The organism is Pseudomonas sp. GM50 (assembly GCF_000282375.1).
Classification (GTDB): Bacteria; Pseudomonadota; Gammaproteobacteria; order Pseudomonadales; family Pseudomonadaceae; genus Aquipseudomonas.
In genome coordinates, this window is sequence record NZ_AKJK01000003.1 from 1 (window position 1) to 44,241 (window position 44,241).

Annotated in this window: 40 protein-coding genes and 1 other RNA gene; 29 read left to right on the forward strand and 12 right to left on the reverse strand. The window is 59.7% G+C overall.

Going from position 1 to position 44,241, the window contains the following annotated elements; translation table 11 throughout:
* Positions 1-102: 102 nt before the first annotated feature.
* The gene (locus tag PMI30_RS28970; protein WP_007905278.1) at positions 103-537 is read right to left on the reverse strand and encodes a YhcB family protein; all 435 of its coding nucleotides are present in this window, start codon (positions 535-537) and stop codon (positions 103-105) included.
* Positions 538-682: 145 nt separating this feature from the next.
* Between PMI30_RS28970 and PMI30_RS28965 the strand changes: the two genes are divergently transcribed.
* The 3 genes from PMI30_RS28965 to zapE all read left to right on the forward strand — a co-directional run bounded on the left by PMI30_RS28965 (position 683) and on the right by zapE (position 3,892).
* Positions 683-1,327 carry an alpha/beta hydrolase gene (locus tag PMI30_RS28965; RefSeq protein ID WP_032834655.1) on the forward strand — a complete coding sequence of 215 codons (645 nt, stop codon included), beginning with the start codon at positions 683-685 and terminating at the stop codon, positions 1,325-1,327.
* Between the two features lie 24 nt (positions 1,328-1,351).
* Positions 1,352-2,707 (forward strand): tryptophan--tRNA ligase, encoded by a 1,356-nt coding sequence (locus PMI30_RS28960; RefSeq protein ID WP_008004985.1) that lies wholly within the window; start codon positions 1,352-1,354, stop codon positions 2,705-2,707.
* Positions 2,708-2,797: 90 nt separating this feature from the next.
* A complete protein-coding gene (gene zapE / locus PMI30_RS28955; RefSeq protein ID WP_008004987.1) occupies positions 2,798-3,892 on the forward strand; it encodes a cell division protein ZapE in 1,095 nt (364 codons plus the stop codon).
* 195 nt (positions 3,893-4,087) lie between these two features.
* Here zapE and PMI30_RS28950 read toward each other — a convergent pair whose 3' ends face one another.
* Positions 4,088-4,984 carry a GlxA family transcriptional regulator gene (locus tag PMI30_RS28950; protein ID WP_173667540.1) on the reverse strand — a complete coding sequence of 299 codons (897 nt, stop codon included), beginning with the start codon at positions 4,982-4,984 and terminating at the stop codon, positions 4,088-4,090.
* Between the two features lie 244 nt (positions 4,985-5,228).
* Here PMI30_RS28950 and PMI30_RS28945 point away from each other — a divergent pair, with 244 nt between their 5' ends.
* Positions 5,229-6,365 (forward strand): acyl-CoA dehydrogenase family protein, encoded by a 1,137-nt coding sequence (locus tag PMI30_RS28945; RefSeq protein WP_008004989.1) that lies wholly within the window; start codon positions 5,229-5,231, stop codon positions 6,363-6,365.
* Positions 6,366-6,499: 134 nt separating this feature from the next.
* On the opposite strand, the gene PMI30_RS28940 is transcribed toward PMI30_RS28945, so the two are convergent.
* Positions 6,500-7,540 (reverse strand): NADP(H)-dependent aldo-keto reductase, encoded by a 1,041-nt coding sequence (locus tag PMI30_RS28940; RefSeq protein ID WP_008004991.1) that lies wholly within the window; start codon positions 7,538-7,540, stop codon positions 6,500-6,502.
* A gap of 245 nt (positions 7,541-7,785) precedes the next feature.
* Between PMI30_RS28940 and rplM the strand changes: the two genes are divergently transcribed.
* The 7 genes from rplM (at position 7,786) to PMI30_RS28905 (ending at position 12,673) form a co-directional block, all read left to right on the forward strand.
* The gene (gene rplM / locus PMI30_RS28935) at positions 7,786-8,214 is read left to right on the forward strand and encodes a 50S ribosomal protein L13 (protein ID WP_007905295.1); all 429 of its coding nucleotides are present in this window, start codon (positions 7,786-7,788) and stop codon (positions 8,212-8,214) included.
* A 14-nt stretch (positions 8,215-8,228) separates the two neighbouring features.
* Entirely contained in the window at positions 8,229-8,621 is a 393-nt protein-coding gene (gene rpsI / locus PMI30_RS28930; protein ID WP_002555064.1) for a 30S ribosomal protein S9, read from the forward strand.
* Positions 8,622-8,888: 267 nt separating this feature from the next.
* Entirely contained in the window at positions 8,889-9,482 is a 594-nt protein-coding gene (gene petA, locus PMI30_RS28925) for a ubiquinol-cytochrome c reductase iron-sulfur subunit (protein ID WP_007905300.1), read from the forward strand.
* A complete protein-coding gene (locus tag PMI30_RS28920; RefSeq protein WP_008004994.1) occupies positions 9,482-10,693 on the forward strand; it encodes a cytochrome b in 1,212 nt (403 codons plus the stop codon). Before petA ends, PMI30_RS28920 begins: the two co-directional genes overlap by 1 nt.
* On the forward strand, positions 10,693-11,475 hold the full coding sequence (locus PMI30_RS28915) for a cytochrome c1 (RefSeq protein ID WP_008004996.1): 783 nt from the start codon (positions 10,693-10,695) through the stop codon (positions 11,473-11,475). Before PMI30_RS28920 ends, PMI30_RS28915 begins: the two co-directional genes overlap by 1 nt.
* A 150-nt stretch (positions 11,476-11,625) precedes the next feature.
* Complete coding sequence (locus PMI30_RS28910; protein WP_007905304.1) at positions 11,626-12,243, forward strand: glutathione S-transferase N-terminal domain-containing protein; 618 nt, start codon at positions 11,626-11,628, stop codon at positions 12,241-12,243.
* A 16-nt stretch (positions 12,244-12,259) separates the two neighbouring features.
* Complete coding sequence (locus PMI30_RS28905; protein ID WP_008004998.1) at positions 12,260-12,673, forward strand: ClpXP protease specificity-enhancing factor; 414 nt, start codon at positions 12,260-12,262, stop codon at positions 12,671-12,673.
* 52 nt (positions 12,674-12,725) lie between these two features.
* On the opposite strand, the gene PMI30_RS28900 is transcribed toward PMI30_RS28905, so the two are convergent.
* The 4 genes from PMI30_RS28900 to PMI30_RS28890 all read right to left on the reverse strand — a co-directional run bounded on the left by PMI30_RS28900 (position 12,726) and on the right by PMI30_RS28890 (position 16,172).
* On the reverse strand, positions 12,726-13,304 hold the full coding sequence (locus tag PMI30_RS28900; protein WP_007904376.1) for a BON domain-containing protein: 579 nt from the start codon (positions 13,302-13,304) through the stop codon (positions 12,726-12,728).
* Positions 13,301-13,894 (reverse strand): phosphoheptose isomerase, encoded by a 594-nt coding sequence (locus PMI30_RS28895; RefSeq protein ID WP_007904374.1) that lies wholly within the window; start codon positions 13,892-13,894, stop codon positions 13,301-13,303. Before PMI30_RS28895 ends, PMI30_RS28900 begins: the two co-directional genes overlap by 4 nt.
* 104 nt (positions 13,895-13,998) lie before the next feature.
* On the reverse strand, positions 13,999-14,361 hold the full coding sequence (locus tag PMI30_RS30170; RefSeq protein WP_007904371.1) for a YraN family protein: 363 nt from the start codon (positions 14,359-14,361) through the stop codon (positions 13,999-14,001).
* On the reverse strand, positions 14,361-16,172 hold the full coding sequence (locus tag PMI30_RS28890; RefSeq protein WP_008005001.1) for a penicillin-binding protein activator: 1,812 nt from the start codon (positions 16,170-16,172) through the stop codon (positions 14,361-14,363). The genes PMI30_RS30170 and PMI30_RS28890 overlap by 1 nt, the downstream gene beginning before the upstream one ends.
* A gap of 177 nt (positions 16,173-16,349) precedes the next feature.
* Here PMI30_RS28890 and rsmI point away from each other — a divergent pair, with 177 nt between their 5' ends.
* The 18 genes from rsmI to lpxC all read left to right on the forward strand — a co-directional run bounded on the left by rsmI (position 16,350) and on the right by lpxC (position 35,860).
* Positions 16,350-17,255 carry a 16S rRNA (cytidine(1402)-2'-O)-methyltransferase gene (gene rsmI / locus PMI30_RS28885; protein WP_162130595.1) on the forward strand — a complete coding sequence of 302 codons (906 nt, stop codon included), beginning with the start codon at positions 16,350-16,352 and terminating at the stop codon, positions 17,253-17,255.
* A 73-nt stretch (positions 17,256-17,328) separates the two neighbouring features.
* Positions 17,329-17,682, forward strand: an RNA gene (gene rnpB, locus PMI30_RS30070) — RNase P RNA component class A.
* 354 nt (positions 17,683-18,036) lie between these two features.
* Complete coding sequence (gene mraZ / locus PMI30_RS28880) at positions 18,037-18,492, forward strand: division/cell wall cluster transcriptional repressor MraZ (protein WP_003205355.1); 456 nt, start codon at positions 18,037-18,039, stop codon at positions 18,490-18,492.
* Complete coding sequence (gene rsmH, locus PMI30_RS28875; protein WP_008005004.1) at positions 18,489-19,436, forward strand: 16S rRNA (cytosine(1402)-N(4))-methyltransferase RsmH; 948 nt, start codon at positions 18,489-18,491, stop codon at positions 19,434-19,436. The genes mraZ and rsmH overlap by 4 nt, the downstream gene beginning before the upstream one ends.
* Positions 19,433-19,726 (forward strand): cell division protein FtsL, encoded by a 294-nt coding sequence (gene ftsL / locus PMI30_RS28870; protein ID WP_032834661.1) that lies wholly within the window; start codon positions 19,433-19,435, stop codon positions 19,724-19,726. Before rsmH ends, ftsL begins: the two co-directional genes overlap by 4 nt.
* Positions 19,726-21,465, forward strand: coding sequence for a peptidoglycan D,D-transpeptidase FtsI family protein (locus PMI30_RS28865; protein ID WP_177318823.1), 1,740 nt, complete (start codon positions 19,726-19,728; stop codon positions 21,463-21,465). Before ftsL ends, PMI30_RS28865 begins: the two co-directional genes overlap by 1 nt.
* Complete coding sequence (locus PMI30_RS28860; protein WP_008005007.1) at positions 21,465-22,928, forward strand: UDP-N-acetylmuramoyl-L-alanyl-D-glutamate--2,6-diaminopimelate ligase; 1,464 nt, start codon at positions 21,465-21,467, stop codon at positions 22,926-22,928. The genes PMI30_RS28865 and PMI30_RS28860 overlap by 1 nt, the downstream gene beginning before the upstream one ends.
* Positions 22,921-24,288, forward strand: a complete 1,368-nt coding sequence (locus tag PMI30_RS28855) for a UDP-N-acetylmuramoyl-tripeptide--D-alanyl-D-alanine ligase (protein ID WP_008005010.1) — start codon at positions 22,921-22,923, stop codon at positions 24,286-24,288. The genes PMI30_RS28860 and PMI30_RS28855 overlap by 8 nt, the downstream gene beginning before the upstream one ends.
* Positions 24,288-25,370, forward strand: coding sequence for a phospho-N-acetylmuramoyl-pentapeptide-transferase (gene mraY / locus PMI30_RS28850; protein ID WP_008005012.1), 1,083 nt, complete (start codon positions 24,288-24,290; stop codon positions 25,368-25,370). The genes PMI30_RS28855 and mraY overlap by 1 nt, the downstream gene beginning before the upstream one ends.
* 5 nt (positions 25,371-25,375) lie before the next feature.
* Complete coding sequence (gene murD / locus PMI30_RS28845) at positions 25,376-26,722, forward strand: UDP-N-acetylmuramoyl-L-alanine--D-glutamate ligase (protein WP_008005014.1); 1,347 nt, start codon at positions 25,376-25,378, stop codon at positions 26,720-26,722.
* Positions 26,719-27,936 carry a putative lipid II flippase FtsW gene (gene ftsW, locus PMI30_RS28840; RefSeq protein WP_008005016.1) on the forward strand — a complete coding sequence of 406 codons (1,218 nt, stop codon included), beginning with the start codon at positions 26,719-26,721 and terminating at the stop codon, positions 27,934-27,936. The genes murD and ftsW overlap by 4 nt, the downstream gene beginning before the upstream one ends.
* Positions 27,926-28,996: an undecaprenyldiphospho-muramoylpentapeptide beta-N-acetylglucosaminyltransferase gene (murG, locus tag PMI30_RS28835; RefSeq protein WP_007904335.1), complete on the forward strand. Its 1,071-nt coding sequence runs from the start codon at positions 27,926-27,928 to the stop codon at positions 28,994-28,996. The genes ftsW and murG overlap by 11 nt, the downstream gene beginning before the upstream one ends.
* The gene (gene murC / locus PMI30_RS28830; protein WP_008005018.1) at positions 28,989-30,449 is read left to right on the forward strand and encodes a UDP-N-acetylmuramate--L-alanine ligase; all 1,461 of its coding nucleotides are present in this window, start codon (positions 28,989-28,991) and stop codon (positions 30,447-30,449) included. The genes murG and murC overlap by 8 nt, the downstream gene beginning before the upstream one ends.
* Positions 30,446-31,429, forward strand: coding sequence for a D-alanine--D-alanine ligase (locus PMI30_RS28825; RefSeq protein ID WP_008005020.1), 984 nt, complete (start codon positions 30,446-30,448; stop codon positions 31,427-31,429). The genes murC and PMI30_RS28825 overlap by 4 nt, the downstream gene beginning before the upstream one ends.
* 4 nt (positions 31,430-31,433) lie before the next feature.
* A complete protein-coding gene (locus PMI30_RS28820; protein WP_008005022.1) occupies positions 31,434-32,300 on the forward strand; it encodes a cell division protein FtsQ/DivIB in 867 nt (288 codons plus the stop codon).
* Between the two features lie 15 nt (positions 32,301-32,315).
* Positions 32,316-33,575 (forward strand): cell division protein FtsA, encoded by a 1,260-nt coding sequence (ftsA, locus tag PMI30_RS28815; protein WP_007904319.1) that lies wholly within the window; start codon positions 32,316-32,318, stop codon positions 33,573-33,575.
* 67 nt (positions 33,576-33,642) lie between these two features.
* A complete protein-coding gene (ftsZ, locus tag PMI30_RS28810; protein ID WP_007904318.1) occupies positions 33,643-34,836 on the forward strand; it encodes a cell division protein FtsZ in 1,194 nt (397 codons plus the stop codon).
* Between the two features lie 112 nt (positions 34,837-34,948).
* Positions 34,949-35,860 (forward strand): UDP-3-O-acyl-N-acetylglucosamine deacetylase, encoded by a 912-nt coding sequence (gene lpxC, locus PMI30_RS28805; protein ID WP_007939852.1) that lies wholly within the window; start codon positions 34,949-34,951, stop codon positions 35,858-35,860.
* 198 nt (positions 35,861-36,058) lie between these two features.
* On the opposite strand, the gene PMI30_RS28800 is transcribed toward lpxC, so the two are convergent.
* The 5 genes from PMI30_RS28800 to PMI30_RS28780 all read right to left on the reverse strand — a co-directional run bounded on the left by PMI30_RS28800 (position 36,059) and on the right by PMI30_RS28780 (position 44,073).
* Entirely contained in the window at positions 36,059-37,555 is a 1,497-nt protein-coding gene (locus PMI30_RS28800) for a sensor domain-containing diguanylate cyclase (RefSeq protein WP_008005024.1), read from the reverse strand.
* 221 nt (positions 37,556-37,776) lie between these two features.
* Entirely contained in the window at positions 37,777-39,141 is a 1,365-nt protein-coding gene (locus tag PMI30_RS28795) for a heavy metal sensor histidine kinase (RefSeq protein WP_008005026.1), read from the reverse strand.
* Positions 39,131-39,808, reverse strand: a complete 678-nt coding sequence (locus PMI30_RS28790; RefSeq protein ID WP_008005029.1) for a heavy metal response regulator transcription factor — start codon at positions 39,806-39,808, stop codon at positions 39,131-39,133. The genes PMI30_RS28795 and PMI30_RS28790 overlap by 11 nt, the downstream gene beginning before the upstream one ends.
* A 9-nt stretch (positions 39,809-39,817) precedes the next feature.
* On the reverse strand, positions 39,818-42,916 hold the full coding sequence (locus tag PMI30_RS28785; protein ID WP_008005031.1) for a multidrug efflux RND transporter permease subunit: 3,099 nt from the start codon (positions 42,914-42,916) through the stop codon (positions 39,818-39,820).
* On the reverse strand, positions 42,913-44,073 hold the full coding sequence (locus tag PMI30_RS28780) for an efflux RND transporter periplasmic adaptor subunit (protein WP_008005033.1): 1,161 nt from the start codon (positions 44,071-44,073) through the stop codon (positions 42,913-42,915). Before PMI30_RS28780 ends, PMI30_RS28785 begins: the two co-directional genes overlap by 4 nt.
* Positions 44,074-44,241 lie beyond the last annotated feature (168 nt).

A 44,241-nucleotide genomic window follows, 5' to 3' on the forward strand; every position in this document is an offset into this window, starting at 1 on the left:
GCCTGCTCGCGATGGGGCCAGTACAGGCCATCAAATCAGAAACAAAAAAAGCCCTCGAACAATCGCTTGTCCGAGGGCTTTTTTGTGTCGCGCGAAACCTGATTACTTCTTCAGGCCGTAATGCTCATCAAGCATGCCCGGCGCATTCGGGGCTTTGGGGGCGTAGTCGCGAGGCGGTTCCTGATCGCGCGGTGGCGTCAGGCGTTCCCGTGGAGCCTGCGCCGCGTCGGCGTGCAAGGCAGCCAGCAAGCGTTGGCGAGTCTGCTCGTCCAGGGCCAGACGGTTGGCGCCCTCGGCGAGATGATCCTGCACTTCCTGATAGCTCGCAGTCAGTTTCTTGACCAGGTTTGCAGTGCTGTTGAAGTGGGTGACCACTTCGTTCTGATAACTGTCAAAACGTTCCTGAATGTCATCCAGCTGACGTTGCGTGCTGCTAGGCGCGGCATTCGGCACCAGGCGAGCGATCAGGAATCCAATGGCGACACCCACAACCAGGGCAAGAGTCGGCAACAACCAAACTAAGAGCGAGTGTTCCACGAGTCCTTCCTCTATAAACGGCTTTGCTTTACGTTAACGGCTCGAACCTGCGCTGTATACCGCGATTCACTCGCAATAGAATTGGCACAGACAATTGGCTAGACGAGTTGACCCGATTCGAGGTCACGGAGTTCCTTCCTTGCTTATGCGCGAAACCCCTGTAGTGATTGATGGCCCGGTCGGCCAACTGGAAGCCCTGTACTTAAATAGCGAGGGGCCGGATAACGAGCAACCCCGCGGCCTGGCGCTGATCTGCCACCCGAATCCGGTGCAGGGCGGCACCATGCTCAACAAAGTCGTCTCGACCTTGCAGCGCACCGCGCGCGACGCCGGTTTTATTACCTTGCGGTTCAACTACCGTGGCGTCGGCACCAGTGAAGGTTCGCACGACATGGGCACTGGCGAAGTCGACGATGCCCAGGCGGCGGCTGAGTGGCTGCGGGCCAAACATCCTGACTTGCCCCTGACCCTGTTCGGTTTCTCCTTCGGCGGATTTGTTGCCGCAAGTCTCGGCGGACGCCTGGAAGCCAAGGGTGAGCAACTCAAGCATTTGTTCATGGTCGCGCCCGCTGTCATGCGCTTGGGCGATCAGGATCAACTGCCGCAACAAGGCACATTGACCCTGATCCAGCCGGAAACCGACGAAGTCATCGATCCGCAGCTCGTTTACGACTGGTCCGACGCACTCGATCGCCCCCATGAGCTGCTGAAAGTGGCAGAATGCGGACACTTTTTTCATGGCAAGCTGACCGATCTCAAGGATCTGATCCTGCCGCGTCTTTCGAATTGATTGCAGTCTGACAAGCGATTACCCATGACGACTCGTACCCGTATCCTCACCGGCATTACCACCACCGGCACGCCGCACCTGGGCAACTACGCCGGCGCCATCCGTCCGGCGATCGTCGCCAGCCGTGACAGCAATGCCGATTCGTTCTACTTCCTGGCTGACTACCACGCCCTGATCAAATGCGATGACCCGCTGCGCATCCAGCGCTCGCGTCTGGAAATCGCCGCGACCTGGCTGGCCGGTGGCCTGGATGTGGACCGCGTGACGTTCTATCGCCAGTCCGACATCCCGGAAATCCCCGAGCTGACCTGGCTGCTGACCTGCGTGGCCGCCAAGGGCCTGCTCAACCGCGCCCATGCCTACAAGGCCTCGGTGGACAAGAACGTCGAGACCGGCGAAGACCCGGACGCGGGCATCACCATGGGCTTGTACAGCTACCCGGTGTTGATGGCGGCGGACATTCTGATGTTCAACGCCCACAAGGTGCCGGTCGGCCGTGACCAGATCCAGCACGTGGAAATGGCCCGGGACATCGGCCAGCGCTTCAATCACTTGTTCGGCCAAGGCAAAGAGTTCTTCACCATGCCTGAAGCGCTGATCGAGGAAAGTGTCGCCACCTTGCCGGGCCTCGACGGTCGCAAGATGTCGAAGAGCTACGACAACACCATTCCGTTGTTCAGCAGCGCCAAAGAGATGAAAGACGCGATTTCGCGGATCGTCACCGACTCCCGTGCCCCGGGTGAAGCCAAGGATCCGGACAACTCGCACCTGTTCACCTTGTTCCAGGCTTTCGCTACGCCGGCACAATCCGACGAATTCCGCAGCGAATTGCTCCAGGGCCTGGGTTGGGGCGAGGCGAAGAATCGTCTGTTCCAACTGCTTGACAGCGAATTGGGCGAGTCCCGCGAGCGTTATCACCAGTTGATCGAACGCCCGGCGGATCTGGAAGACATGCTGCAGATCGGCGCCAAAAAGGCCCGCTCGGTGGCGACGCCGTTCCTCCACGAACTGCGTGAAGCGGTCGGCCTGCGTTCTTTCGTCGCTCAGCCCCAAGTCGCAGCAACCACCAAGAAGAAAGCCGCGAAAGCCGCGCGCTTCGTCAGCTTCCGTGAAGACGACGGCAGTTTCCGCTTCCGTCTGCTGGCGGCCGATGGTGAGCAACTGTTGCTGTCGCGCAACTTCGCTGACGGTAAAACCGCAGGGCAAGTGACCAAGCAACTGCAATCCGGTCAAGCCTTGGACGTGCGCAGTGAAGAACTGAGCTTCAGCGTCTGGCTGGAAGGCGAGTGCGTTGGCGACAGCCCGGCCTTCGCCGACAGCGCTGCTCGCGATGCGGCCATCGGCGCGTTGCGCATTGCGCTGACACCGGTTCAGGAATAATCAACGGCTCGGTCCGACCAAGGGCCGATTGCCATTCCCACGGGCCGTCGCTACAGTGACGGCCCGTTTTTGTTGCCTTGCTAACGAATTATGACGCCCCTAGAACGATATCAAGCTGATCTGAAACGCCCGGAATTCTTCCATGACGCCGCGCAGGAAACTGCCGTGCGCCATTTGCAGCGCCTGTACGACGATCTGGTCGCGGCCTCGCAAAACAAACCGGGCCTGCTCGGCAAACTGTTTGGCAAGAAGGATCAGGTGCCGGTCAAGGGCCTGTACTTCTGGGGCGGCGTGGGTCGCGGCAAGACCTACCTGGTCGACACCTTCTTCGAAGCGCTGCCGTTCAAGGAAAAGACTCGCACTCACTTCCACCGCTTCATGAAGCGCGTGCATGAAGAGATGAAGACCCTGGGTGGCGAGAAAAACCCGCTGACCATCATCGCCAAGCGTTTCTCTGACGAGTCGCGAGTGATTTGTTTCGATGAGTTCTTCGTTTCCGACATCACCGACGCGATGATTCTTGGCACGTTGATGGAAGAGTTGTTCAAGAACGGCGTGACCCTGGTCGCGACGTCGAACATCGTGCCCGACGGCCTGTACAAGGACGGCCTGCAGCGTGCGCGCTTCCTGCCGGCCATTGCGCTGATCAAGCAGAACACCGAGATCGTCAACGTCGACAGCGGCGTCGACTACCGTCTGCGTCACCTCGAGCAAGCGGAACTGTTCCACTTTCCGCTGGATGATGCTGCCCAGGAAAGCCTGCGCAAGAGCTTCCGGGCCTTGACGCCGGAATGCACAGCCGCCATCGAGAACGACGTGCTGGTGATCGAGAACCGTGAAATCCGTGCCGTGCGCACTTGCGATGACGTGGCCTGGTTCGACTTCCGCGAACTCTGCGACGGCCCACGCAGCCAGAACGATTACATCGAACTGGGTAAAATCTTCCACGCCGTGTTGCTCAGCAATGTCGAGCAGATGAGCGTCACCACCGACGACATCGCCCGACGCTTTATCAACATGGTCGACGAGTTCTACGACCGCAACGTGAAGCTGATCATTTCCGCCGAAGTCGAGCTCAAAGACCTCTACACCGGCGGTCGCCTGAACTTCGAGTTCCAGCGCACGCTTAGCCGCCTGCTGGAAATGCAGTCACACGAGTTCCTGTCCCGGGCGCATAAGCCGTAGGATATTTCGGAAAATAAAAAGGGCCTGCATTTGCAGGCCCTTTTTCGTGCGCTGTAGAAACTCTCTGGCACACCAAGATCCCTGTGGGAGCGAGCCTGCTCGCGATTGCGGTGTGTCAGTCACATCAATGTTTAATGTGATACCGCTATCGCGAGCAGGCTCGCTCCCACATGGGATGTGTGTTGTATTTGAGTATTACGCCGCTTGCTGAAACTGCTGCCGATACTGGTTCGGCGACAATTCGGTGTGCTGGCGGAACAGTCGCGCAAAGAAACTCGCATCGTCGTAACCGACTTCATAGCTGATGGTCTTGATGCTTTTGCGACTGCCGGACAACAAGCCCTTGGCCGTTTCAATGCGCAGCCGTTGCAGGTAATGCAGCGGTTTGTCGCCGGTGGCGGTCTGGAAGCGGCGCATGAAGTTGCGGATGCTCATGCCGTGTTCGCGGGCCACGTCTTCGAAGCGGAACTTGTCGGCGAAGTGTTCTTCGAGCCAATGCTGGATCTGCAGGATGATCACGTCCTGATGCAGTTTCTGCCCGCCGAAACCGATCCGCCCCGGCGCATAGCTGCGCTGTACTTCGTAAAGAATGTCGCGGGCCACGGCTTGGGCCACGTTTGCGCCGCAAAAACGCTCGATCAAGTAAATGTAGAGATCGCAGGCCGAGGTGGTGCCGCCGGCGCAATACAGGTTGTCGGCGTCGGTCAGGTGTTTGTCCTGATTGAGCTGGACCTGCGGGAAGCGCTCGGCAAACGCATTAAAGAAACGCCAGTAGGTCGTCGCTTCCTTGCCATCGAGCAACCCGGCCTCGGCCAGCCAGAACACGCCGGTGGCCTCGCCACACAACACGGCGCCGCGTGCATGCTGCTGACGCAGCCACGGCAGGACCTGTGGATAACGTTTGCAGAGGGTGTCGAAATCGTCCCAGAAGGCGGGAAGGATGATGACGTCGGCATTTTCCAGGCCGCCGTCCACCGGCATGATCACGTCGCTGAAGCTGTTCACCGGTTTGCCGTCGGGGCTGACCAGGCGGGTTTCAAACGCCGGTGTCAGGCCGTGGCCCAGTTGTTTGCCATAGCGCAGGCTGGCCAGATGGAAGAAATCCTTGGCTTGCATGAGGGTGGAAGCGAAAACCCGGTCGATAGCCAGGATGCTGACGCGCCGCAAGGGCGTGGAGACTTGGTTAGACATAATTCAACTTTATTCTTATAGGGGAAAGTGGTCACCAGACGGCTGGATCGTCTTATTTTTTGTCGGATGTGTCCAGTGTCCTGTATCGGAAGCGAGGCTTAGTCTCTAAAGGTCAATTCCGCTTAACAATAACGACAGGTGCCGCATGATCCCCAGAACCTTGTTCAGCTCCGAGCACGAACTTTTTCGCGACAGCGTGCGAACGTTCCTCGAAAAAGAGGCCGTGCCGTTTCATGGGCAATGGGAAAAACAAGGCTATATCGACCGCCAACTCTGGAACAAGGCAGGGGAGGCGGGGATGCTCTGTTCGCATCTGCCGGAAGAATACGGCGGGCTGGGGGCAGACTTTCTCTACAGCGCGGTGGTGATCGAGGAGGTCGGCCGCCTGGGGCTGACCGGCATCGGCTTTTCTCTTCATTCGGATATTGTTGCGCCTTACATCCTGCATTACGGCAGTGAAGCGCTGAAACACAAATACCTGCCCAAACTGGTGTCTGGTGAGATGGTCACCGCGATTGCGATGACCGAGCCGGGTGCCGGTTCCGACCTGCAAGGGGTGAAGACCACCGCTGTACTGGATGGCGACGAATACGTGATCAACGGTTCGAAGACCTTCATCACCAATGGTTTTCTGGCTGACCTGGTGATCGTCGTGGCCAAGACCGATCCAAAGGCAGGGGCGAAGGGTACCAGCCTGTTTCTGGTGGAGGCCAATACGCCGGGCTTCGCCAAGGGCAAGCGTCTGGAAAAGGTCGGCATGAAGGCTCAGGACACCTCGGAGCTGTTCTTCCAGGACGTTCGGGTGCCAAAGGAAAACCTGCTGGGCCAGGCCGGGATGGGCTTCGCTTACCTGATGCAGGAATTGCCGCAGGAGCGTCTGACGGTCGCGGTAGGTGGCTTGGCGTCAGCTGAAGCGGCGTTGCAATGGACACTGGATTACACCCGTGAGCGCAAGGCGTTCGGCAAGGCCATCGCCGACTTCCAGAACACCCGCTTCAAACTCGCTGAAATGGCGACCGAAATCCAGATCGGCCGGGTTTTCGTCGATCGCTGCCTGGAACTGCACCTGCAAGGCAAGCTCGACGTGCCGACAGCGGCAATGGCCAAGTACTGGGGCACTGACCTGCAATGCAAGGTGCTCGATGAGTGCGTGCAGTTACATGGCGGTTACGGGTTCATGTGGGAATACCCGATCGCCCGGGCGTGGGCTGATGCGCGGGTGCAGCGGATCTATGCCGGGACCAATGAGATCATGAAGGAGATTATTGCGCGGTCGCTTTAATGGCGTAGTGAGTTCGCGATCGCCTTCGCGAGCAAGCCCGCTCCCACAGTTGATCTGCGTTGATGCACTCATTTGTGATCGACACAGACCCCATGTGGGAGCGGGCTTGCTCGCGAAGGCTTTTCACCTGTCAATCAAGGTGCAGGATTGGGCTGATCCTGGTGAATCGCCTCGATCCCTGCCAACACTTCGTCGGAAAGTTTCAGCTCGAAGCTGGCAATGTTGCTGTCCAGTTGCTCAAGCGTGGTGGCGCCAATGATGTTGCTGGTGACGAACGGTTGCTGTGTGACGAATGCCAGTGCCATCTGTGCCGGGTCCAGGCCGTGTTCACGAGCCAATGCCACATAACGGCTGCACGCCGCTTCCGATTGCGGATTGAAATAGCGGCTGAAGCGGCTGTAGAGGCTCAGGCGACCTTTGGGCGGGCGCGCGCCACCTTCGTACTTGCCCGACAGGAAGCCGAACGCCAGTGGTGAATAGGCGAGCAGACCGCACTGTTCACGGATGGCGATTTCCGCAAGGCCCACTTCGAAACTGCGATTGAGCAGGTTGTAGGGGTTCTGGATCGAAACGACGCGCGGCCAGCCACGGGCTTCGGCGAGGGCGAGGAAACGCATGGTGCCCCACGGGGTTTCGTTGGACAGGCCGATGTGGCGGATCTTGCCGGCCTTGACCTGTTCGTCCAGTGCTTCGAGGGTGTCTTCCAGCGGCGTCAGGTTGGCTTCAATTTTATGTTTGTAGCCCAACTGACCGAAGAAATTGGTGCTGCGTTCCGGCCAGTGCAGTTGATACAGGTCGATGTAGTCGGTTTGCAGGCGCTTGAGGCTGGCATCCACGGCTTCAGTGATGTGCTGGCGGTTGTGTCGCAGGTTTTTGTCGCGGATGTAGTCGATGGTGTTGCCGGGGCCCGCGATCTTGCTCGCCAGGATCCAGTCGGCGCGATCGCCGCGACTTTTGAAGTAATTACCGATGTAGCGCTCGGTGGTGGCGTAGGTTTCGGCCTTGGGCGGCACCGGGTACATTTCGGCGGTATCGATGAAATTGATGCCCGCGCTCTTGGCCCGTTCGATCTGGGCGAAGGCTTCAGCCTCGCTGTTTTGCTCGCCCCAGGTCATGGTGCCGAGGCAGATTGCACTCACGTTCAGGTCGGTACGGCCTAGCTGGCGATAGTCCATCGGGTGCTCCTTGGGCAAAACAATCATAAAAGCAGGTTGAATTATTTTTCGCAATCTGCATAATTGCGCACCTCTTTCTGCAGTGGAAGTGATGCGCCGCCGCCGAAGAATCTTGCCGTTGAACGGACGCGCCGACCCGAGCCCCCGAAAGCGTCTGTATCCGGCTGCCTTTGACTTGTCAAAGTACGCACTATTCAGTAAGATCCGCCGTCTAATTTACAGGGCGGCCCCTGAGGCTATAAAGAATGAAAACTTTTACTGCTAAACCGGAAACAGTACAGCGCGACTGGTTTGTCGTCGACGCTGCAGGTCAGACCCTGGGTCGTCTGGCCACCGAAATCGCGAGCCGTCTGCGTGGCAAGCATAAAGCTGAGTACACTCCTCACGTTGACACCGGCGATTACATCGTCGTTATCAATGCCGAGCAGATTCGTGTAACCGGTGCTAAAACCACCGACAAAATCTACTACTCCCACTCCGGTTTCCCGGGCGGCATCAAGTCGATCAACTTCGAAAAGCTGATCGCTAAAGCCCCTGAGCGCGTGATCGAGACCGCGGTCAAAGGCATGCTGCCTAAGAACCCGCTGGGTCGCGACATGTATCGTAAGCTGAAAGTCTATGCGGGCGCTGTACACCCTCATACTGCTCAGCAGCCCCAAGAACTGAAGTTTTAACGGAATAGTTCATTATGTCGGCGACTCAAAATTACGGCACTGGCCGTCGCAAGACCGCAACCGCACGCGTTTTCCTGCGTCCGGGTACTGGTAACATCTCCATCAACAACCGTTCGCTGGATAATTTCTTCGGCCGCGAAACTGCCCGCATGGTAGTTCGTCAGCCGCTGGAATTGACTGAGACTGTCGAGAAGTTCGACATCTACGTCACCGTGATCGGCGGTGGTGTAAGTGGTCAAGCTGGCGCAATCCGCCACGGTATCACTCGCGCACTGATGCAGTACGACGAAACCCTGCGTGGCGCTCTGCGCAAAGCTGGCTTCGTTACTCGCGATGCTCGTGAAGTTGAACGTAAGAAAGTTGGTCTGCGTAAAGCGCGTAAGCGTCCGCAGTACTCGAAGCGTTAATTCGCTTTCACGTTCAAAAAGAACGCCCAGTTTCCTCGCGAAGCTGGGCGTTTTTTTATGGGCGTGATTTATCAAGGAATTGCGCTGTGACAACTTGCCACATCCGCAGAGGCCCTATACTGCAAGGCTTGGCAGTGGAGCCCCTCGGTAATTACCTTGTCAGAATTGGGGCTTTTCATTACCATTCGGCAAAATTTTTATAAGTTCAGATTTTTACTTAGTAGACGCCTGATTTAACAGGCCACAAAGCTGATGGGAGAGGACTGAATGAGCAATGACGGCGTGAATGCAGGCCGGCGTCGCTTCTTGGTAGCAGCCACATCCGTGGTGGGTGCTGCAGGAGCGGTGGGGGCTGCGGTCCCGTTCGTGGGGTCATGGTTTCCCAGTGCCAAGGCGAAAGCCGCAGGTGCACCGGTGAAAGTGAATGTCAGCAAAATCGAGCCAGGTCAGCAGATGATTGCTGAGTGGCGCGGCCAGCCGGTGTTCATTGTCCGCCGTACCGAGGAAATCCTGGGGAATCTGAAAAAGATCGAGGGCCAGCTGTCTGACCCGACCTCCAAGAACTCGACGCAACCGACCTATGTCGACCCGGAGACGCGTTCGATCAAGCCAGAAGTTCTGCTGCTGATCGGTATCTGCACACACCTGGGTTGCTCACCGACTTTCCGTCCAGAAGTGGCACCTGCAGACCTGGGCAAGGATTGGGTAGGGGGTTATTTCTGCCCTTGCCACGGTTCTCACTACGATTTGGCTGGCCGCGTCTACAAGTCGCAACCTGCGCCTTTGAACCTGCCAGTTCCCCCGCATTCCTATGAGACCGATGACATCATTGTCATTGGCGTCGATACGGAGAAAGCGTGATGAGCAAGTTCATGGATTGGGTTGATGCGCGCTTCCCCGCGACCAAAATGTGGGAAGACCATCTCAGCAAGTACTACGCCCCGAAGAACTTCAACTTCTTCTACTTCTTTGGCTCCCTGGCACTGCTCGTTCTGGTCAACCAGATCGTTACCGGTGTCTGGCTGACGATGAGCTACACCCCATCGGCGGAAGAAGCGTTTGCTTCCGTCGAATACATCATGCGCGACGTCGAGTACGGCTCGATCCTGCGTCTGCTGCACTCCACCGGCGCTTCGGCGTTCTTCATCGTGGTCTATCTGCACATGTTCCGTGGCCTGCTCTACGGTTCGTATCAGAAGCCGCGCGAGCTGGTGTGGGTGTTCGGCATGCTGATCTACCTGGCGCTGATGGCTGAAGCCTTCATGGGCTATCTGCTGCCGTGGGGCCAGATGTCCTACTGGGGTGCCCAGGTGATCATCTCGCTGTTCGGTGCGATCCCGGTCATCGGTAACGACCTGACCCAGTGGATCCGCGGTGACTACCTGATTTCCGGTATTACCCTGAACCGCTTCTTCGCCTTGCATGTGGTTGCCCTGCCGATCGTGATCCTCGGTCTGGTGGTGGTGCACATTCTGGCACTGCACGAAGTCGGTTCGAACAATCCGGATGGCGTCGACATCAAGAAACACAAAGACGAAAACGGTGTACCGCTGGACGGCATTGCCTTCCACCCGTACTACACCGTGAAGGATATCGTCGGCGTGGTGGTGTTCCTGTTCATCTTCTGCTCGATCGTATTCTTCTTCCCGGAAATGGGCGGCTACTTCCTCGAGAAGCCGAACTTTGAAGTGGCGAACGCCTTCAAGACCCCTGAGCACATCGCTCCGGTCTGGTACTTCACACCGTTCTACGCGATTCTGCGGGCGGTTCCGGACAAGCTCCTGGGCGTTATCGCCATGGGCGCGGCCATCGCTGTGCTGTTTGTCCTGCCTTGGCTGGATCGCAGCCCGGTCAAGTCGATGCGCTACAAAGGCTGGCTGAGCAAGATCTGGCTCTGGGTGTTCTGCATTTCGTTCGTGATTCTGGGCGTGCTGGGCGTGTTGGCCCCAACTCCAGAGCGTACGTTGCTGTCGCAGGTTTGTACGTTCCTGTACTTCGCCTACTTCATTCTGATGCCGTTCTACACCAGGCTCGAGAAGACCAAACCGGTTCCGGAAAGGGTGACTGGCTGATGAAAAAGCTATTTGCTGTACTGATTCTTGCGGCGATGCCTGTGCTGTCCTTTGCGGCCGAACACGGTGGTCCTGAGCTTGAGAAGGTCGACATCGACGTTTCCGACAAGGCTGCCATGCAGGACGGCGCACGTACGTTCGCCAACTATTGCATGGGCTGCCACAGCGCCAAGTTCCAGCGCTACGAGCGTGTTGCCGATGACCTGGGCATTCCTCACGAGCTGATGCTTGAGAAGCTGGTGTTCACCGGCGCCAAGATCGGTGACCACATGAACATCGGCATGCAGCCGGCTGACGCCAAGACCTGGTTCGGTGCGGCGCCGCCCGACCTGACGCTGGTGGCTCGTGTTCGTGGCACAGACTGGCTCTACGGCTATCTGCGTTCATTCTACGAAGACCCGTCGCGTCCTTGGGGCGTGAACAACAAGGTGTTCCCGAACGTCGGCATGCCTAACGTTCTGGTCGGCCTGCAGGGTCGTCAGGTGGTAGGCTGTAAACAAGTTCAAATCGTCGAAGACGGCAAGAAGCAATACGATCCGCTGACCGGCACCGCTTTGACCCATGAAGCCTGCGATCAACTGACGGTATTGCCGAAAACCGGCACGCTGAACGAAGAGCAGTTCGACGAGAAGGTCAAGAACCTGGTGACCTTCCTGGCCTACTCGGCCAACCCGGTGAAGCTGCAGCATCAGCGCATCGGTACCTATGTGTTGCTGTACCTGGCGTTCTTCTTTGTATTCGCTTACTTGCTCAAGCGTGAATACTGGAAAGACGTCCATTGATAGAACTGTAAGCCATTGCTGTTAATCGCGCGCGCCCAGGGGCGTCTCTGAAGGTGTAACGAGTCTGGTGATCCAGGCGTTACGGGAGGCGCCCTCTGGGCGCGCGTGTTTTTCCGTTTCCGATAATTTCAACAAGCGAGGAGGACCGCCATGGGCGTGACCAATCGGTTGGCCTGTTACTCCGACCCCGCCGACCACTATTCCCACCGAGTGCGCATCGTACTTGCAGAGAAGGGTGTCAGCGCCGAGATCATTTACGTGGAAGCTGGTCGCCAGCCGCCTAAACTGATTGAGGTGAACCCTTACGGAAGCCTGCCCACCCTGGTCGATCGTGACCTGGCGTTGTGGGAGTCGACCGTGGTGATGGAATATCTGGATGAGCGTTACCCGCACCCGCCACTACTGCCGGTTTATCCTGTGGCGCGTGCCAACAGCCGTCTGCTGATTCATCGCATTCAGCGTGACTGGTGTGGTCTGGTGGATCTGATTCTGGATTCGCGGACCAAGGAAGCAGCCCGTGTCGTGGCTCGTAAAGAGCTGCGCGAAAGCCTGACAGGCGTGTCGCCGTTGTTCGCCGACAAGCCGTTTTTCCTCAGTGAGGAACAAAGTCTGGTGGATTGCTGCCTATTGCCAATACTCTGGCGATTGCCGATTCTGGGTATTGAACTGCCGCGGCCTGCCAAGCCGCTGCTTGATTATATGGAGCGCTCGTTTGCGCGTGAGGCTTTCCAGGCGAGTCTGTCTGGTGTCGAACGCGATATGCGCTAAGGCTTAAGGAGCCGCTATGAACTCCAGTCGACCTTATCTGGTCCGCGCGCTCTACGAGTGGATTGTGGACAACGATTGCACCCCGCACATGCTGGTTAATTCCGAGTATCCATCGGTGCAGGTGCCTCAGGGTTTTGCCAGTGACGGACAGATTGTCCTGAACGTTTCCCCGGCGGCCGTGCGTCATCTGCACATGGACAACGAGGCAGTCAGTTTCGAGGGGCGCTTCGGTGGCGTGCCGCATACCCTGTACGTGCCTATCGCATCGATCCTGGGCATTTACGCCCGGGAGAACGGTCAGGGCATGGTGTTCGATATGGAATCGCCTCTGGAAGACGAGGAAGAGATCGAGCCGGATGATGATGTTCCGCCACCCGACAGTGAGCCGCCGCGTCCCAGCGGTCGACCAAGTTTGAAGGTGGTGAAGTAATAAAAAAGGCGATCCGAATGGATCGCCTTTTTTATTGCTTCCCGCAAGGGGATCAGTCGATGTACTCAAACAACTTCACGATCTTCTGCACGCCGGAAACGCCTTGTACCAGATTGGTCGCCTGCGCTGCTTCCTGCTTGGTCAGCAGGCCGAGCAAGTAGACGATGCCGTTCTCGGTCACAACCTTGATGCGCGAGCCGGGAATGGAGGCGTCGGTGAGCATCTGGGTCTTGATCTTGGTGGTCAGCCAGGTGTCATTCTGGCGCGCCAGCAGCGAGGAGGGTTGCAGCACTTGCAGTTCGTTGTGCACCTTCTTCACGCGCTGAACGGAGGCGGCAACCTGTTCGGCCTTGGCCTTGAGATCGGCGCGCGGCGTTTGCCCGGCGAGCAGCACGACACCGTTGAAGCTGGTGACGACGATGTGCGAGTCGTTGTCCAGGGCTGGATCAGCCTTGGCGATGTTCACGCCGACCTTGGTGTCGATCAGGGAGTCGTCGATCTTGCTGCCGAAGGTGCGGGTGCCACGGTCATCGTCGATCGGCGCTTCACGGCTGGCGTTAACCACCGAGGTGCAGCCGCTGATGCCAAGGCACAGGGTCAAGGCCAGAAGGCCTAGGCGATTAGGGGTCATTCTTCACTCCCGAACAGTTGGCTGTCGATCAAATCGCAAAGGCAATGGATCGCCAGCAGGTGGACTTCCTGAATACGTGCAGTGACGTTGGCTGGTACGCGAATCTCGACGTCCTCAGGCAATAGCAGTGACGCCATGCCGCCGCCATCACGACCCGTCAATGCTACGACAATCATTTCGCGATCATGTGCGGCCTGGATCGCTTGAATTATGTTTGCCGAGTTGCCGCTGGTGGAAATCGCCAGCAAAACATCACCCGGCTGACCGAGGGCGCGGATCTGTTTGGAGAATATTTCGTTGTAGCTGTAATCGTTGGCGATCGAGGTGATCGTCGAGCTGTCGGTGGTCAGCGCGATGGCGGGCAGGCTCGGGCGCTCGCGTTCGAAGCGGTTGAGCAGCTCGGACGAGAAGTGTTGTGCGTCACCGGCAGAACCGCCGTTGCCGCAGGACAGCATTTTGCCCTCGTTGAGCAGGGCGTTGACCATGACCTGGCTGGCTTGCTCGATGTGCGGTGCAAGTACGTCCATCGCCTGTTGCTTGGTGTCGATACTGGCCTGAAAAAGCTGGCGAATTCGCGATTGCATGTCCATCTGTGTGACCTTAATTAGCGCGGCTACTCGGCACATGAATGTGCAGCCCGCAAAGCAAAGAGCAAAAGTGTTGGGTGAAGGTGTCCGGTTCGGGGCGCAAGCGATCAGCTGTCGAAGGCATTCTGCAACCAGTTCAACTGATCAAGGTTGCTGTCGATGGCAACCACGTCGAAGCGGCAGGGGGAATTGGCCCAACGCGACTCGCGCTGAAGAAAATACTGCGCGGCGAAAATCAGTTTCTGCCGTTTGCGCCCATCGATGCTATCGAGCGCGCCACCCCATTGGGTGTTTTTTCTGTAGCGGACTTCGACGAATACTACTGTATCGCCATCAAGCATGACCAGATCAAGCTCGCCGCGTTTACACAACCAGTTCTGCGCCAGCAGGCGCAGACCTTGTTGCTGAAGATGCTCGAGCGCATGACGCTCGGCATCTTTACCGCTTTGCTGGCGTGACCTGTCAGGCATCAGCGCGAGGTGTCCGGCAGGCGTTGAACCTGACCGTTGGCGAACTCTGCCCATGGCAACTGACGCTCGACCCGTTGATTCTGGGTCATGCCCAGGCTGCCCGATTGGCCTTGGATGCGGCTGTCCGGCAAGGCCTTGAGTTGCCCCAGGCGCGGTGCCAGGCGATAGGCATCAACGCCCATCGCGTACAGGCGGCCCAGGCTGCCGCCGGCTTGTGGCCATTGTGCAGTGACTTGTTTGCGCAGCGGGTCGTTGGCATCCAGCAACCATGGGGTTTCGCAGAAGCGAATACCGTTCATGTCGTTGTACTGGTTCTGGTCGCCGCTGGCGCTGAACACGTGGGAGGTGGCGTAAACCGGCACGTCACCCGCGTACTGGAAGTTCAGGGTCGGTTTGATCTGTTGAGCCTGTTGCGGCGTCGCGGCCAGGAAGATGAACTCGATGTCCTGACGGCGCGAAGGTTGTGCGGCAACCTGCGAGCCAACGGTGCTTTGCAGGCTCTTGGCGCGGCCTTCGCTCTGGCGCAGCTGGAACATGTCGGCAATCTGCTGGGCCAGTTGCACCGGCTGGTCGACGCGCTCGGTCGCGACAATGCTGCCACCGTTGGCTTGCCAATCCTGGCTGAACGCCTTGTAGACGCGGTCGCCCCATTCGCCTTTCGGCACCATGATGGCGGCGCGGTGCAGGCCGTCGGCGCGCGCCCGGCGAGACACTTCGCGGGCTTCGTCTTCGGCGGCAAGGCCGAACTGGAATAGCTGGGCCGGACCTTGTGTGCCTTCGCTGTAGTTCAGGGCCAGGGTGGTGATCGGCAATTGCGGGCGGGCGCTGAGCTGTTTGACCAGCGGTTTTTCCAGCGGGCCGACCACCAGTTGCACGCCATCGGCCTGGGCCTTGCGATAGAACTCGTCGAGGGACGTCAGGCGCGAGCTGTCATAGAACTCGATGGCAGGTGGCTTCTGCCCGGCTTGTTGCGCCTGGTAGTGCGCGGCCATGAAGCCTTCGCGCAGTGCTTTGCCAACCGAAGCCAGCGGGCCGTCTTGCGGCAGCAGCAGGGCGATCTTGCTCAGGGGCTGGCTGGCCAGTTCCTTGAGTTTGGTCAGTGGCAACGGCAGCTGGATGGCAGCCGGGTGCTTTGGATTCTGTTCGCGCCAGTTGTCGATCGCGGCTTGCTGCTGTTCCAGGGTGCCGGCCGTTTTCACCGCCAGCGCCAGACGTATCCAGCCGCCGAGGTCATCGTCGGTGGTCGGCTGCAATTGATCGGTCGGCAGCGAAGCGATCAGGGTCCAGATCGCTTCGTGGTTTTTGCTGGCGGCTTCACCTTCAAGCATCGGCGCAATAAAGATGCGCTCCCGTGCGGCGGGCAGGGTCTGGCCGTCGGCCTCAAGGGCGCGGGCATGAACGGTACCGGTGCGAACCTGTTGTTCTACGGGCAGTTCGCTCAGACGTTGCAGGCTCGGATGGCTCAGGGCAGTCAGCGCCGCTTTGGGCTGATTGCGGGTCATGGCCAGTTCAGCCGCCAGGGTGTTGGCGAAGACTTGTTGGCCAGGCTTGAGTTGTTCCACCGGTACCTGTTGCAGGATTTGCGCGGACTGGCCGGCATTGCCCTGACGATAAGCCAGGTCTGCCGCGCTCAAGCGCAGTAGGGCGGCTTTTTCCGGATCTTTGCTTCGAGTGGCCTGTTCGAGCAGTTGCTCGATACTGGCATCCGGGGTCCGTGGAAGTTCGCCAAGGCTGGAGGAGGGCGAGCTGGCGCAAGCCGCCAGCAAGGCAGCGAGGCAGAGGGCAGTGAACAGCCGCAGGCAAGCGATCATGTAAGTGTTCCTGATACTCGATCAAATTAGCGTGGAATTGTACCCAAGCACTGGCCGGGGCGCGATGTTACTGGCGTGAATCGATCAATTTAGCTCGTGCAAATGTTGCAGCGCTGCACAAAAGGCTGGAAAACCCGGGGAGGGTGAGGCGTATCGCAAGCGCCGCTACGCGCTACAATGTCGCCTTTTACCGATCATGAGGTGTGCGCTTTGACTGCTCCAGGTGCTTTGAATTCCGCTGCTGGCTCGCTTTATGTGGTGGCGACGCCCATCGGCAACCTGGACGACATCAGTGCGCGTGCGCTGAAGATCCTGCGCGAGGTCGCCTTGATCGCGGCCGAAGATACTCGCCATTCCCAGCGATTGATGCAGCATTTCGGCATTCCCACGCCGCTGGCAGCCTGCCATGAACACAACGAGCGGGAGGAGGGTAACCGCTTTATCACGCGCCTGCTGGCGGGTGACGATGTGGCGTTGATTTCCGATGCCGGGACGCCGCTGATTTCCGATCCGGGTTATCACCTGGTGCGTCAGGCCCGTGCCGCGGGAATCAATGTGGTGCCGGTTCCGGGGGCATGTGCCTTGATTGCGGCGTTGTCGGCGGCGGGGCTGCCGTCCGACCGTTTCATCTTCGAAGGTTTTTTGCCGGCCAAGGCTGTCGGCCGACGTGCTCGTCTGGAACTGGTAAAAGAAGAGCCGCGCACGCTGATTTTCTATGAAGCACCGCACCGCATCCTCGAATGCCTGCAAGACATGGAGCTGGTATTCGGTGCCGAGCGTCCGGCGTTGCTGGCGCGAGAACTGACCAAGACCTTCGAAACCCTTAAAGGCTTGCCGTTGGCCGAGTTGCGTGAGTTTGTCGAGTCGGACAGCAATCAGCAACGCGGCGAGTGTGTAGTGCTGGTGGCGGGCTGGACTGCCCCCGAGACCGAAGACGCTGTCAGCAGTGAAGCCATGCGTATTCTCAACCTGCTGCTCGAAGAGATGCCGCTCAAGCGTGCGGCGGCATTGGCGGCGCAAATTACCGGCGAACGCAAGAATGTGCTCTATCAGGTCGCGCTGGATAAACAGAAGGGCGAGTAAACCGACGTGCAGCGCCGGCCAGAGGCTTTTAGCGCTTGTTCTTCGGTCGCTCTGCCGTTAATCTTCGCGGCGGAGAGTCGATCGGACAGTCGCTGCCCTCTATGAAAATTAGGGGGGGGAGGAAAGTCCGGGCTCCATAGGGCGAAGTGCCAGGTAATGCCTGGGAGGCGTGAGCCTACGGAAAGTGCCACAGAAAATAACCGCCTAAGCGCTTCGGCGCCGGTAAGGGTGAAAAGGTGCGGTAAGAGCGCACCGCACGTCTGGCAACAGTTCGTGGCTAGGTAAACCCCACTTGGAGCAAGACCAAATAGGGTCCCAAGGCGTGGCCCGCGCTGGGACCGGGTAGGTTGCTAAAGATGTCCAGTGATGGCCATCGTAGACGAATGACTGTTCAAGACAGAACCCGGCTTACAGATCGACTCTCCACCTTTTTTTCCTCTCTGCCGAGTCATTGGCAGCGATGTGTGTAATGGCAATTTCCCTCCCTGCTGAATCAATAGCAGAAGCGCTTTTGTAATACCGAAAAAATCTTACTCTTAACAAACTACTTTAACTTCTGAACGCAGCCTTCTGTGCTGATTCAAGTTATTGAGCGAATTCATCCGTCAGATTCTCGTTAACCCTCCTTTTACGCTCCTAAATCTCCGTTCTGTAAGGGTTTTCCTTTAATCCGCGCCTTGACGGTGTGGTGGGCGCATTCCTATAGTGTGCGCAAGTGGCGGAAAGTGGCATGAAGTGGGTTTTTTGAGCGTAAAACGCTAATATTTGGAGAAACGCTGACGTGTTTCGCGGAGCTAACGCTATCAGTCTCGATGCAAAGGGCCGTCTCGCTATGCCGAGCCGGTACCGTGACGAGCTGGTTTCGCGTAGTTCCGGTCAATTAATCGTCACCATCGATGCCGTTGATCCGTGTTTGTGTGTTTATCCCCTCGATGAGTGGGAAATTATCGAAACCAAACTGCGCGCACTGCCTTCGCTTCGCGAAGAGAACCGCCGCCTGCAACGTTTGCTGATTGGTAATGCCGTCGACCTCGAGCTCGATGGCAGTGGTCGTTTTCTGGTTCCGCCGCGTCTTCGCGAATATGCCAAGTTGGATAAGCGCGCAATGTTGGTAGGCCAACTGAACAAGTTCCAATTGTGGGACGAGGATGCCTGGAATGCGGTTTCTGCCGCTGACCTGGCTGCTATTCAACAACCGGGCGCCATGCCTGATGAACTGCGTGATTTGATCCTGTGACTATTGATAGCGGCTTTAACCACATCACCGTACTGCTTGACGAAGCCGTCGAGGCTCTCGCCGTACGTCCTGATGGCTGCTATCTGGACGGTACGTTCGGACGTGGCGGACACAGTCGGTTGATCCTCAGCCAGCTCGGGCCGGATGGTCGGTTGCTCGGATTCGACAAAGATCCTCAAGCGATTGCCACCGGGCAAACGCTAGCGGCCGAAGACGGCCGCTTTGTCGTTGTGCAGCGCAGCTTTGCCGAACTCGGTTCCGAAGTCGCCGAACGTGGCCTGGCCGGCAAGGTCAGCGGCGTTTTGCTCGACCTCGGCGTGTCTTCGCCGCAGCTCGACGACCCTGAGCGCGGTTTCAGTTTCCTCAACGACGGTCCGCTGGATATGCGCATGGACCCGTCCCGCGGGATCAGCGCCGCCGAGTTCGTCAACACCGCGCCGGTGGAAGAAATTGCCCGGGTGTTCAAGCAATACGGCGAAGAGCGTTTCTCCGGTCGCATGGCGCGTGCCGTGGCCGAGCGTCGCGACATCAAGCCGTTCGAGCGCACTGGCGATCTGGCTGAAGTGCTGAAAGTCGCCAACCCGGCGTGGGAAAAGGGCAAGAACCCGGCCACCCGTGCATTCCAGGGTCTGCGTATTCACGTCAACAACGAACTGGGCGATCTGGAAGCCGGCCTCGAAGCCGCGCTGGAATGCCTGGAAGTGGGCGGCCGTCTGGTCGTCATCAGCTTCCACTCGCTGGAAGACCGCATCGTCAAACTGTTCATGCGCAAACTGGTGAAAGGCGAAGCCGACAACCTGCCGCGCAATCTGCCGGTCCGTCACGTCGCTTTCGAACCGAAAATCAAAATCCATGGCAAAGCGCAGTCCGCCTCCGAGGCCGAACTCAAAGCCAACCCACGTTCCCGTAGCGCCGTCATGCGTGTTGCGGAGAAGTTGCGGTGAGCAAGCTTTTCGCCAAGCCACTTCCCGGCGGAAGCTTTTTCATGCTGCTGTTGTTTGTCGGCGTGCTTGTGTCGGCCATCGGCGTGTCCTATAGCGCGCACTGGAATCGTCAGTTGCTGAATACTCTGTACGGCGAATTGAGCGTGCGCGACAAGGCGCAGGCGGAGTGGGGCCGGTTGATTCTCGAGCAGAGCACCTGGACCGCCCATAGCCGTATCGAAGTCCTGGCCACCGAGCAACTGAAGATGCGCATTCCCGGTGCCGCTGAAGTGCAGATGGTGGCGCCATGATGAAACTCGAAGGCGCGCTCTTTCCATGGCGGTTCCGTCTGGTGGTCGGGTTGCTCGGCATCATGGTGGCGGCGATTGCCTGGCGCATCATCGATTTGCAAGTGGTCGACCGTGCCTTCCTTAAAGGTCAGGGCGATGCGCGCAGCGTTCGTCATATTCCGATTCCGGCTCACCGTGGTCTGATCACCGACCGTAACGGCGAGCCGTTGGCCGTGAGTACCCCGGTCACCACTCTGTGGGCCAACGCCAAGGAAATGCAAACGGCCAAAGAGAAGTGGCCGGCACTGGCGGCTGCCCTGGGGCAGGACCCGAAAGCCCTGGCTGAACGTCTCGAAGCCCAGGCTAATAAAGAATTCATTTATCTGGTGCGCGGGTTGACCCCCGAGCAAGGCCAGGCTGTGCTCGACCTGAAAGTGCCGGGTGTTTATGGCATCGAAGAGTTTCGGCGTTTCTACCCGGCCGGCGAAGTCACCGCCCACATGGTCGGCTTTACCGACATCGATGACCACGGACGCGAAGGCGTCGAGCTTGCCTACGACGAATGGCTGGCCGGCGTGCCCGGCAAGCGACAGGTGATCAAGGACCGGCGCGGCCGGCTGATCAAAGATGTCCAGGTCACCAAAAACGCCAAGGCCGGCAAGCCCTTGGCGTTGTCCATTGACCTGCGTCTGCAATACCTGGCCAACCGCGAGCTGCGCAACGCGATCATCGAGAACGGCGCCAAGGCTGGCAGCCTCGTGATCATGGACGTGAAGACCGGCGAGATCCTGGCCATGGTCAACCAGCCGACCTACAACCCGAACAACCGTCGCAACCTGCAACCGGCGATGATGCGTAACCGCGCGATGATCGACGTGTTCGAGCCGGGTTCGACCATGAAGGCGATCTCCATGAGCGCCGCGATTGAAACCGGGCGCTGGAAGCCGACCGATACCGTCGAGGTGTATCCAGGCTCCTTGCAGATTGGTAAGTACACCATCAAGGACGTATCCAAGACCGAAGGCCCGGTACTCGACCTGACCGGTATTCTGATCAACTCCAGTAACGTCGGCATGAGCAAGGTCGCGTTCGATATCGGCGGCGAAACGATTTTCCGCCTGGCGCAGAAAGTCGGCCTCGGCCAGGACACCGGCCTCGGGTTCCCGGGCGAGCGCGTTGGCAACCTGCCGAACTACCGCGAATGGCGCAAGGCTGAAACCGCCACGCTGTCCTACGGCTACGGTATTTCCGTGACCGCGATCCAGTTGGTCCACGCCTTCTCGGCCCTGGCCAACAATGGTCGCCTCGCGCCGCTGACCCTGATCAAAACCGACAAGGCGCCGCAAACCACACAGGTGTTGCCGGAAGCCGTCGCGAAAACCATGCAAACCATGCTGCAACAAGTGATCGAAGCCCCGCGCGGTGTATTCCGTGCGCAGGTGCCGGCGTATCACGTGGGCGGCAAGTCGGGTACTGCACGTAAGACGTCGGTCGGCACCAAGGGCTACGCCGAGAATTCCTACCGCTCGCTGTTCGCCGGCTTCGGCCCGATGAGCGATCCGCGTTACGCAATCGTGGTGGTGATCGATGAACCGACCAAGGCCGGTTACTTCGGTGGTCTGGTATCGGCGCCGGTGTTCAGCAAAGTGATGTCCGGGACCCTGCGCCTGATGAACATCACCCCGGACAACCTGCCTGCCACTCAACAAGCGAACGCCGCACCGGCCGTTCCGCTGAAAGCTAATGGAGGGCGCGGCTGATGTCGCTGAGCCTGAACAAGATTTTCGCCCACGCCGGCCGCGATCTGTTGATCCGCGAATTGGCGCTGGACAGCCGTAACGTACGAGCAGGCGATCTGTTTCTCGCGGTTCCTGGTGGCAAGTTCGACGGGCGTGCGCACATCGCCGACGCCTTGCAACGCGGCGCTGCTGCCGTGGCTTATGAAGTCGAAGGCGCGACTGTGCTGCCGATTACCGATGTGCCGTTGATTCCGGTCAAAGGCCTGGCGGCGCAGCTGTCGGACATCGCCGGGCGTTTTTATGGCGACCCGAGCCGTCATTTGAACCTGATCGGCGTGACCGGCACCAACGGTAAAACCAGTGTGACCCAATTGGTCGCCCAGGCGCTCGACCTGCTCGGTCAGCACTGCGGCATCGTCGGCACCCTGGGCTCCGGTTTCTACGGCGCTCTGGAAAGCGGCCTGCACACCACACCGAACCCGATCGCGGTGCAAGCGACCCTCGCCGACCTGAAAAAGGCCGGCGCCAAAGCCGTGGCCATGGAAGTCTCTTCCCACGGCCTGGATCAGGGCCGCGTGACTGCGTTGGCATTCGATGTGGCGGTGATGACCAACCTGTCGCGCGATCATCTGGATTACCACGGCACCATGCAGGCCTATGGTGAAGCCAAGGCCAAGCTGTTTGCCTGGAATGATCTGAAGTGCCGGGTGGTCAACCTGGACGACGATTTCGGCCGACGACTTGCTGGCGATGAAGGCGAGTCGCGCCTGATCACTTACAGCCTGGAAGATTCCAGCGCCTACCTGTATTGCCGCCAGGCGCAGTTCGACGACGAAGGCGTGCGCGCCACGCTGGTCACGCCGCAAGGCGAGCACCATTTGCGCAGCACCTTGCTCGGCCGTTTCAACCTGAGCAACGTCTTGGCCGCGATCGGCGCCTTGCTCGGGCTGGACTACGCGCTGGACGAAATCCTCAAAGTACTGCCGAAACTCGAAGGTCCGGCGGGTCGCATGCAGCGCCTGGGCGGCGGTACCCAGCCGTTGGTGGTGGTCGATTATGCCCACACACCGGATGCGCTGGAAAAAGTCTTGATGGCCCTGCGTCCTCACGCCAAAGGCCGGTTGCTGTGCCTGTTTGGTTGCGGTGGTGATCGCGATCGCGGCAAGCGTCCGCTGATGGCGGAAGTGGTCGAGCGTCTGGCTGATGGCGTACTGGTCACCGATGACAATCCGCGCACCGAAGACCCTACGATGATTTTCGATGACATCCGCGCCGGTTTCACCGCTGTGGATAAAGTCACCTTCGTCGCCGGCCGCGGCCAGGCGATTGCCCAATTGATCGCCAGCGCATCGGCCGATGACGTGATTGTCCTGGCCGGTAAAGGTCACGAGGACTATCAGGAAATCAACGGCGAGCGCCACGCTTTCTCCGATCTGGTCGAGGCCGATCACGCCCTGACCGCGTGGGAGGTGGCCCATGCTTAAAGCCTTGAAACTGAGCGAACTGACCAGCGCATTGAATGGCCGCCTGATTGCCAGCGACGCCAGCTTCGACGGCGTCAGCATCGACAGCCGCGCAATCAAGCCCGGCCAGTTGTTTATTGCTCTGGCCGGCCCGCGTTTCGATGGCCATGACTACCTCAATGACGTCGCCGCCAAAGGCGCCGTGGGTGCCCTGGTCGAGCGCGAAGTCGCCGACAGCGCGCTGCCGCAGCTGCTGGTCAAGGACACCCGCCAGGCGCTCGGCCAACTGGGGGCGATGAACCGCGCTGCGTTCACTCATCCTGTCGCGGCCATCACCGGTTCCAGCGGCAAGACCACGGTCAAGGAAATGCTCGCGAGCATCCTGCGCACGCGCGGTCCGGTGCTGGCGACCCGTGGCAACCTGAATAACGACCTCGGTGTTCCGCTGACCCTGCTCGAACTGGCGCCGGAACATACGGCGGCGGTCATCGAGCTGGGGGCTTCGCGTCTCGGCGAGATTGCCTACACCGTTGCCATGACCAAGCCGCATGTCGCCGTGCTGAACAATGCCGGCACTGCCCACGTCGGTGAGTTCGGCGGCCCGGAAAAAATCGTCGAGGCCAAGGGCGAGATCATTGAAGGGCTGGATGCCTCGGGCATCGCCGTTCTGAATCTCGATGACAAGGCGTTCCCGATCTGGAAGGCCCGTGCCGCTGCCCGGCGGGTGCTGAGTTTCTCTCAGCTGGATGCCACCGCAGACTTCCATGCCAGCTTCATCGTTTCCGATGCACGCGGCTGTCCTGCGTTCGAACTGCACACACCGCAAGGTATTGCCCGGATTCAATTGAACCTGCTCGGCGGTCACAACGTTACCAACGCAGTCGCCGCCGCCGCCGCCGCTCATGCCCTGGGCGTGTCCTTGTCGCATATCGCTTCGGGGCTCAATGCGGTGCAACCGGTCAAGGGTCGTGCCGTCGCGCAACTGGCGACTAACGGTATGCGCGTGATCGATGACACGTACAACGCGAACCCCACCTCCATGTGCGCCGCCGTTGATATACTCGCCGGCTTTTCCGGGCGCACCGTTCTGGTGCTCGGAGATATCGGCGAGTTGGGCGATTGGGCGGAGCAGGGGCACCGCGATGTGGGCGAGTACGCCCGCGGCAAGGTTTCCGCGCTTTACGCGGTCGGGCCAATGATGACCCACGCCGTGAGCGCTTTCGGCGAGCAGGCTTTTCACTTCAGCACACAGGCTGAACTGATCAAGGCCCTCGACGCCGAGCAGGACACAAACACCACCATTTTGATCAAGGGCTCGCGCAGCGCCGCGATGGAAAACATCGTCGCCGCTTTGTGCGGGACCAGCCTGGAGAAACATTAATGCTGCTGCTGCTAGCGGAGTATCTGCAACAGTTCTACAAAGGCTTCGCGGTCTTTCAGTACCTGACCCTGCGCGGGATTCTCGGTGTGCTGACCGCGCTGGTCTTGTCGCTGTGCTATGGCCCGTGGATGATCCGCACTTTGCAGAACCGTCAGATCGGTCAATCCGTTCGCAATGACGGCCCGCAATCGCACCTGTCCAAGTCGGGCACCCCGACCATGGGCGGCGCGCTGATTCTTTCGTCCATCGGTGTCAGCACCTTGCTCTGGGCTGACCTGACCAACCGTTACGTTTGGGTGGTGTTGTTGGTGACCCTGCTGTTCGGTGCCATCGGCTGGGTAGACGATTACCGCAAAGTCATCGAGAAAAACTCCCGCGGCCTTCCGAGCCGCTGGAAGTATTTCTGGCAGTCGGTGTTCGGCCTGGGCGCGGCGATCTTCCTTTATATGACTGCGGCAACGCCGGTAGAAACCACCCTGATCCTGCCGATGCTCAAGGACTACAGCATTCCGTTGGGTGCGGGTTTCATCGTCCTGACCTATTTCGTGATTGTCGGTTCGAGCAACGCGGTCAACCTGACCGACGGCCTCGACGGTCTGGCGATCATGCCTACCGTGATGGTCGGCGGCGGCTTGGGGATCTTCTGCTACCTGTCGGGTAACGTGAAATTCGCCGAATACCTGCTGATTCCTTACGTACCGGGCGCGGGTGAGTTGATTGTGTTCTGCGGCGCGCTGATCGGTGCGGGCCTGGGGTTCCTGTGGTTCAACACCTATCCGGCACAAGTGTTCATGGGCGACGTCGGCGCACTGGCGCTGGGCGCGGCCCTGGGCACCATCGCGGTGATCGTCCGGCAGGAAATCGTCCTGTTCATCATGGGCGGCGTGTTCGTGATGGAGACCCTGTCAGTCGTCATTCAGGTTGCCTCCTTTAAGCTGACCGGTCGCCGTGTGTTCCGCATGGCACCGATACACCACCACTTTGAACTCAAGGGCTGGCCCGAGCCGCGTGTGATCGTCCGTTTCTGGATCATCACCGTGATTCTGGTACTGGTCGGCCTTGCCACCCTGAAGCTGAGGTAGAACGAGTGTCTCTGATCGCTTCTGACCACTTCCGCATCGTTGTCGGCCTCGGCAAGAGCGGCATGTCCCTGGTTCGCTTCCTGGCGAACCGGGGCGTGTCGTTTGCTGTCGCCGATACGCGGGAAAATCCACCGGAACTGGCCACGCTCAAGCGTGACTATCCGCACGTGGAAGTGCGTTGTGGCGAGCTGGACGTCGAATTCCTGTGCCGTGCCGACGAGCTCTACGTGAGCCCCGGCCTGGCGCTGGCGACCCCGGCCCTGCAGGCTGCCGCCGCCCGTGGCGTGAAGTTGTCCGGCGACATCGAGCTGTTCGCGCGTAACGCGAAGGCGCCGATTGTCGCCATCAGCGGTTCCAACGCCAAAAGCACCGTCACCACCCTGGTCGGCGAGATGGCGGCTGCGGCTGGCAAGCGTGTTGCCGTCGGCGGCAATCTCGGTACGCCGGCGCTGGATTTGCTTAGCGACGACATCGAGTTGTACGTGATGGAGTTGTCGAGTTTCCAGCTCGAAACCACCGATCAACTCAACGCCGAAGTGGCGACCGTGCTCAACATCAGCGAAGACCACATGGATCGCTACAGCGGTCTGCCGGCCTATCACCTGGCCAAGCACCGGATCTTCCGGGGCGCCCGGCAGTTTGTGGTCAACCGTCAGGACGCCTTGAGCCGTCCGCTGATGGGTGAAGGCCAACCCTGCTGGACCTTCGGTCTGAACAAGCCCGACTTCAAGGCCTTCGGGATCCGGGAAGAGGACGGCGAGAAATACCTGGCCTTCGAATTCCAGAACCTGATGCCGGTGCGCGAGTTGAAAGTTCGTGGCGCGCATAACCAGTCCAACGCCCTCGCGGCATTGGCGCTGGGCCACGCCGTCGGCCTGCCGTTCGACGCCATGCTTTCGGCTCTGCGCAATTTCGCCGGGCTCGAGCATCGCTGCCAATGGGTGCGCGACCTCGATGGTGTGGGCTATTACAACGATTCCAAAGCCACCAACGTCGGTGCCGCACTGGCCGCCATCGAAGGCCTGGGCGCGGACATCGACGGCAAGCTTGTGCTGATCGCCGGTGGCGATGGCAAGGGTGCCGAATTCAAGGATTTGCGTGATCCGGTGGCGGCCAACTGCCGCGCCGTCATTTTGATGGGCCGTGATTCCGACAAGATCGGCGAGGCCATCGGCGATGGCGTACCGCTGGTTCGCGTCGGCTCGCTGATCGAAGCGGTCGCGCAATGCCGCGCCATCGCCGAAAAGGGCGACGCGGTGTTGTTGTCCCCAGCCTGCGCCAGTTTCGACATGTTCAAGAACTACGAAGATCGCGGTCACCAGTTTGTCCGCGCCGTGGAGGACTTGGCATGAGCCTCCTGAATATCATCAAGCCGTACCCGTCGCCGATCATCACCGGGCGCGGCATCGACCTCGATTTCCCGATGCTCGCCGGCTGCCTGGCGCTGCTCGGCCTGGGGCTGGTCATGATTGCGTCAGCCTCGACCGAAGTGGCGGCAGTGCAGTCGGGCAGTGCCTTCTATTACATGATTCGCCACCTTATCTACGTGGTGCTGGGCCTTGGTGCCTGCATCGTCACCATGATGATTCCGATCGCGACCTGGCAACGCCTGGGCTGGCTGATGCTGATTGGTGCGTTCGGTTTGCTGGTGATGGTGATCATCCCGGGGATCGGGCGTGAAGTGAACGGTTCGATGCGCTGGATCGGCTTCAGTTTCTTCAACGTCCAGCCTTCCGAGATCGCCAAGGTATTCGTGGTGATCTACCTCGCCGGTTATCTGGTGCGTCGCCAGAAAGAAGTGCGTGAAAGCTGGATGGGCTTCTTCAAGCCGTTCATCGTTCTGTTGCCGATGGCGGGTCTGTTGCTGATGGAGCCGGACTTCGGTGCCACCGTCGTGATGATGGGGGCGGCTGCGGCGATGCTGTTCCTTGGCGGGGTCGGGCTGTTCCGTTTTTCCTTGATGGTGGTCCTGGCTGTCGGTGCGGTGGTGTTGTTGATTCAAATGCAGCCGTATCGAATGGCGCGTCTGACCAACTTTGCGGACCCGTGGGCCGACCAGTTCGGTGCTGGCTATCAGTTGTCTCAAGCGTTGATCGCTTTCGGTCGCGGCGAATGGCTGGGCGTTGGCCTGGGCAACAGCGTGCAGAAACAGTTCTACCTGCCGGAAGCCCACACTGACTTCGTGTTCTCGGTCCTGGCCGAAGAGCTGGGTGCCGTGGGTTCTTTGTGTACGGTAGCGCTGTTCGTCTTTGTCTGTATTCGTGGCATGTACATCGGTTATTGGGCCGAGAAGGCCAAGCAATTTTTTGCCGCCTACATCGCATACGGCCTGTCGTTCCTGTGGATTGGTCAGTTCCTGATCAACATCGGGGTGAACGTCGGCCTGCTGCCAACCAAGGGGCTGACCCTGCCATTCCTCAGTTATGGCGGCAGTTCGTTGGTGATCTGCTGTGCCTGTCTTGGCTTGTTGCTGCGCATCGAGTGGGAGAGTCGAACCCACTTGGGCAGTGAAGAGATGGAATTCCATGAGAGCGACTTCGCCGAGGAGCCGAACCATGGGCGCTAACGTATTGATCATGGCTGGCGGCACCGGGGGCCACGTGTTCCCGGCGCTGGCGTGTGCTCGCGAGTTCCAGGCCCGCGGTTACACCGTGCACTGGTTGGGCACGCCGCGCGGGATCGAAAACGATCTGGTGCCGGCGGCCGGTCTTCAATTGCATCGGATCAACGCCAGCGGTTTGCGCGGCAAGGGCAAATTGTCCCTGCTCAAGGCACCGTTCATGTTGCTCAAGTCGATCTGGCAGGCGCGGGCGATCATTCGTCAGCTGCGGCCGGTGTGTGTGGTCGGCTTCGGGGGTTATGTGACCGGGCCCGGCGGCGTTGCAGCCAAATTGGCTGGCGTACCGGTGATCGTTCACGAACAGAACGCCGTGGCCGGTACCGCCAATCGGTTGCTGGTGCCGTTGGCCGCCCGAGTCTGTGAAGCCTTTCCCGACACCTTTACCCTGTCGAACAGCCGTCGAACCACCGGTAACCCGGTGCGCACCGAGCTGTTCCTCGAAACACCGCGACCTGCCCTGGCCGGTCGCAAGGCGCGTTTGCTGATCCTGGGCGGAAGCCTGGGCGCAGAGCCGTTGAACAAGTTGCTGCCTGAAGCCCTGTCGCAAGTCGCCCCCGACCTGCGTCCGGACGTGTTTCATCAGGCCGGCAAAAACCACGATGAAGTGACTGCAGAGCGCTATCGCGCAGCTGGCGTCGAGGCGCAAGTGCAGCCTTTCATCAAAGACATGGCCCAAGCCTATGGCTGGGCCGACCTGGTGGTGTGCCGCGCAGGCGCGCTGACCATCAGTGAACTGGCGGCTGCCGGTCTGCCCTCGATGCTGGTGCCTTTGCCCCACGCGATCGACGATCACCAGACCCGCAACGCCGATTATTTGGCCCGTGAAGGCGCTGCCTTCCTGATGCCGCAAAGAACGACTGGCGCAGCGGATCTTGCCGCTCGCCTGACAGAGGTCTTGATGCAACCGCAACGACTCAACGACATGGCCACCGCGGCACGCCGCCTGGCCAAACCCGATGCCACCCGTAACGTGGTCGATACCTGCCTGGAGGTGGCCCATGGTTGAGAACAAGAAAGCCATGCCGCACCCGGAAATGCGCCGCATCCGTCGCATCCACTTCGTCGGTATCGGCGGTGTGGGCATGTGCGGCATTGCCGAAGTGTTGCTGAACCTGGGCTATGAAGTGTCCGGTTCCGACCTGAAAGCATCGCCGGTGACCGAGCGCCTGGAATCCTTCGGTGCCCACATCTATATCGGCCACCGTGCCGAGAACGCCGCGAACGCCGATGTGCTGGTCACCTCCAGCGCCGTGAACACTTCCAACCCGGAAGTGGCCACCGCCCTGGAGCGCCGGATTCCGGTGGTGCCGCGTGCCGAGATGCTGGCCGAACTGATGCGTTACCGCCACGGCATCGCCGTCGCCGGTACCCACGGCAAAACCACCACCACCAGCCTGATCGCTTCGGTGTTCGCCGCCGGTGGCCTGGACCCGACGTTCGTGATCGGTGGTCGCCTGAATGCCGCGGGCACCAATGCCCAGCTCGGCACCAGCCGCTACCTGATCGCCGAAGCCGACGAAAGCGATGCCAGCTTCCTGCACTTGCAGCCGCTGGTGGCCGTGGTCACCAACATCGACGCCGACCACATGGCGACCTACGACGGCGACTTCAACAAACTGAAGAAAACCTTCGTCGAGTTCCTGCACAACCTGCCGTTTTACGGTCTGGCGGTGGTGTGCCTGGATGATCCGGTGGTGCGTGAAATCCTCCCGCAGGTGAAACGTCCGACCGTTACTTACGGTTTCGGCGACGACGCCGACGTGCGTGCCATCAATGTGCGTCAGCAGGGCATGCAGACCTTCTTTACCGTGCTGCGCCCTGATCGCGAACCGCTGGATGTGTCGGTGAACATGCCGGGCAACCACAACGTGCTGAACGCGCTGGCGACCATTTGCATCGCCACCGACGAAGGCGTAAGCGATGAAGCCATTGTCCAGGGCCTGTCCGGGTTCCAGGGTGTCGGTCGTCGCTTCCAGGTGTACGGCGAACTGCCGGTTGAAGGCGGCAACGTGATGCTGGTGGATGACTACGGTCACCACCCGACCGAAGTCGCTGCGGTGATCAAAGCCGTGCGCGGTGGCTGGCCGGAGCGCCGTCTGGTGATGGTTTACCAGCCGCACCGTTACAGCCGCACCCGCGATCTGTACGACGATTTCGTCAATGTGCTGGCCGACGCCAACGTGCTGCTGCTGATGGAAGTCTATCCGGCCGGCGAAGAGCCGATTCCGGGCGCTGATAGCCGCAAGCTGTGCAACAGCATTCGCCAGCGTGGCCAGCTCGACCCGATCTACATCGAGCGTGGCATCGACCTCGCCCCGATCGTCAAGCCGCTGCTGCGTGCCGGCGACATTCTGTTGTGCCAGGGCGCCGGTGATATCGGCGGTCTCGCACCGAAACTGTTGAATAGTCCGTTGTTCGCTGGCGCGGTTGCCGCGCCAAGCGTGGGGAAGTTGAAATGACTGCTGCTTACGCCAACCTCGTCTCCACCATCGCGCCGAAAGACTTCGGCCGTGTCGCCGTGCTGTTCGGCGGCAAGAGTGCCGAGCGTGAGGTCTCCCTGAAGTCGGGTAACGCAGTGCTCGAAGCACTGCAAAGCGCCGGTGTGGACGCCTTCGGTCTGGATGTGGGCGATGACCTGCTGCAGCGTCTGCTGAACGAAAAAATCGACCGCGCCTTCATCATCCTCCACGGTCGTGGCGGTGAAGACGGCAGCATGCAGGGTCTGCTCGAATGCCTGGGCATTCCGTACACCGGCAGTGGCATTCTGGCCTCGGCACTGGCCATGGACAAACTGCGCACCAAGCAGGTCTGGCACAGCCTTGGTATTCCGACGCCGCGCCATGCGGTACTGAGCTCTGAGGCCGATTGTATTTCGGCGGCCGCGGAACTGGGCTTCCCTTTGATCGTCAAACCGGCCCATGAAGGTTCCAGTATCGGTATGGCCAAAGTGACTTCCGCGTCTGAATTGATCGACGCGTGGAAAGCGGCCAGTACCTACGATTCGCAAGTGTTGGTCGAGCAATGGATTCAAGGTCCGGAGTTCACCATCGCCACCCTGCGTGACCAGGTGTTGCCTCCAATCGCCCTGGGCACAACCCACAGTTTCTACGACTACGACGCCAAGTACGTGGCTTCCGATACTCAGTACCGGATCCCGTGTGGCCTGGACAGCAATAAAGAAAAAGAACTCATGGACCTCACGGCCAAAGCCTGTGAGGCGCTGGGTATCGCCGGTTGGGGCAGGGCAGACGTGATGCAGGACGCCGACGGGCAGTTCTGGTTCCTGGAAGTCAATACCGCACCGGGCATGACCGATCACAGTCTGGTTCCGATGGCGGCCCGTGCCGCCGGCCTGGATTTCCAGCAACTGGTTCTGGCGATTCTGGCCGCCAGCGTTACCGGCAACACTGCCGGTAACCAAGAGCCGACAAGAGGTTAAGACCATGCAAGGCGCTCAGCTACGTCATCAGCCTTCCGCACCCGGCCGCAAGCCGGTGCCGCGGGGTGCCAGCCGAATGGTGGCCAAAGAGCCGATGTCCGCGCGCCTGCCGAAAGCCAACTTTGGTTTTCTGAAAAGCCTGTTCTGGCCCGTGCTGCTGGTTGCGTTGGGGTTCGGCACTTATGAAGGCGCACAGCGTTTGCTGCCGTACGCCGACCGGCCGATCACCAAAATCGCGGTGCAGGGCGACTTGAGTTACATCAGCCAGCAAGCGGTGCAGCAGCGGATCGCCCCCTACGTGGCGTCGAGCTTCTTCACCATCGACCTGGCGAGCATGCGTACCGAGCTTGAACAGATGCCATGGATTGCCCACGCCGAAGTGCGCAGGGTGTGGCCGGATCAGGTGGTGATTCGCCTGGAAGAACAACTGCCGGTGGCCCGTTGGGGCGATGAGTCGCTGCTGAACAACCAGGGGCAGGCGTTCACCCCGCGCGAGCTGGCGAACTACGAACACCTGCCACAGCTGTTCGGCCCGCAGCGGGCTCAGCAGCAAGTGATGCAGCAATACCAGGTGCTGAGCCAGATGCTCAGGCCATTGGGCTTCTCGATTGCACGCCTGGAGTTGCGTGAACGAGGCAGTTGGTTCCTGACCACCGGCGCAGGCAGCGCGGGCCCGGGAATCGAACTGCTGCTGGGACGCGGCAAGCTGGTGGAAAAGATGCGCCGCTTCATTGCCATCTATGACAAGACGCTCAAAGAGCAGATTACGAACATTGCGCGCATCGATCTGCGCTACGCCAACGGCCTCGCTGTTGGCTGGCGGGAACCTGTAGCGCCCACGACAGCCCAACCCGCTGTCGCGAAGAATTAAGAAGAGGCAGGACCCATGGCAAACGTGCAAAGCGGCAAAATGATCGTCGGTCTCGATATCGGCACCTCCAAGGTGGTGGCGCTGGTCGGCGAGGTCTCGGACGACGGCACGCTCGAAATCGTCGGGATCGGTACTCATCCGTCCCGCGGCCTGAAAAAAGGCGTAGTGGTGAACATCGAGTCCACCGTCCAGTCGATCCAGCGCGCTATTGAAGAAGCGCAGCTGATGGCCGGTTGCCGGATCCACTCGGCGTTTGTCGGCGTGGCCGGCAATCACATCCGCAGCCTGAACTCCCACGGCATCGTGGCGATTCGTGATCGCGAAGTCAGCTCCGCCGACCTTGAGCGCGTTCTCGACGCTGCCCAGGCTGTGGCGATCCCGGCCGACCAGCGCGTGCTGCACACCCTGCCGCAGGATTACGTGATCGATAACCAGGAAGGCGTTCGCGAGCCGCTGGGTATGTCCGGCGTGCGTCTGGAAGCCAAGGTTCACGTGGTCACCTGCGCCGTCAACGCCGCACAGAACATTGAAAAATGCGTGCGCCGCTGCGGTCTGGAAATCGACGACATCATTCTCGAGCAGTTGGCCTCGGCCTACTCGGTCCTGACCGACGACGAGAAAGAGTTGGGCGTATGCCTGGTGGACATCGGCGGCGGCACCACTGACATCGCGATCTTCACCGAAGGTGCGATCCGTCACACCGCGGTGATCCCGATTGCGGGCGACCAGGTGACCAACGACATCGCCATGGCGCTGCGCACCCCGACCCAGTACGCCGAAGAAATCAAGATTCGCTACGCCTGCGCCCTGGCCAAACTGGCCGGTGCCGGCGAAACCATCAAGGTGCCGAGCGTCGGCGACCGTCCACCGCGCGAGCTGTCCCGTCAGGCCCTGGCCGAAGTGGTCGAGCCGCGTTACGACGAGCTGTTCACCTTGATCCAGGCCGAACTGCGTCGCAGTGGCTACGAAGACCTGATCCCGGCCGGCATTGTGCTGACCGGCGGTACGTCGAAGATGGAAGGCGCGGTGGAACTGGCCGAAGAGATCTTCCACATGCCGGTTCGCCTGGGCGTGCCGCATGGCGTCAAGGGCCTGGACGACGTGGTCCGCAACCCGATTTATTCCACCGGCGTTGGCCTGTTGATGTACGGCCTGCAGAAGCAGTCCGACGGGATTTCATTCTCGGGCATCGGCAGCCGCGACAGCTACAGCAATGACGAACCGAAAGTCGCCTTGCTCGATCGCTTCAAGAGCTGGGTACAAGGCAATTTCTAAAGCTTTACCGCAACACCGCTTCAAACAGCAGTAGGCGAAAAAACTAGAGAATGTAAGGAGAGGGAAAATGTTCGAACTCGTAGACAACATCCCCGCAAGCCCGGTAATTAAAGTTATCGGTGTTGGCGGTGGCGGCGGCAACGCTGTCAATCACATGGTCAAGAGCAACATTGAAGGCGTTGAATTCATCTGCGCCAACACTGATGCCCAAGCGCTGAAAAGCATCGGCGCGCGGACCATCCTGCAACTGGGCACCGGCGTGACCAAAGGCCTGGGCGCCGGCGCCAACCCTGAAGTAGGTCGTCAGGCCGCTCTCGAAGACCGTGAGCGCATTGCCGAAGTCCTGCAGGGCACCAATATGGTGTTCATCACCACCGGCATGGGCGGTGGTACCGGTACCGGTGCTGCGCCGATCATTGCCGAAGTGGCCAAGGAAATGGGGATCCTCACCGTTGCGGTGGTGACCCGTCCGTTCCCGTTCGAAGGTCGCAAGCGTATGCAGATCGCCGACGAAGGTATTCGTCTGCTGTCTGAAAGCGTCGACTCGTTGATCACCATTCCCAACGAGAAGCTGCTGACCATCCTCGGTAAAGACGCAAGCCTGCTGTCGGCTTTCGCCAAGGCCGACGATGTACTGGCCGGTGCCGTTCGCGGTATCTCCGACATCATCAAGCGTCCGGGCATGATCAACGTCGACTTTGCCGACGTGCGTACCGTGATGAGCGAAATGGGCATGGCGATGATGGGCACTGGCTGCGCCAGCGGTCCGAACCGTGCACGTGAGGCCACCGAAGCGGCCATTCGCAACCCGTTGCTCGAAGACGTGAACCTGCAAGGCGCACGCGGCATCCTGGTGAACATCACTGCCGGTCCTGACCTGTCCCTGGGTGAGTACTCCGACGTGGGTAGCATCATCGAAGCCTTCGCTTCCGAGCACGCGATGGTCAAAGTCGGTACCGTTATCGATCCGGACATGCGCGACGAGCTGCACGTGACTGTTGTTGCCACCGGTTTAGGCGCTAAAATCGAGAAGCCTGTGAAGGTCATCGACAATACCGTTCACACCTCGATGGCTTCCCAGCCACAACAACAAGCCCCTGTTCGTCAGGAACAGCCTGCGGTGAACTACCGTGACCTGGACCGTCCGACCGTCATGCGCAACCAGGCTCAGGCCGGTGCTGCGACTGCCGCGAAGATGAACCCGCAAGATGACCTGGACTACCTGGACATCCCGGCTTTCCTGCGTCGTCAGGCCGATTGATGAAATGTATCAGGGGTATTAGGGTGATTGGTGTTCAGCAAAGGTCTGGTCTGCTATCATCGCCAGCCTTTGTTGATACCAGTTCGCAATTTGCGCTGAAGCGGCCCATGCCATGATAAAACAACGCACCCTGAAGAATATTATCCGTGCCACAGGTGTCGGCCTGCACTCCGGGGAGAAGGTCTACCTGACCCTCAAGCCAGCGCCCGTCGACACCGGCATTGTGTTTTGTCGTGCTGACCTCGACCCTGTGGTGCAGATTCCTGCCCGCGCGGAAAACGTTGGCGAAACCACTATGTCGACCACGCTTGTTAACGGTGACGTCAAGGTGGACACGGTGGAGCACCTGCTCTCGGCCATGGCTGGCCTGGGCATCGATAACGCCTACGTCGAGCTCTCCGCGTCCGAAGTCCCGATCATGGATGGTAGCGCTGGACCCTTCGTATTCCTGATTCAATCGGCCGGCCTGGAAGAACAGGACGCCGCCAAGAAGTTCATCCGGATCCTGCGGGAAGTGACAGTGGAAGACGGCGACAAGCGCGCCACTTTCGTCCCTTTCGAAGGTTTCAAAGTGAGCTTCGAGATCGATTTCGATCACCCGGTTTTCCGTGACCGCACACAAAGTGCAAGCGTGGATTTTTCCAGCACTTCGTTCGTAAAAGAAGTCAGCCGCGCCCGTACCTTTGGTTTCATGAGTGATATCGAGTACCTGCGCAAGCACAACCTCGCACTCGGCGGCAGCGTTGAAAACGCTATTGTGGTCGACGCGGATGGTGTACTGAACGAAGACGGCCTTCGCTATGAAGACGAATTCGTGAAGCACAAGATCCTCGATGCAATTGGTGACCTCTACCTGCTGGGCAATAGCCTGATTGGTGAGTTCAAGGGCTTCAAGTCCGGACATGCATTGAACAACCAGCTGCTGCGCAAGTTGATTGAGCAGACAGATGCTTGGGAAGTCGTGACTTTCGAAGACGCCAGCACTGCACCGATCTCTTACATGCGTCCTGTTGCGGCCGTGTAAGCAAAAAACCTCTCTAGTTTTTTAAAGGCTACCTTCGGGTGGCCTTTTTTTATGGGTGCGGGAAAGTGTGTTTTGTGGTGTCTGTCATGGCCTCTTCGCGGGCAAGCCTCGCTCCTACAGAGTGTGGAAGTTAAATACGCCGCTGTCCTGTAGGAGCGAGGCTTGCCCGCGAAGAGGCCGGCCGCCACACCGTAGATATCAGTCCGCTGCAACCACCCGATTGCGCCCACTTTCCTTGGCCTGATACAGCGCCTTGTCCGCCGAAAACAGCAATTGCTCCAGGCTGATATCGGACGCCGTCGTCCAGGTGCTGATACCGATACTGACAGTAATCGGCGACATACCACCCTCCGCCAACGGCAACTGCTCCACCGCTGCGCGGACGTTGTCGGCAATCTGTTGGGCGCCGGCGCTGTCGGTTTCAGCCAGGATCACCGAAAACTCCTCGCCACCGTAACGGGCGACCAGGTCCGCCGGCCGTCGAACATGGGTGCCGATTACCTTGGCCACCCAGCGCAAGGCATCGTCGCCGCCCTGATGGCCATGTCGGTCGTTGAACGCCTTGAAGTGATCGACATCGATCATCAGCACCGACAATGGCAGACCGGAACGTTGGGCGCGAAACCATTCATGGCGCAGGGCCTGATCCAGGCTTCGGCGGTTGGCCAGACCGGTTAAGGGGTCGGTAGCGGCCAGTTGTGCCAGCTCCAGCTCGGCACTCTGGCGCCGACGCAGTTCCCGGCAGAGCAACCAGGTCAGCCACAGCAGGCTCACGCACAGGGCAATGGTCGCCAAGCTGACCACCACTGCGGTGCGCTTCCAGGCCGCAAAGACTTCATCACTCGATAGCGCAACGATGACAATCAACGGCAAGTTCCCGACCTTGGAGAAGGTGTACAAGCGCTTGTCATGGTATCGATCGGACATGCTGGTGAAGCTGCCGTTGCCTTCCTTGACGATGCGCTGGAAATTGGGGCGGTTACTGAAGTTCTTGCCGACCAGCTCTTCGGCCAGACGTGGTTGTTGAGCCAGAAGCGTCCCGTCCTTGCTGATCAGATTGACCGTACTGTCACGACCGATGCTCAAACTGTTGAACAACTGATCGAAGTAACTCAACCGCATGGCGGCTTCGGCCACGCCCAGGAATTCACCCTGGGGGCCGTTCACCCGGCGGCTGAAACTGATACGCCAATCCTGTTCGGGCGACCGGGCTCTGAAGGGGGGGCTGATGAACATGCCCGGGTCCGGGTTGTTCACGTGAGACTGGAAGTATTCGCGGTCGGCGTAGTTGCCTTGCCGGGGTTCCACCGAGGCCGAGTCGGCGACCACGTCGCCCTTGTTGTCGAGCAACAAAATGTTGCCCTTGTACGGCGCGGCAGTGGCGCGGTCGAAATAGGCCAGATGGCGAATGGCTGGAGAAACGCTCTTGAGGTCTTCTCGCTGGGAGGCGGCGATCAAACCCAGCAGCGACACATCATAGAGTTCGACATTGCGCAGCACGTCGGCATCGATCAATTGCACGATATTGTTGGCGGCGCGAGCGGCGGACAATTCGGCATGGGCGCGTTCGCGGATCAGCAGGAACGCCACGATGCTCAGTATCGCAATCACCAACAATAAACTGCCGAAAACCAGGAGCCGCTCCGACCGGGTTGCACGGATCGGTTGGCGGGATTTCGCACTGCTCACACTCATGGTTCTGACTTCTGCAAATAAGTTATGAAAGTTTTTTACAAGAATCGGGCAGAGTCCCAGAAACCGGTCGCGTTCAGAGCGCCTGTATAAATGCCGGATAAAAAAAAGGCCAGCAAAACATGCTGGCCCTTTGCTAATTGAAGCTTAGAAGACATTCTGCGGGTAGTCGACAATTGCCCGGTATTGGTGGTTTGGCTTTCTGTGGTGAGGGGACTGTGTGATCAGACCGGGAGGTGGATGCCGAAAGTATTCATCCCATGATCACTGCGCACAAACACATCGCCACCATGCATCAGCGCAATCGCCTTGACGATTGCCAGCCCCAGGCCATGGTTGTTGCCACTGTTGCTGCGCGACGCATCGACCCGGTAGAAGCGCTCGAACAATCGCGGCAAGTGCTCATTGGCAATCGGCGATCCCGGGTTGGCGACGCCGATGCTGACCTGATGCTCTTCGACTTCGATCCGTACCTCAATCACTTGCCCGGGCTCGGTGTGCTGCACCGCGTTGCTCAGCAAGTTGATCAACGCCCGGCGCAGATGGGCGATCTCGATTTTTACCTGCGCATCGCCACTGACCTCGACCTGAACCTGCGCATCCTCAAGAATGAAATCCAGATACTCCAGTGTCGTCGCCACTTCGTCGGCCAGTGAGGTGGACGTCAGTTTAGTGGCCTTGCTGCCCTGGTCGGCGCTGGCGAGGAACAGCATGTCGTTGATGATCGAGCGCAGCCGTTCGAGTTCTTCGAGGTTCGATTGCAGGACTTCGAAATAGTGTTCGGCCGAACGCCCGCGTGTCAGCGCAACCTGGGTCTGGCCGATCAGATTGGTCAGCGGCGAGCGCAGTTCATGGGCGACGTCGGCGTTGAACGACTCCAGTCGTGAATAAGCCTGTTCGACCCGTTCCAGTGTGGCGTTGAACGAGCTGACGAACTGATTCAGTTCCGGTGGCAATGGCGACAGTTGCAGGCGGCCGGACAGCCTCGGCGGCGTCAGGCGCTGGGCTTCCTGCGACAACTTGATCAGCGGCTTGAGGCCGATCCGCGCTACCCAGTAACCGAGTAGCGAGGCCAGTAATACACCCACGATCGCCAGGCTGATCAGGGCGATCAGCAAGTGGTGCTGCGTCTCGTAAAAGGTCTCGGTATCGATGCCGATCATGAAGCGCAGCGGCGGGCGCTGGTCCTTGGCCGGCAGCTCAGTGACCAGCACTTTCAGCGGGTAGGGATGGTCGGGCAACTCCATGTCGCGCATGCCCAACGGGCCTTGGGCGAAAGCGCGGATCGGCGCGTCGGGTTGGCCGTATTCATAACCGGGATTGCCGCTGACCACCCAAAAGCGGATGCGCTTGTCTTCTTCGCTCAGCAGCTTGAGCTTGGCGTTGATCTTCACCCAATGCTCGGGCGTGCCATAACGGTTGAGCGCCGATTCGAGCACGCTGTAACGCGCATCCAGCTCGGCCTCGGGCAGCAGGCCCAGACCCTTGTCGACTTGTTGATACAGCGCACCGCCGATCAACAGAAACACCAGCAGCGCCACCAGCGTAAACATCCCGCTCAGGCGCAGCGCGATCGAATTACTGGACACTACGGCTCTCCAGCACATAACCCATGCCACGAATCGTGTGCAGCAATTTCTCTTCGAACGGCCCGTCGAGCTTGGCCCGAAGACGTTTGATCGCGACCTCGACCACGTTGGCGTCGCTGTCGAAATTAATGTCCCAGACCATCTCGGCGATGGCGGTTTTCGAGAGGATTTCCCCTTGTCGCCGCGCCAGCACGCTGAGCAGCGAAAACTCCTTGGCGGTCAGGTCCAGGCGTGTGCCGGCGCGGGTGGCCTTGCGGCTGATCAAATCTATCCACAGGTCGGCGATGCTCACTTGCACCGGTTCGTGGCCACTGCTGCGACGGGTCAGCGCTTGCAGGCGCGCCACCAGTTCGAGGAAGGAAAACGGTTTGCCGAGGTAATCGTCAGCGCCATCGCGCAGGCCTTTGATGCGGTCTTCCACCCGCTCGCGGGCGGTGAGCATGATCACCGGCGTTTGCTTGCGCGCTCGCAACGCACGCAGTACGCCGAAGCCGTCGAGGCCAGGCAACATGACGTCGAGGACAATCACTGCGTAATCGCTTTCCAGCGCCAGATGCAGGCCTTCGACGCCATCGCCAGCCACGTCCACGGTGTAGCCCTGTTCCGTCAGACCACGGTGTAGATAGTCCGCGGTTTTTTCTTCGTCTTCGATAATCAGAACGCGCATGACCCCGCCTCAGTCTGTGGTCGCCTGCACCGACATCGGTGCTGGGGCTGGTTTAGGTCGATGGAATAGCCGCTCAAGCATTAAGTATATGACCGGCGTGGTGAACAACGTCAGCGCCTGGCTCACCAGCAAGCCACCGACCACCGCGATGCCCAATGGCTGGCGCAGTTCGGCGCCGGTGCCGTAGCCGAGCATCAGCGGCAGGGCACCAAGCAGGGCGGCGAGGGTGGTCATGATGATCGGCCGGAACCGCGTCATACACGCCTCATAGATCGCCTCTTCGGGAGGCAAACCACGGTTACGTTGGGCGTCTAGCGCGAAGTCGATCATCAGAATGCCGTTCTTCTTGACGATGCCGATCAGCAGCACCAGCCCGATCAGCACCATGATCGAAAAATCCTGGCCACAGATCCACAGCATGATCACCGCCCCGAGTCCCGCCGAGGGCAGGGTCGAGATGATCGTCAGCGGGTGCACGAAGCTTTCGTACAGAACGCCAAGAATGATGTACACCGCCACCAGCGCCGCCAGAATCAGCCACGGCTGGTTGGCCAGCGAACTCTGGAACGCCTGGGCCGCGCCCTGGAAATTACCGCTGATGGCCACCGGCATGCCGATGTCGGTCTTGGCCTGATTGAGCATGATCACCGCATCGCCCAACGCGACGCCGGGCGCCAGGTTGAACGACAGGTTGGCCGCCGGGAACATCCCGTCGTGAGCGATGGACAACGGGCCGATGGTTGGCGCATCGAATTTCGCCAGGGCCGACAGCGGCACCATTTCCCCGCTCAACGGTGAGCGCAGGTAGAAATAGTTGAGGCTTTCGGCCTTGCCGCGCTGTTTGGTGTCCAGTTCCAGAATCACGTTGTACTGGTTGGTCTGGGTCTGGAATTCGTTGATCTGCCGCTGGCCGAAGGCGTCGTACAGCGCTTCGTCGACATCGCTGGCGGTCAGGCCGAAACGCGCCGCTGCACTGCGGTCGATGCTGATGTGGGTGATGCTGCCGCCCAGTTGCAGGTCATTGGAAATGTCGCGAAACGCCGGGTTGCCGCGCAGTTTTTCGGTCAGGCGCTGGGTCCAGGTGCTCAGGAGTGGCCCGTCGTTGCTCTTGAGCACGTATTGGTACTGCGCACGGCTTGGGCCGGAGCTGAGGTTGATGTCTTGCCCGGCGCGCAGGTACAACACGATGCCGGGGACTTTCATCAGCTGTGGGCGAATCCGGTCGATGAACTGGCTGGCGGATACGTCACGGTCGCCGCGTTTTTTCAGCGAAATCCAGAAGCGTCCGTTGGCGATGGTCTGGTTGCTGCCCGAAACGCCGACCGAGTGTGAGAACGTCTCGACGGCGGGGTCGGCGGCGACGATTTCGGCCATCGCCAAGTGTTTTTTCACCATGTCGCCGTAGGAAATGTCCGCCGCTGCTTCGGTGGTGCCGAGGACGAAACCGGTGTCTTGTACCGGGAAGAAGCCTTTAGGGATAAATATGTAACCGGCGATGGCCAGCCCCAGCGATAGACCGAATACACCGATCATCAACTTCTGATGGGCGAGGGCGCGGCGCAAGCCTTTTTCATAGAGCGCCAGCAAGCGCTCGCCGAAACCGGATGGGCTGTGTTTCGGCGCACGCATGAATAGTGCGGCCAACGTCGGCGCCAGCGTCAGCGACACCACCACGGAAATCATGATGGTCGAGGTGGCGGTCAGGGCGAATTCCTTGAACAGCCGCCCGACCACGCCCCCCATGAACAGCAGCGGAATGAAGGCCGCCACCAGCGAGAAACTGATGGAAACCACGGTAAAGCCGATCTCGCCGGCGCCCTTGATCGCCGCCTCACGCATGCCGTCGCCGGCCTCCAGGTGACGGTGAATGTTTTCCACCACCACAATCGCATCGTCCACCACAAACCCGACGGACACCACGATCGCCACCAGCGTCAGGTTGTTCAGGCTGAAGCCCATGATGTACATCAGGGCAAAACTGGCGATCAACGACACACCGAGCACCGACGCCACGATCAGGGTCGCCGACAACTGCCGCAGGAACAGCGCCATCACCGCCACCACCAGCAGGATCGCGATCAGCAGGGTGACTTCTACTTCATGCAACGAAGCGCGGATGGTCTGGGTGCGGTCGATCAACACTTTGACTTGCACCGAGGCCGGCAGCATGGCCTCCAGCGTCGGCAGGGCCGCTTGAATACGGTCCACGGTCTCGACGATGTTGGCCCCCGGTTGCCGGAAAATCACCAGGTTCACCCCCGGCTGACCGTCAGCCCAGGCCTGTATGTAGGCGTCTTCCGAACCGTTGACGACTTTGGCTACATCCTTGAGATGAACTGGTGCGCCGTCCTTGTAGGAAACAATCAACTGACCGTATTCCTGGGGGTGGAACAATTGGTCGTTGGTGGACAAGGTCGAAATGCTCGACTCGCCATACAACGCACCCTTGGCCAGATTGAGGCTGGTCTGCTGGATCGCCAGGCGAATGTCCGCCAGGGTCAGGCCGATGGCGGCGAGTTTGTCCGCCGACGCCTGCACGCGAATCGCCGGACGTTGCTGACCGGTGATGTTGATATTGCCTACGCCGTCGATCTGGCTGATCTGACGGGCGAGCAGGGTTTCCACCAGGTCACTGACTTCGGTGCCGGGCATTTGCGGCGAATTGATGCTGAGGATCAGCACCGGGCTGTCGGCCGGGTTGACCTTCCTCCAGTTCGGCAGGTTCGGCATGTCTTTGGGCAGTTTGCCGGCGGCGGTGTTGATCGCGGCCTGGACTTCCTGCGCGGCGGTGTCGATGCTTTTGTCGAGGGTGAATTGCAGGGTCAGGATGGTCGAGCCCAGGGCGCTGCTCGAGGTCATCTGGGTCACGCCGGGGATGGCGCTGAATTGTACTTCAAGCGGCGTGGCCACCGAGGAGGCCATGGTTTCGGGGTTGGCGCCGGGCAGTTGCGCGGCCACCTGGATGGTCGGGAATTCTGCTTCCGGCAGTGGCGCAATCGACAGTCGCGGAAAGGCGATGACACCGAGCAGCACCAAGGCAAAGGTCAGCAGGACCGTCGCCACCGGATGATCGATGCACCACGCGGAAACCGAGCCATGTCCCTTCATGGTTCCGGCTCCGATTGCACCACTTGCGGTGGGTCGGTCACTACCTGCACGGTCGAGCCAGGTTTGAGCCGCGACTGGCCGTCGCTGACCAGCACATCGCCCGGTTTCACGCCTTTGATGATGTCCTGGCTGCTGCCTTGATAAACCATCTGCACCTGAACGGCTTCGACCTTGTCGCCATTGACCCGGTAGACGAAATGTTGATCGAGGCCACGTTGTACGACGGTGGGCGGCACCACCAGCGCATTTTTATCCAGCGCTGTCTGAATTTTTACCGTTACCAGCAGGCCCGGCCAGAGTTTCTGTACGGGGTTGGCGAATTCGGCCTTGGCGCGGATGGTCCCGGTGTTGGCGCTGATCTGGTTGTCGATCAGAGTCAAATGACCTTCGCCCAGCAGGTTGCCGGTTTCGCCATCGGTGTCGGCACCAATGTAAGCCTTGACCGGCGTGTGCTGTGGATCGTTTATCAGGCCTTGCAGGGTCGGCAACAGGTGTTGCGGCAGGGAAAACTCCACGGCAATCGGGTCGATCTGGGTCACCGTGAACAAGCCTTGGGTGTCGGTCATGCGCAGGAAGTTGCCTTCGTCTACCGTGCGAATACCGACGCGACCGGTGACCGGGGAGCGAATCTGCGTGTAAGAAAGCTGCACCAGAGCGGCGTCGATCGACGCCTGATTGCCTTGGGCGGTGGCTTTGAGTTGGTTGACCAGGGCTTGTTGCTGGTCATAGGTCTGCTTGGACACGCCGTCGTCGACGCTCAGCAGTTTGTAGCGTTTGAGGTTGACCTGCGCCACTTGCAGTTGCGCCTGACTTTCGCCCAGTTGCGCCCGGGCCTGATCGAGGCTGGCGCGGATCGAGCGGTCGTCGATGGTGGCCAGCAGGTCACCTTTGTTCACCAGTTGGCCTTCTTTTACCAGCAGCTTGGTGAGGATACCGTCGATCTGTGGGCGCACGACCACGCTGTGCAAGGACAGCACCGAGCCGATGCCGCTGATGTAGCGGGGCACGTCTTTTTCGGCGACGCTGACCACTCGCACGGGGATGGCGGTGGAAGTGGTCAGTTTGGTCGTGGCGGGTTTGGCGGCGTACCACACGCCCAGCGCTGCCAGGGTGATCAGAAGGGCGGCGAACAGGGCGGTTTTTTTCTGAATTCGCATGCGAGTGGGGCGCCGGGCAGAGTGGTCGGAGTTTTGTCAGGTTTATACCTTCCTTTATAAACCTGTTCGCCCGTCAGGAGAGTGACTGGTAACTGACGGCTCTGTCAGTTTGGGCTGGGATCTTGTTTTGATCTTGGCGGCCTTATAGCCGACCAGGTTCTTGTTGAT

Coding starts and splice junctions, on each gene's coding strand:
- PMI30_RS28965 (WP_032834655.1), top strand. CDS start 683: ATGCGCGAAACCCCTGTAGTGATTGATGGCCCGGTCGGCCAACTGGAA.
- PMI30_RS28960 (WP_008004985.1), top strand. CDS start 1,352: ATGACGACTCGTACCCGTATCCTCACCGGCATTACCACCACCGGCACG.
- zapE (WP_008004987.1), top strand. CDS start 2,798: ATGACGCCCCTAGAACGATATCAAGCTGATCTGAAACGCCCGGAATTC.
- PMI30_RS28945 (WP_008004989.1), top strand. CDS start 5,229: ATGATCCCCAGAACCTTGTTCAGCTCCGAGCACGAACTTTTTCGCGAC.
- PMI30_RS28940 (WP_008004991.1), bottom strand. CDS start 7,540: ATGGACTATCGCCAGCTAGGCCGTACCGACCTGAACGTGAGTGCAATC.
- rplM (WP_007905295.1), top strand. CDS start 7,786: ATGAAAACTTTTACTGCTAAACCGGAAACAGTACAGCGCGACTGGTTT.
- rpsI (WP_002555064.1), top strand. CDS start 8,229: ATGTCGGCGACTCAAAATTACGGCACTGGCCGTCGCAAGACCGCAACC.
- petA (WP_007905300.1), top strand. CDS start 8,889: ATGAGCAATGACGGCGTGAATGCAGGCCGGCGTCGCTTCTTGGTAGCA.
- PMI30_RS28920 (WP_008004994.1), top strand. CDS start 9,482: ATGAGCAAGTTCATGGATTGGGTTGATGCGCGCTTCCCCGCGACCAAA.
- PMI30_RS28915 (WP_008004996.1), top strand. CDS start 10,693: ATGAAAAAGCTATTTGCTGTACTGATTCTTGCGGCGATGCCTGTGCTG.
- PMI30_RS28910 (WP_007905304.1), top strand. CDS start 11,626: ATGGGCGTGACCAATCGGTTGGCCTGTTACTCCGACCCCGCCGACCAC.
- PMI30_RS28905 (WP_008004998.1), top strand. CDS start 12,260: ATGAACTCCAGTCGACCTTATCTGGTCCGCGCGCTCTACGAGTGGATT.
- PMI30_RS28900 (WP_007904376.1), bottom strand. CDS start 13,304: ATGACCCCTAATCGCCTAGGCCTTCTGGCCTTGACCCTGTGCCTTGGC.
- PMI30_RS28895 (WP_007904374.1), bottom strand. CDS start 13,894: ATGGACATGCAATCGCGAATTCGCCAGCTTTTTCAGGCCAGTATCGAC.
- PMI30_RS30170 (WP_007904371.1), bottom strand. CDS start 14,361: ATGCCTGACAGGTCACGCCAGCAAAGCGGTAAAGATGCCGAGCGTCAT.
- PMI30_RS28890 (WP_008005001.1), bottom strand. CDS start 16,172: ATGATCGCTTGCCTGCGGCTGTTCACTGCCCTCTGCCTCGCTGCCTTG.
- rsmI (WP_162130595.1), top strand. CDS start 16,350: ATGTCGCCTTTTACCGATCATGAGGTGTGCGCTTTGACTGCTCCAGGT.
- PMI30_RS28865 (WP_177318823.1), top strand. CDS start 19,726: ATGAAACTCGAAGGCGCGCTCTTTCCATGGCGGTTCCGTCTGGTGGTC.
- PMI30_RS28860 (WP_008005007.1), top strand. CDS start 21,465: ATGTCGCTGAGCCTGAACAAGATTTTCGCCCACGCCGGCCGCGATCTG.
- PMI30_RS28855 (WP_008005010.1), top strand. CDS start 22,921: ATGCTTAAAGCCTTGAAACTGAGCGAACTGACCAGCGCATTGAATGGC.
- mraY (WP_008005012.1), top strand. CDS start 24,288: ATGCTGCTGCTGCTAGCGGAGTATCTGCAACAGTTCTACAAAGGCTTC.
- ftsW (WP_008005016.1), top strand. CDS start 26,719: ATGAGCCTCCTGAATATCATCAAGCCGTACCCGTCGCCGATCATCACC.
- murG (WP_007904335.1), top strand. CDS start 27,926: ATGGGCGCTAACGTATTGATCATGGCTGGCGGCACCGGGGGCCACGTG.
- murC (WP_008005018.1), top strand. CDS start 28,989: ATGGTTGAGAACAAGAAAGCCATGCCGCACCCGGAAATGCGCCGCATC.
- PMI30_RS28825 (WP_008005020.1), top strand. CDS start 30,446: ATGACTGCTGCTTACGCCAACCTCGTCTCCACCATCGCGCCGAAAGAC.
- PMI30_RS28820 (WP_008005022.1), top strand. CDS start 31,434: ATGCAAGGCGCTCAGCTACGTCATCAGCCTTCCGCACCCGGCCGCAAG.
- ftsA (WP_007904319.1), top strand. CDS start 32,316: ATGGCAAACGTGCAAAGCGGCAAAATGATCGTCGGTCTCGATATCGGC.
- ftsZ (WP_007904318.1), top strand. CDS start 33,643: ATGTTCGAACTCGTAGACAACATCCCCGCAAGCCCGGTAATTAAAGTT.
- lpxC (WP_007939852.1), top strand. CDS start 34,949: ATGATAAAACAACGCACCCTGAAGAATATTATCCGTGCCACAGGTGTC.
- PMI30_RS28800 (WP_008005024.1), bottom strand. CDS start 37,555: ATGAGTGTGAGCAGTGCGAAATCCCGCCAACCGATCCGTGCAACCCGG.
- PMI30_RS28790 (WP_008005029.1), bottom strand. CDS start 39,808: ATGCGCGTTCTGATTATCGAAGACGAAGAAAAAACCGCGGACTATCTA.
- PMI30_RS28785 (WP_008005031.1), bottom strand. CDS start 42,916: ATGAAGGGACATGGCTCGGTTTCCGCGTGGTGCATCGATCATCCGGTG.
- PMI30_RS28780 (WP_008005033.1), bottom strand. CDS start 44,073: ATGCGAATTCAGAAAAAAACCGCCCTGTTCGCCGCCCTTCTGATCACC.